This window comes from Runella sp. R5_40, assembly GCF_057652295.1.
Window position 1 is genome coordinate 1 of sequence record NZ_JBYFCH010000009.1, and the last position, 57,671, is coordinate 57,671.

Annotated in this window: 16 protein-coding genes (1 of these 16 running past the window's edge); 3 read left to right on the forward strand and 13 right to left on the reverse strand. The window is 45.0% G+C overall.

Translation table 11 applies throughout. The features are described 5' to 3' along the window. The 6 genes from AC23N5_RS16915 to AC23N5_RS16940 all read right to left on the reverse strand — a co-directional run. Nucleotides 1–5,927, reverse strand: a 5,927-nt coding sequence (locus AC23N5_RS16915) for an Ig-like domain-containing protein (protein WP_487756486.1), incomplete at its 3' end; no start/stop codon positions are given. Nucleotides 5,928–6,225: 298 nt separating this feature from the next. Continuing rightward, nucleotides 6,226–19,725: a T9SS type A sorting domain-containing protein gene (locus tag AC23N5_RS16920; protein ID WP_487756487.1), complete on the reverse strand. Its 13,500-nt coding sequence runs from the start codon at nucleotides 19,723–19,725 to the stop codon at nucleotides 6,226–6,228. Between the two features lie 178 nt (nucleotides 19,726–19,903). Further along, nucleotides 19,904–21,262, reverse strand: a complete 1,359-nt coding sequence (locus AC23N5_RS16925) for a PKD domain-containing protein (protein WP_487756488.1) — start codon at nucleotides 21,260–21,262, stop codon at nucleotides 19,904–19,906. 7 nt (nucleotides 21,263–21,269) lie between these two features. Next, complete coding sequence (locus AC23N5_RS16930; protein WP_487756489.1) at nucleotides 21,270–23,432, reverse strand: fibronectin type III domain-containing protein; 2,163 nt, start codon at nucleotides 23,430–23,432, stop codon at nucleotides 21,270–21,272. Between the two features lie 79 nt (nucleotides 23,433–23,511). Then, a complete protein-coding gene (locus tag AC23N5_RS16935; RefSeq protein WP_487756490.1) occupies nucleotides 23,512–29,490 on the reverse strand; it encodes a hypothetical protein in 5,979 nt (1,992 codons plus the stop codon). 449 nt (nucleotides 29,491–29,939) lie between these two features. Then, nucleotides 29,940–31,637, reverse strand: a complete 1,698-nt coding sequence (locus AC23N5_RS16940) for a hypothetical protein (protein WP_487756491.1) — start codon at nucleotides 31,635–31,637, stop codon at nucleotides 29,940–29,942. Between the two features lie 153 nt (nucleotides 31,638–31,790). Here AC23N5_RS16940 and AC23N5_RS16945 point away from each other — a divergent pair, with 153 nt between their 5' ends. Beyond that, entirely contained in the window at nucleotides 31,791–32,645 is an 855-nt protein-coding gene (locus AC23N5_RS16945) for a sensor histidine kinase (RefSeq protein ID WP_487756492.1), read from the forward strand. A 15-nt stretch (nucleotides 32,646–32,660) separates the two neighbouring features. Further along, the gene (locus tag AC23N5_RS16950) at nucleotides 32,661–33,284 is read left to right on the forward strand and encodes a response regulator (protein WP_487756493.1); all 624 of its coding nucleotides are present in this window, start codon (nucleotides 32,661–32,663) and stop codon (nucleotides 33,282–33,284) included. A gap of 210 nt (nucleotides 33,285–33,494) precedes the next feature. Here AC23N5_RS16950 and AC23N5_RS16955 read toward each other — a convergent pair whose 3' ends face one another. The 4 genes from AC23N5_RS16955 to AC23N5_RS16970 all read right to left on the reverse strand — a co-directional run bounded on the left by AC23N5_RS16955 (nucleotide 33,495) and on the right by AC23N5_RS16970 (nucleotide 50,150). Next, a complete protein-coding gene (locus tag AC23N5_RS16955; protein WP_487756494.1) occupies nucleotides 33,495–40,061 on the reverse strand; it encodes a T9SS type A sorting domain-containing protein in 6,567 nt (2,188 codons plus the stop codon). Nucleotides 40,062–40,074: 13 nt separating this feature from the next. Then, on the reverse strand, nucleotides 40,075–40,437 hold the full coding sequence (locus tag AC23N5_RS16960; RefSeq protein ID WP_487756495.1) for a DUF4907 domain-containing protein: 363 nt from the start codon (nucleotides 40,435–40,437) through the stop codon (nucleotides 40,075–40,077). Nucleotides 40,438–40,598: 161 nt separating this feature from the next. Continuing rightward, nucleotides 40,599–42,284, reverse strand: coding sequence for a tetratricopeptide repeat protein (locus AC23N5_RS16965; protein ID WP_487756496.1), 1,686 nt, complete (start codon nucleotides 42,282–42,284; stop codon nucleotides 40,599–40,601). A gap of 207 nt (nucleotides 42,285–42,491) precedes the next feature. Then, nucleotides 42,492–50,150 carry a T9SS type A sorting domain-containing protein gene (locus tag AC23N5_RS16970; RefSeq protein ID WP_487756497.1) on the reverse strand — a complete coding sequence of 2,553 codons (7,659 nt, stop codon included), beginning with the start codon at nucleotides 50,148–50,150 and terminating at the stop codon, nucleotides 42,492–42,494. Between the two features lie 463 nt (nucleotides 50,151–50,613). Between AC23N5_RS16970 and AC23N5_RS16975 the strand changes: the two genes are divergently transcribed. Next, nucleotides 50,614–52,449 carry a sensor histidine kinase gene (locus AC23N5_RS16975; RefSeq protein ID WP_487756498.1) on the forward strand — a complete coding sequence of 612 codons (1,836 nt, stop codon included), beginning with the start codon at nucleotides 50,614–50,616 and terminating at the stop codon, nucleotides 52,447–52,449. Nucleotides 52,450–52,494: 45 nt separating this feature from the next. Here the strand turns inward: AC23N5_RS16975 and AC23N5_RS16980 are convergent, their stop codons facing one another. The 3 genes from AC23N5_RS16980 to AC23N5_RS16990 all read right to left on the reverse strand — a co-directional run. Next, nucleotides 52,495–53,892 carry a hypothetical protein gene (locus tag AC23N5_RS16980; RefSeq protein ID WP_183979282.1) on the reverse strand — a complete coding sequence of 466 codons (1,398 nt, stop codon included), beginning with the start codon at nucleotides 53,890–53,892 and terminating at the stop codon, nucleotides 52,495–52,497. A 20-nt stretch (nucleotides 53,893–53,912) separates the two neighbouring features. Further along, nucleotides 53,913–55,217: a cysteine dioxygenase gene (locus AC23N5_RS16985; RefSeq protein WP_487756499.1), complete on the reverse strand. Its 1,305-nt coding sequence runs from the start codon at nucleotides 55,215–55,217 to the stop codon at nucleotides 53,913–53,915. 429 nt (nucleotides 55,218–55,646) lie between these two features. After that, nucleotides 55,647–57,671, reverse strand: partial view of a M14 family metallopeptidase gene (locus AC23N5_RS16990; protein ID WP_183979288.1) — the 3' portion only. It continues 738 nt past the right edge of the window; only the last 2,025 of its 2,763 coding nucleotides appear in the window; the start codon falls outside the window, past its right edge — the gene reads right to left on this strand; it ends in the stop codon at nucleotides 55,647–55,649.

Below are 57,671 nucleotides of genomic sequence, written 5' to 3' on the forward strand. Positions count from 1 at the left end.
GGACTCAACGTGATGGTACTTCCAATGCACACACTTGTTGATGGTGTGCTGACTGTTGGTTTGGCATTGACCGTTACACTATTCGTCGTCGAACTGCAACCCGTGGCGGTTTCGGTAAATGTAAACGTCACACTACCCGCCGAGACTCCCGTGGCTACACCCGCATTCGTTACCGTCGCTTTGGCATTGTCGCTGCTTGCCCATGTCCCGTCGCTCGTTGGACTCAACGTGATGGTACTTCCAATGCACACACTTGTTGATGGTGTGCTGACTGTTGGTTTGGCATTGACCGTTACACTGTTCGTCGTCGCACTGCAACCTGTCGCTGTTTCCGTGAACGTAAATGTCACACTACCAGCGGACACACCCGTTACTACACCCGCATTCGTTACCGTTGCTTTGCTATCGTCGCTGCTTGTCCATGTCCCACCGCTTGTTGGGCTTAAAGTAATGGTGCTACCGACGCACACACTTGTCGATGACGCACTGACTGTTGGCAAGGGCTTCACCGTCACACTGCTCGTTGTCGAACTGCACCCTGTCGCTGTTTCCGTGAACGTAAACGTCACACTACCCGCCGAGACTCCCGTTACTACACCCGCATTCGTTACCGTCGCTTTGCTATCGTCGCTGCTTGTCCATGTACCACCGCTCGTTGGGCTTAAAGTAATGGTGCTACCGACGCACACAGTTGTTGATGCTGTGCTGACTGTTGGTTTGGCATTGACCGTTACACTATTCGTCGTCGAACTGCAACCCGTGGCGGTTTCGGTAAACGTAAACGTCACACTACCCACAGAGACTCCCGTTACTATACCCGCATTCGTTACCGTCGCTTTGCTATCGTCGCTGCTTGCCCATGTCCCGCCGCTCATTGGGTTTAAAGTAATGGTACTTCCAATGCACACACTTGTTGATGGTGTGCTGACTGTTGGTTTGGCATTGACCGTTACACTGTTCGTCGTCGCACTGCAACCTGTCACCGTTTCCGTGAACGTAAACGTCACACTACCCGCGGACACTCCCGTTACTACACCCACATTCGTTACCGTCGCTTTGCTATCATCGCTGCTTGTCCATGTACCGCCGCTCGTTGGACTTAAAGTAATGGTGCTACCGACGCACACACTTGTCGATGACGCACTGACTGTTGGCAAGGGCTTCACCGTCACACTGCTCGTTGTCGAACTGCACCCTGTCGCTGTTTCCGTGAACGTAAACGTCACACTACCCGCCGAGACTCCCGTTACTATACCCGCATTCGTTACCGTCGCTTTGCTATCGTCGCTGCTTGTCCATGTACCACCGCTCGTTGGACTCAACGTGATGGTACTTCCAATGCACACACTTGTTGTTGGTGTGCTGACTGTTGGTTTGGCATTGACCGTTACACTGTTCGTCGTCGCACTGCAACCCGTCACCGTTTCCGTGAACGTAAACGTCACACTACCCGCGGACACACCCGTTACTACACCCGCATTCGTTACCGTCGCTTTGCTATCGTCGCTGCTTATCCATGTACCGCCGCTCGTTGGACTCAACGTGATGGTACTTCCAATGCACACACTTGTTGATGGTGTGCTGACTGTTGGTTTGGCATTGACCGTTACACTGTTCGTCGTCGCACTGCAACCTGTGGCGGTTTCGGTAAATGTAAACGTCACACTACCCGCAGCTACACCCGTTACTACACCCGCATTCGTCACCGTCGCTTTGCTATCGTCGCTGCTTGTCCATGTACCGCCGCTTGTTGGACTCAACGTGATGGTACTTCCAACACACACACTTGTTGATGGTGTGCTGACTGTTGGTTGTGGATTAATTGATACATTGACTGTCGTTGAAGTACTTTGACAAAAAGCACAATTGTACCTCACCGTCAACGTATAAACCCCTGCCTTCAAAGCGGTTACACTCGACAGTTGTGGGTTTTGTGCCGTTGATGTAAATCCATCAGGGCCTGTCCAACTATACGAAACATCCGTCAATGTGCTATTGCTTTCAACTCCTCCTGCCAAATTTAGCGTCCCTCCTACACAAACGCCCGTACTTGCTGTTGCCGTAGGTTTTGGCGTAATAGGAACATCGGACCCTTGCACCCAAACTGAATAACTTCTAGGTGGAAGTTCAATGTAGATTTGTCCACTGGCATTGACTTGAGCATAAGGGAATGCCGAGCGCCTGAGCATATCAGTAAAACGTGTCCCTGTTGCAATGCTTCCTCCCCTCGTATTGATAGCATGATCCACTTTAAGATAGGAGTCACTAAAATTAATTGCCACAATAATATCCTTATTAGTACTACTTGGGCCTTGTAATTGATATATCAAAGCTTTATCGGCCGAAGCTGATGAATAATTACTTGCGTAACCGCTTCCACTTGCATTCAAGCGCGTTAGGCTTGGTGAACCGAAAATATACTTTTTATGTACCTCCATCAACGCATCTATTTCACACTTCATGGGAGTTAATGTCGTAGGCATATAGCTATGATAATGGGCTGATGAGGCCGCTGGGTACCCGTAGTAATCATCGTAATACACCGTAGGAATTCCGATTTGATTATTGGTCAGTAAATACGCGTAGGCCAACATGGGATCGTACCAAATTAAAGCTCCACCGTCGCTGGCACCGTAATTATTACGAAAATCGTGGTTGTTCAAAAAAGTAACGACATTGTTGGCACTCAAATAATTTCCTCCTACTAGTCCAGCCGTAAATATTTGTCGAACGTCTCCTGCACTTAAGCGATTGTTGGTAAAATTTCGTAGCGTTTCTCGCAACGTAAAATCAAATACCCGTGGCTGGGTTGAAGCTGGTAAACTAGAGTTAAAGCCCGTATTATACACATCCCGAATCCACCCTTGTAACACCGACGGACTTGCATCATAATACTCCCCAATTACCATACTTGGGACCTGTCCAGAGGCATTAAGTTGGTTGAGCATATTGCCAAAAAACGACGCATCTAAGTGCTTAACGGCGTCCATACGAATGGATTTTATTCCCAAATTTGTAAAATTCCATTTGGTCCAATCAATGAGAGCATTTGCCGTTTTGGTTTGTAAATGATCATAATCATAAAAATAATCCATGCTATTTTGGCTCCAATCAGGGCATAGACAATCAACGTTCCAATTTCCTGTTGTTCCTGTCATTACAGGATTATAATTGGGACGAAAATAATCCCAGTTCATATTTCCCAGCCCGCTTGGCATGTTTGAAAAGTCGGTATAGGTATGGTATTCCACCACATCGTTATAGACATTGGCGACATTGGCTGCTCCCGTACCACCACTTTTTCCCACTAAGTCTGCCGTACCATTCCAAACCTTCCAAATACGTTGATCGGCATACCCATTGGTATTTACCATATAAATAATCAACTGATCCCCTGCGGCATTAAAATCTGCATTGGTAATTGTCACCTTAAATTCATCTGAATCACCGTTATTATCAATCGTTGTTTCGTAATTACGACCTAAATCAACGGTGAAAGCCCCCCCTTGCTCAGTTGCACTTCCATCGGGAGAAAGCAAAGGGCTCCATCGGCTTCCTCCTTTGGTCGCCGTTGTCGCATAAAACATGTACTTAGAGCCACTATAAGTTCCCGAACGGGAGTTGATATTGATATAATAGTCTCCTGCACCGTTCCCCGAACTACCTCCCAAAGGAATCACGACATGATAACGATCCGAAGGGTAAGGTTTTTTAGCTCCCCCTGCTTTGTATTGAATGTATTCCTCTACCGCAGGGTTTTTTTCGGCCGAACCACCATCACGGTGGTTATAAATAAAATCGCCCATCGGGTCGATTCCCTGGTTGTTTAGCTCCGTAATCATAGCCCGAATTTGAGCGGGCGTTCCCATCCCCGTAGTTTCACCCATGTACAAGTCGCGGGGGTCATAGCCAGAACTATAGGCACCTTTGCCGTAGTGTCCAGGAAACCAAAGGTGCGTAAATCCCGCTTTTTTAAGGCAAGCTGCTTTTAGACGGAGAGTGTCAGCCCATGTAAAGCCTGCTCCCGCCTTGGGAAAATCGTAATTAAAACCCTGCATTAAAAACGTGGCAGTTGCGGGGGCAGAGAAAGCCACTGGGTTGTTTGTGTAGCTAGCTTCACAACCACTTGCATTGCGCACTTTGATAGCATAGGCCCCACAACCTAAACCCGAAAAAGTATTACTTGCTTGATAGCTTGTACCCCCATTGATGGAGTATTCAGAAGCACCTGAAGCAGTAACGGTGATTGACCCTCCACTACAATTGACTGGCAATGTCGTCGATACATTCGAAACACTGGGAGAACTTGGTTGAGAATTAATCACCACCGACGCCGATGCCGATTCACAACCTGCCCCCGAACTTTTCACTTTTAAGTAATAAGTATTGGGTGATACTCCCGTTAGAACATTGGTCGCTCCGTAGGTTGCACCATTGTCAAAACTATACTGAACTCCGCTGGCAGGGGCAGTGATGGTTATACTCCCCGTAGTTGTGGTACAGGTCGGCTGCGTAACTGTCGCAGTTGGGGTAGCAGGCGTTGCTTCTACAGAAATTGTAATTTCATTGCTGGTAGCAGTGGTTGGACTTGCACAAGCATCATTACTGGTCATTACCACTTTTATTTTATCCCCATTCACCAAGTTATTGGGAGCAAACGAGCTTCCAATAGCTACATCTGCCTCGTTTTTCTTCCACTGATAAGTAGGGGTCGTTCCTCCATTGGTTGGGACTGGGGTAAAAGTCACCACTCCACCCGAACAAATCGCTGTAGATGAAGCATTTATCAACACAGCGGGAGTCACACTACTCGTAATAGTTACCATAACTTGGCTACGACTACTTTCGCATCCATTGATTGTTTGTGAAACATAATAATTGGTCGAAGACAAAGCAGTAGTCGTAGCCAATTGATTACCATTGGAAGCAGCATCGTACCATTTTATCGACGAACCCGTTGCAGCAAGGCTTGCCACGGTTGGGTTGATGGAAGAGCAAAACGATTGAGGAGTTACTGCCGTTGGAGCAGGTGAAACACACGTTGTAAAAGTATAGTTTGCTCCCGAATTATCGTTGTATCGTAGTGTTGATAGGGTTTTATTCATCTCTGAATCAGACGACAACTGACTCAGCGTACGAGTGGAGGTAAAAACATAGTACTTTACCACAGTATTGTTGGGCTGAGCGGGAATAATAGCAGAATAACTCGTTCCAGTACCTGTTGCTTCTACAATGGAAGTGCTGGTACTCCCCGAAAAATCATTGGAACCCGCTAGTACGTAACGGACAAAAACTTTTTCTTCGGGCGACACTGGGCCAGAAGTTGAGATGAGAACTGTGCCTGTTCCGTCATTGGCGGGAGTTGCCGACACCGAATTAATGGAAACAGGGGCTGCCGACGTAAGTCCAACGTAAAATTTGGCGTTGGTATTGGTATAACCTACATCATTAAAAACGAATGTATAATACCCCGTGGCACTCATATTCAGCCCCATATCTTGTCCCGAATTATAGGCTGAAAAGTTATTAATTACATTTAAAGCGCCTTGTCCAACGCCCGAAAAGCCCCATTTATTTTGAAAACGATTACTTGATGATCCCGATATAAAAAGAAAGCCTTCACTAGATCCACCCGTCATATTTACGGGCAGAATATTTCCTCCTGACGCTTGGGCATTGATGGTCGTCACCCACTGTCCTCGGCCATCTATTGGGGTACCCACTGAGGTCGAAACCAGACGAAATGACATCGTTCGATAGTCTGAATTGTACGGAATGGTTGAATATCCATTAAATTTACCTACTACTTGCACTGGCTCGCCCGAGAAGATATTTTGAGCAATAAGTCTTTGCGAAATGCCAATCAGTACGACTACCGACAACATTACCATTCGCCAATGCTGTCTTAGGTGTAGTAATTTACTCATGATAGGATAGGTTTGAAGTAGTGATGAAAAGTATAGAATTTAGCCACAAAATTCCATCATTATTTTTTTTCAAAAAAATAGTATTTTTTCAATAATTTATTCTGTATTAACTCTTTGTTTTGCATATCATTAACCCTGTTGTTAACATACCATTTATATACTAAAAATTCTAAATGCACCGCCTTATCAACGTACCAATAAGAACTCACAATTATTTTTATCTACCAATTGGCTACCTCACAAAAAAGCCCTCTCCAACTATTTTGAAGAGGGCCAACCCTTTAATTTTGTCTCAAAACTACCGCTTCACTACCTTCAGCACCACTTGTTTCTCAGAGGTTGTTATCTTCAAGAAATAGATTCCAGCTGGTAATTCGCTGACGCCAAACTCTTCTTGATGGGTATTCGTCTCTGGCATAAATTGGCGGCGTACTACCTCTCGACCCGAAGCATCCATCAACGAAGTTTGGACTACTTGCCCCTTGCTCTCTTGCACTTTCAAGCGAAGCACGTTGGTGACAGGATTGGGGTAAACAATAAATGCTTCTTCTTGATTCTTAGTCGTACTTGACTCATCTGACAGGCCATTTGGAGCAATTCTACCGCCTGGGGGAGTGAAAATCGTAATTGTTTTGCTTACGACAGCTTCACAGCCATCTTCAGGAACAATCATTTCTATTTTATATTCTCCTGGTTTTTGAGCACTAAAAACTAGCTGTTCTGTACCTTCATAATCAATTTTTAGCTCTGAAGATACACGCCATCTTACAGGTATTGACGGTGTCAGATTGACGGCATAAATTCGTTCACCTACCAAGCCAACATAAGACATGGCGAAGGTGGCGGTCGTTTTTACATCAACAATAGTTACATTAAATACATCACTAGCCTTGCAACCAAGTGCGTTGGTCACTTCGACCTTGTACTGACCCGACTGGCCAATTGATGCTACAGGGGTTGAAAGTAGCTTACCATCGGGAAGTGTCCAACTGTACGCTTTTGCGTCGGCCTGTGTAGCATTAACTTCAACCTCCGAGCTAGCACAAAACAGCAAGTCATTAGAAACCTCAATGGTATATGCGTTTTCTGGCTCTTTAATTTCAAATGATTTTGTTACTCTACAACCTCTCGAATTAGCCACGGTCGCAGTATAAATACCAGCGCATCGTCTTGTGATTTTTTGAGTACTCAATCCATTCTGCCAGCTAAATGAGTATGGATTTAAAGCACCTGTACCAGTAATTTTCACTTCTAGTTCGCCTTCGCAATTGCCCTTACAAACTAGGTCTTTTTTAGCCACCAAATTAATTGAAAAATCAAATACCTCTTTTAAGCCAACTGCTGCTTCGCCGTAACAACCATTTTTATCTTTAATGATGGCATAATAATTACCTGCCTCAAGGTTACTTAAATTAGGCCCTGACAAGCCCTTATTCCAAGTGATTGTGTAGGGGGCTACTCCACCTTCAATATTGACGAGCTCAATTCCTCCCGTATTTTGATTTTTACACTGTGGCTGTATCGTATGGAAATTGGCGTAGATACTTGGTGTAGGGGCGAGTTCTAGTTCGAAAGTTGCCGAAATATCATTTTTATCCGTAACCTTCACTACATAAATGCCACTTTCTGCATTTTTAATAGTAGCTTCATTTGTATTTAAGTCAACAAGTTCTTCATTGTTTTTTCTAAACCATTGAAGCTTATACCGTTCTGAGAAAGTCCCTGATTCTGAAATGGGTACACCTCCTTTGATATCTGCTCCGATTTCACCATCAATTTTACCCGCACATGAAGGCTTTTTATACACAATTGAGGTAGCCATTAACTTATCTGGTTGTTTTAAGAAATACGTGTAGTCAACCCTACAACCTTTCTTATCCGTTGCCAATTCGTAATTATTATCAGTTACTGTCACCGTATAATTTCCGCCAACAGCTGATGAAGATTGAATGGTAAAATCCGTTCCTGAAGTCGTTGTCGTAACGTTGTCAAATGGAGTGCCGTTTACCTGCCAAGTGTTTGTGTAATAACCTGATGGAGAAGTTCCCCCTTTTACGACTAATTGTAGTTTACCATCTGCCAAGCCAAATCCTCGTGGTGAGGTGGCTTCTACCAAAGAAACTGTCAGTGGCGTTAAAGGTTGTTTTATAGTTACTTCTTGGGCTGGCAAAACACATCCATTTTTATCCTTACCCGTGATTTGGTAGGTACCTGCTTTCAGCGATGATACTTCGTTGGTCAAGCCTAGATTTATTCCCGTTGCAATATCATTTCCTCTCACAGAAACTTCCATTGGCCACGTGCCACCACTGATATTTACTCTGATTTTTCCATCTTTGCCGTCATAGCAAAGTACATCGGTTACATCAGTGCTTACTTGTAGAGGGTCTGGCCCGCTGACAAACTCTGAAAAATCTCTACTACAGCCATTTTTGTCTGTTACTTTCACTGATACCCATCCACGTTGAATATTATTCACTTGGAATGTGGTATCACCCATGCTCCAAAGGTAGCGATATGGAGCTTCCCCACCGATAGCTGTAACTATGGCTTTACCATCTTTAGTGTTAAAACATTTTTCAGAAATAATTTCTGTCGCTATGCTCAATGGTTGAAGTGGTTCTTCAATGGTAAACGATTGAGTTTTTGAACAACCAAAATAATCGAAAACTTCGACGGTATAGGTACCTGCAGCCAAACCGTAACGGGTATTGCTAATAACGCCATCTTTCCAAATATAATAGAATTGGAATGGGTTATTCCCTCCATTGGCACCAGAAGCAGCTAGTTCAATTTTTCCATCCGCTACTCCTTTGCAGGTAATTTTTGTAACTTTTGACGTAATAGTTATCCCTTCTTGTGGTTCATTTACCACTATTTGCTCTGACAGGGTACAATTATTTGCATCCGCAACTTGTAATGAATAGGTACCTTTTACTAAATTTTCGGCAGTTTCCAAAGCAGAACCATTACTCCATGAATAGGTATAAGGGGCTGTTCCACCAAACACAAAAGCTTGAATACTACCATCATTTCCTCCTTTACAAGTTACATCTTTTATTGATAAAAACTTCTGAAGTGCCTCTTGTGGTTCGGTGATAGTAACCTCCATCGTTTTTGAACAGTTGGTAGCGTCTGAAACTGTTACCATATATGTTCCTGCCTGTAATCCCGTAACTGCCGAAGTTTTAGCCCCATTGCTCCACAAGTAGGTATAAGGAGCTGTTCCTCCAACTACGCTAATAAGAATTCTACCTGTAGCTTCAGAGGTACATTTCACATCTACAATGGTAGGGGTCAATACCATCTCCGTTGGGCTCACTATAGTTACTATTTTCGCCGTAGTGCATCCTTTAGCATCTTTCACAGTTACGGTGTACTCCCCTGCTGTGGCGTTGGTTAGTTCGGGGGTAGTAGCTCCGTTGCTCCACACGTAGGTATAGGGGCTTATTCCACCCGTCACTGCTACCGTGGCACTTCCTGTGCCACCAAAGCATCGGATTTGACGCACATCGGTTGTGAGTACCATACGTGTAGCTGCGTCAGGTTCGGTGATGATGATAGAAACTGTCTGTTGGCAGTTATTGGCATCCTTGACCGTTACAGTGTAAGTCCCTGCTGCCAAGCCTTTAGCCGTATTAGTTGTACTCGTAATGCCTCCGCTCCAGGTGTAACTGTAAGGGGCTGTTCCGCCGCTCACGGCTACGCTGGCCGTACCGTCGGTACTACCAGCACAATTGGCCGCAGTACTACTTGGAGTTAACACCAACGCCGCTGGCTCGGTAATGGAGATTGAAACCGTCTGTTGACAGTTATTGGCATCCTTTACTGTTACTGTGTATGTACCTGCCGCTAAGCCCGTGGCCGAGTTGGACGTACTTGTGATACCTCCATTCCAAGCATAAGTATAGGGGGCTGTGCCACCTGTTACCCCAATGCTTGCCGAGCCATCGGTGCCGCCTTTGCATTTGACGGCTACAACCGTCGGAGTTAGTACCATTCCTGCGGGCTGAACAACCGTAATGTTAGTGCTTTGTTGACAGTTATTGGCATCTTTGACTGTCACCGTGTAAGTACCTGCGGCCAAGCCCGTGGCGGTGTTGGTCGTGCTGGTAATGCCATTGCTCCATACGTAGCTGTACGGCGTCGTGCCACCACTCACACTCACGGTGGCCGTACCGTCGTTGCCGCCGTTGCATTTGACGGTAGTAGTGGCCGAGGTCAACACCAACGCCACTGGCTGGTTCACCGTGATGGTTAGCGTTTTTTGGCAATTGTTAGCATCTTTGACGGTGACCGTGTACGCTCCTGCGGCCAAGCCTGTAGCGATGTTCGTTGTACTGGTAATGCTTCCACTCCAAGCGTAGGTGTACGGTGCCGTACCGCCACTAACACTCACGCTGGCGATTCCGTCCTTTGCGCCAAAGCACTTGGCAGGTTCGCTCGTAGCAGTTAGCACCATACCCGTAGGTTCGCTGACGGTGATAGTTATGCTCTTTTGGCAACCATTGGCATCTTTGACCGTGACCGTGTAAGTACCTGCGACTAAACCCGTCGCGGACTGGGTGGTGCTGGTAATACCCCCACTCCACGCATAGGTATAAGGTGCCGTGCCACCACTCACACTCACGCTGGCCGTACCGTCGTTGCCGCCATTACATTTAACCGCGGTACTGGCCGAGCTCAACGAGAGAGCCAAAGCAGGTTCGCCTACACTCACCGTGGTTAACTGTTGGCAACCATTGGCATCTTTGATTGTGACTGTGTAGGTACCAGCTACTAAACCAGTAGCGGTGTTGGTGATACTGGTAATGCCGTTACTCCACGCATAGGTGTAAGGTGCCGTTCCGCCGCTGACGCTGACGCTGGCCGTTCCGTCGTTACCTCCTTTGCATTTAACATTTTCACTACTGGTAATAGCGCTCAAAGCCGTTGGTTCAGTCACACTCACTAAAGTACTCTGTTGACAGTTGTTAGCATCTTTGACTGTCACGGTGTAGGTACCTGCGGTCAAGCCCGTGGCGGTGTTGGTGGTACTGGTAATGCCGTTACTCCACGCATAGGTGTAAGGTGCCGTTCCGCCACTTACGCTGACGCTAGCCACTCCGTCGCTCCCCCCTTTGCACTTTACCGTTACGCTTGTGGAGACTAACGTAAGTGCCTCGGGTTCAGTAACGCTGATATCGATGCTTTTTTCGCAGCCATTTACATCTTTGACTAAGACCGTGTAGGTGCCTGCCGCCAAGCCTGTGGCCGTGGCGCTGGTGCTACCATTACTCCATGAGTAGGTATAAGGAGCTTCTCCTCCATTTACTGTTACACTGGCTGAACCGTCCTTTCCTCCTTTACACTTAACCGCCACTGTGCTTGATGTTAAGGTAATACTTGCTGGTTGGTCAATGGTAATTTTAACACTTTTCTCACAGTTGTTGGCATCTTTTACTGTCACCGTGTAGGTGCCCGCTGGCAAGCCTGAGGCTACATTGGTGGTGCTGGTTACTCCTTTGTCCCACGAATAAGTGTAAGGACTTACACCACCGCTCACAGTGACCATTGCCGTACCGTCGCCGCTGCATTTTACGGCAACACTGCTCGGTACTAACACCAAGGCCTCGGGTTCACTGATGGTAACACTACTACTCTTTTGGCAGTTATTGGCATCTTTGACCGTCACCGTGTAAGTACCTGCGGCTAAGCCCGTGGCCGTGGCGCTGGTGCTGCCGTTGCTCCATGCGTAGGTGTAGGGTGCGGTGCCACCACTGGCACTCACTGTGGCCGTGCCATCCGTCCCTGCTTTACATTTAACTGATGTGCCACTAGAAGCCAGCATCAATACAGTTGGTTCGGAGACGGTGATGGCGATAGCTTTTTGACAATTATTGGCGTCTTTGACCGTGACTGTATAGGTACCTGCTACTAACCCCGTGGCGGTATTAGTGGTGCTGGTGATGCCAGCACTCCACGAGTAGATGTAGGGGGCAACACCACCGTTGACGGTTACGCTGGCGGTTCCATCGTTACTGCCGTTACATTTAACTGCTGTAGTGCTAGGAGTCAAGACTAACTCATTGGGCTCGGTCACAGTGATAGTGATATTCTTTTGACAATTGTTAGCATCTTTGACGGTAACTGTATAAGTACCCGCCACTAAACCAGTGGCGGTGTTTATCGTACTGGTAATGCCTCCGCTCCACGAATAGGAGTAGGGAGCGATTCCTCCACTGACACTGATACTTGCTGTTCCGTCGTTGCCACCTTTGCATTTGGCTGGGGTGCTGCTTGGGGAAAGTACAATGGGAGTTGGTGCACCAACAGAAATCACGACGCTTTTTAGACAGTTGTTCGCATCTCTGACGGTCACCGTGTAGTTTCCAGCGACCAAGCCTGTCGCAGTATTAGTAGTGCTCGTTATACCACCACTCCAAGTATAGCTGTAGGGGGCTGTACCACCGCTTACATTGACAGTGGCTGTACCATCATTACCAGCGTTGCATTTAACAGCAGTAGCGGTTGAGGTTAAGGTGAGGCTAGTTGCTGGCTCGGTGACGGTGATACTACTACTTTTTTGACAGTTATTGGCATCTTTGACCGTGACCGTGTAGGTGCCTGCGGCCAAGCCAGTGGCGGTGTTAGTGGTGCTAGTGACTCCCCCACTCCATGAATAGGTGTAAGGGGCAGTTCCTCCGCTGACGGTAACTCCTGCCGCGCCGTCCGTACCTCCTTTACATTTAACAGAGACACTACTAGGAAGGAAAGCGATAGGCGCTGGATTAGTGACTACTATGGATACACTCTTTGTACAGTTGTTGGCGTCTTTGACCGTGACTGTATAGGTACCTGCTACTAACCCCGTGGCGGTATTAGTGGTGCTGGTGATGCCAGCACTCCACGAGTAGGTGTAGGGGGCAACACCACCGTTGACGGTTACGCTTGCGGTTCCATCGTTGCCGTCGTTGCATTTAACTGCTGTAGTGCTAGGAGTCAAGACTAACTCATTGGGCTCGGTCACAGTGACAGTGATATTCTTTTGACAATTGTTAGCATCTTTGACGGTAACGGTATAAGTACCAGCCACTAAACCAGTAGCGGTGTTTGTCGTACTGGTAATGCCTCCGCTCCACGAATAGGAGTAGGGAGCGATTCCTCCACTGACACTGATACTTGCTGTTCCGTCGTTGCCACCTTTGCATTTGGCTGGGGTGCTGCTTGGGGAAAGTACAATAGGAGTTGGTGCACCAACAGAAATCACGACGCTTTTTAGACAGTTGTTCGCATCTCTGACGGTCACCGTGTAGTTTCCAGCGACCAAGCCTGTCGCAGTATTAGTAGTGCTAGTTATACCACCACTCCAAGTATAGCTGTAGGGGGCTGTACCACCGCTTACATTGACAGTGGCTGTACCATCATTACCAGCGTTGCATTGAACAGCAGTAGCGGTTGAGGTTAGGGTGAGAATAGTTGCTGGCTCGGTGACGGTGATACTACTACTTTTTTGGCAGTTTTTGGCATCTTTGACCGTGACCGTGTAGGTGCCTGCGGCCAGCCCCGTGGCGAAGTTGGAGGTACTAGTAATACCGCCACTCCATGAAAATATATAAGGTGCAGTTCCTCCAGTCAAACTGACGGTGGCCGTACCGTCGTTGCCGCCTTTACATTTGACGGGGCTACTGCTTGGGGTGAGTACAATCGCCGCAGGTTCTGTAACGGTGATGGCTATACTCTTGGTGCAATTATTGGCATCTTTGACCGTGACGGTGTAGGTACCTGCGGTCAGCCCTGTGGCGGTGTTAGTGGTACTGGTGATTCCTCCACTCCACGAGTAAGTGTAGGGAGCAACACCACCGCTGACGGTTACGCTGGCGGTTCCGTCGTTGCCACCGTTGCATTGGATGGCCGTACTGCTCGATACCAAACTCAACGCGTCGGGTTCGGTAACGGTAATGGCTATACTCTTGGTACAATTATTGGCATCTTTAACGGTGACGGTGTAGGTGCCTGCCACTAAACCTGTGGCGGTATTTGCTGTGCTAGTGATACCGCTGCTCCACGAATAGGTGTACCCCCCCGCGCCTCCACTGGCAGTGACGCTGGCTACCCCGTCGTTTCCACTTTTGCATTTGACAGGGGTGCTACTTGGCATAAGTGCGATGGCGGCAGGTTCGGAAATGGTGACCGAGGCAGTTTTGATACAGCCGTTGGCGTCGGTGACTTGCAGAGTGTTGCTTCCTGCGGGTAGGTTATTGGCCGTTAGGTTGGTGTTTCCATTGCTCCACAGGTAAGTGTAAGGGGCACTTCCACCCGACACATTTCCCGTAGCGATACCGTCGTTGGCACCGTTACAACTGATGTTGGTTGGGGCAGGAATGGTGACGGTGAGCAAGGTGCTAGGCTCTCCAACAGTGATGGCAATGCTTTTTGAACAGTTGTTGGCGTCTTTGACGGTGACGGTGTAGGTGCCTGCGGTTAGTCCCGTGGCGGTATTTGTGGTGCTGGTAATGCCACCACTCCACGAATAGGTGTAAGGGGCAGTTCCGCCGCTTACAGTTACGGTAGCCGTACCGTCGTTGCCGTTTTTACATTTGGCAGGGGTGCTGCTGGTAGTAAGTATGACACCCGCAGGTTCTGTAATGGTAATGGCTATACTCTTGGTGCAATTATTGGCATCTTTGACCGTGACGGTGTAGGTACCTGCGGTCAGCCCTGTGGCGGTGTTAGTGGTACTGGTGATTCCTCCACTCCACGAATAAGTGTAGGGAGCAACACCACCGCTGACGGTTACGCTGGCGGTTCCGTCGTTGCCACCGTTGCATTTGGTGGCTGTGCTGTTTGATACCAAACTCAGCGCGTCGGGTTCGGTAACGGTAATGGCTATACTCTTGGTACAATTATTAGCATCTTTGACCGTGACGGTGTAGGTGCCTGCCACTAAACCTGTGGCGGTGTTGGTGGTGCTAGTGATACCGCTGCTCCACGAATAGGTGTACCCCCCCGCGCCTCCACTGGCAGTGACGCTGGCTACTCCGTCGTTTCCACTTTTGCATTTGACAGGGGTGCTACTTGGTATAAGTGCGATGGCAGCAGGTTCGGAAATAGTGACCGAGGCAGTTTTGATACAGCCGTTGGCGTCGGTGACTTGCAGAGTGTTGCTTCCTGCGGGTAGGTTATTGGCCGTTAGGTTGGTGTTTCCATTGCTCCACAGGTAAGTGTAAGGGGCACTTCCACCCGACACATTTCCCGTAGCGATACCATCGTTGGCACCGTTGCAACTGATGTTGGTTGGGGCAGGAATGGTGACGGTCAATAAGGTGCTAGGCTCTCCAACAGTGATGGCAACGCTTTTTGAACAGTTATTGGCGTCTTTGACGGTGACGGTGTAGGTGCCTGCGGTTAGTCCCGTGGCGGTATTTGTGGTGCTGGTAATGCCACCACTCCACGAATAGGTGTAAGGGGCAGTTCCGCCGCTTACAGTTACGGTAGCCGTACCGTCGTTGCCGTTTTTACACTTGGCAGGGGTGCTGCTGGTAGTAAGTATGACACCCGCAGGTTCTGTAATGGTAATGGCTATACTCTTGGTGCAATTATTGGCATCTTTGACGGTGACAGTGTAGGTACCTGCGGTCAGCCCTGTGGCGGTGTTAGTGGTACTGGTGATTCCGCCACTCCACGAGTAAGTGTAGGGAGCAACACCACCGCTGACAGTTACGCTGGCGGTTCCGTCGTTGCCTCCGTTACAGTTGGTGGCTGTGCTGTTTGATACCAAACTCAGCGCGTCAGGTTCGGTAACGGTAATGGCTATACTCTTGGTACAATTATTGGCATCTTTGACCGTGACGGTGTAGGTGCCTGCGGTTAGTCCTGTGGCGGTATTTGCGGTGCTAGTGATACCGCTGCCCCACGAATAGGTGTACCCGCCTGCACCTCCACTGGCAGTGACGCTGGCCACCCCGTCGTTTCCACTTTTGCATTTGACAGGGGTGCTACTTGGTACAAGTGCGATGGCGGCAGGTTCAGAAATGGTGACCGAGGCAGTTTTGATACAGCCGTTGGCGTCGGTGACTTGCAGAGTGTTGCTTCCTGCGGGTAGGTTATTGGCCGTTAGGTTGGTGTTTCCATTGCTCCACAGGTAAGTGTAGGGGGCACTTCCACCCGACACATTTCCCGTAGCGATACCATCGTTGGCACCGTTACAACTGATGTTGGTTGGGGCAGGAATAGTGACAGTGAGCAAGGTGCTAGGCTCTCCAACAGTGATGGCAATGCTTTTTGAACAGTTATTGGCGTCTTTGACGGTGACGGTGTAGGTGCCTGGGGTTAGTCCCGTGGCGGTATTTGTGGTGCTGGTAATGCCACCACTCCACGAATAGGTGTAAGGAGCAGTTCCGCCGCTTACAGTTACGGTAGCCGTACCGTCGTTGCCGCCTTTACATTTGGTAGGGGTGCTGCTGGTAGTAAGTATGACACCCGCAGGTTCTGTAATGGTAATGGCAATACTCTTGGTGCAATTATTGGCATCTTTGACCGTGACGGTGTAGGTACCTGCCAATAAACCTGTGGCGGTGTTAGTGGTACTGGTGATTCCTCCACTCCACGAGTAAGTATAGGGAGCGGTTCCTCCATTTACCGTAACGCTTGCAACTCCATCATTGGCTCCGTTGCAACTTATATTTGTACTACCTGATGATAATAACAGTTCGTCTGGTTCAGTAATAGTAATATCAATGGTCTTTTGACAATTTTTAGAATCTTTAACCATGACTGTATATACACCTGCTGATAAACCTGTTACGGAACTGGTTGTACTGCCATTACTCCATAAGTAGGTATAGGTTCCTGTGCCACCGTTCACGGTTACACTTGCCGTTCCATTACTTCCTCCAAAACATGTAACAGCCGTAGTGCTTGGCGTAATAAAAATAGCTGGTGGTTCTAAAAATTCAATCTCAGCCGTTTTGATACATCCATTGGCATCGGTTACTTGAAGTGTATGATTTCCTGGCCCTAGGTTTGTTGCTAAAAGGTCAGTACTGCCATCACTCCATAAATACGAGTACGGACTAACTCCTCCCGTCACTTGACCAGTAGCCGTTCCGTTGTTAGCTCCATAACAACTAATATTGGTTGAATTGGCAATACTAACAGTTAGTAAAGTTGATGGTTCGCTGACAACAATCGTGATACTTTTTTGACAATTATTAGCATCTTTCACTGTAACTGTGTAGCTGCCTGAGGTCAAGCCTGTTACTGTGTTGGAAGTGCTTGTTATTCCATTACTCCATGAGTAAGTGTACGAACCTGTACCTCCGCTGGCAGTTACAGTTGCAGTGCCATCATTACTTCCTTTGCATTTTACAGGAGTGCTGCTTGAGGTAAGTGCCAAAGGCGCAGGTTCTGCTACTGTGATAGTGATACTCTTTTGGCAGTTATTAGCATCTTTGACGAGTACGGTATAAGTCCCCGCTGTTAAGCCAGTGGCTGTATTGGTGGTACTTATACTGCCACCGCTCCATGTATAGGTATATGGCTCCGTTCCGCCATTGACAGTGACACTAGCCGTTCCGTCAGTTCCTCCGTTACAAGTGGCGGCCGTACTGCTAGGTGTTAAAACAAGTGCTGAGGGTTCAGTAACAGTTATGTTGATATTTTTTTGGCAATTATTGGCATCTTTGACGGTGACAGTGTATGTCCCTGCGGTCAGCCCTGTGGCCGTATTTGTCGTACTCGTTATTCCTCCGCTCCATGAATAAGTGTATGACCCCGTTCCCCCACTTGCTGTTACGGTCGCTGTTCCATCGTTTCCACCAAAACACTTTACCGCAGTGCTACTTGGAGTTAGTACAATAGCCGCAGGCTCCATAATCGTAACTGAAGCACTTTTGATACAGCCATTAGCATCGGTTACTTGCAGCGTATTGACTCCAGCGCCCAAATTAGTCGCCGTTAGGTTGGTAGTACCGTTGCTCCACAAATAGGTATATGGAGTATTTCCCCCTGATATTTGACCAGTAGCTGTTCCATTATTAGCCCCAAAACAACTAATATTGGTTGAGTTAGCAATGCTTACAGTCAATAACGTAGCGGGTTCATTAATCGTGATTGTAGTACTCTTCTGGCAGTTGTTGGCATCTTTGACAGTAACGGTATAACTACCTGCAGTCAGCCCTGTGGCAGTATTGGTGGTGCTTGTTACGCCCCCGCTCCAGGTGTAGGTATAGGAGCCTGTGCCCCCACTTACGGTTACAGTCGCTGTTCCGTCGTTGCCGTTTTTACATTTAACAGGCGTGCTACTCGGTGTCATTACGATAGCCGATGGTTCTGTGATGGTAATGGCGACGCTTTTCTCACAATTATTAGCATCTTTGACTGTAACAGTGTACGTTCCTGCGACTAAACCCGTGGCGGTATTGGTGGTACTTGTCACTCCCCCGCTCCACGAATAAGTGTACGAACCTGTTCCGCCGCTTACATTTACGGTAGCAGTTCCGTCGTTACCACCGTTACATTTTACGGGCGTATTGCTTGGGTTTACTACCAAAGCTGGAGGTTCGGTAACGACCACGCTCTTGGAAGCTGCCACATTTTTAGAGTCAGTGACAGTAACAGTGTAAGTACCTGCTATCAACCCTGATATAGTGGCAGTTGTAGCTCCATTTGACCACAAATAAACATAAGGAGGGGTTCCGTCCGTGGCATTTACGGTTGCCGTTCCGTCGTTACCACCGTTGCATTTTACAGCGGTACTGCTCATGGTCAAAGTAGCACCGCTGCTGACGGTGATGGTAGCTTTATCGCTTATGGCATCAGAAGAACACGAATTAGGTCCTTTTACCACTACATCATATTCCCCTGCATCAGCAATTGTTATATTGGAGATAGTATAGGTACTACTGGTGGCTCCATCAATGATGGTGCCGTTTTTACGCCATTGGTACCCTCCATTATAAGACGCAGATACAGAAAGGGTTACATTTGCTCCCGCCTGTACTATTTGAGACTGTGGTTGTTGAGAAATAGAGACAGGCCAACTAGGAAGTGTTCCTGCGATTGTATTTCTTTCTATATTGTTACAAGTGCTAAAACGGGGGTCACAGCAAGCGCTATTACCAGGAAAACTTCCTTCTGAACATATCCATCTATCATAGGTACATTTTAGCTCGTATGTATCTCCGCATTGAGGGGTAATAAGGGGCGAAAGCTCCGTCGAAAATACTTGCCCATTTTTTAACCAAGTAATCGAACCATAACAACTACTAACTCCCAAACGCGTAGGTTGATTGGATGTTAAACTATAATCAAAATTTACTGTATAAATATACGTAGTTGGATTGGGCAATGTGGTGTTATTTACTTGGTCAGCTTGGCCTAGGCTATAAGTTAAAGGGTCGCTGATAGTTTTTCCATTGGCCGTACAGTACACTTTATATTTATGATACATTTCATTTTGTATGGGATTGTACCCTAAATCTATATAACTTGAATTTGAAAGGACATTATTCCCTGATAACCAAGACACTTGACCTGCACAACCAGTCACGGTAAGAGTCTGGGTACCAGATTGATCGCTAAAATCAACGTTTGGAGTTGGTGATTTTAAAGCATTGGATACTTCAATAGTCGCTGTTCTAAATATCTTGTCAACCATTGATGGCCACTCTCCGCAATCGTAGTAGTATTCGTATGTACCCACGGCTGCGTTAGAAACTACGACCGTTTCTCCAATACCGATAAGTTCATCATTCGAGTTAAACCACTTTATTTTCCCACTACATTCCGAGTCATTGAGAGTTATATGCACTGGCATAGTAGGCCGTACACGATTAGAGCTTACATATATACCCGAGGAGTATTGTTCACGGACTATTGTCTGGGCAATAACTTTATTGATTGGTAGCAGCAAAAAAGGCGCTAGCACACTTATTAATAAACTATATAACTTTTTCATTTTTTCTCTTCGTTTACACATGTTCATCTATTCTATGTTAGGGCTTTCTATACACCTTGATGTCAGTTGTGATATAGCTATCGCTGCTAGTGGTGTGAAAACTTTTAATTTTGATGATACCCAATCTCCCATCGGCCGTTCTGAAGGGTACATAACGCGGAGTTGTTTGTTTATCAAAGCCTTCAATGACGCCGTCGCTGAACTTAAATACAAATTGGCTAAAGTCTTTGGAGGTTTTGATGGCGTCAAACTTTGCATCGGTCATCTGGGTACAAGCAGCACACGCTTCCAACAAATTGATAAACGTAGTACGCTGAGCCTTGGGAATGGTAGGCATCAACAGACTAGCTGTTTTGTCAGGCGATAAAAACCGCCCGTATCCGAGCGTTTCATCTTGGGCGAAAAACACAATGTCCAACTCTTTACCAAAAGAGAGTGTATCCAGTGCCTCCGTCGCAATGGACTGTTTGCGGCGCGACACAAAATAGCTGGAATAAGTAGAAGCCTCATACACCCCAAATGGAATGTCTTTGAAATACAGCAAATTGGTGGGAGTGTTCGCAACTATCTCTTTTTCATATGTCTTGCTTGTTTTTCCGTTGGATGCCGTCAATGTCACCTTGTAGGTTTTTGCTTCGGGCAGTAGGATGGTCGTTATTGAATCATTTTCGGCCGTTATTCTAGCATTGGCATCATTGACGCTCCATTTTTGTTGGAGAGCTCCTTTCGATTTGTTAACAACCTTGATGGTAAGGGGCGCTTCTTGGTTGAAGTTAAAATCCGTCGTTTCGTACTCAAAAGTTGGCTGTAAGCTTTCACCCACCAGAATGGTAGAATCAAACTGCACAAATTTTTGGCCACTAAATGCTTTTAAAGACACTTTGTATTGCCCTTTTTCGGCAAAAATAACGGTGGGGTTCTCTTCGGTAGAGGTAGGTTTATCCCCTTTCTCAAACGACCATTCGTAACGGGTAGCGCCGACTGATGAGTTTTTAAATTTTACCGTAGCAGGGGCTAAATTATTGAGGTCAAAGCTAAAGCCAAACTTGGCACTCAAGGGTTTTCCGACTTCGATGGTCGTTTCCTTGCGCGACGATTTATTATCGACGTTGCTTACTTCTAGTACGATTTTAAATTTACCCTCTTTTTGGTAAAGTAATTCGGGAGGGGTTTGGAGGTCCGAAGTAGTTATCGAGGTTCCTTCAAACATCCATTTGTACTTATCTGCATTGATAGACGTGTTTTCGAGGAGCACCCGTGCAGGTGCGGCTTTGTTGTCGTCCACGTACCTAACCGAGAAATCGGCTGTAGTAGAAAGCGCCATTTCTTTAAAACACGCAAAATGAATTTGAGTAATTACCAGAAAGACCATCAATTGAAGTATCTTTTTCATCATCGTGTTACTACTTAAGTTTTTTCGGTTTTGAGTGTACCAATGGTTTGGTATTGCTAATTTGACTTTCGCGCCCATCTTTATCAATAATGCTCATAGCGTATAAATAAGAACCTGATTCTCGGACAGTTTTATCAATGAATTGAAACTTTCCGGCTGGAATAGACGCCAGTTTTCGAAGTTGTTCTTTAGGGGCGTCATTTCGATAAATTATATACTCCTTAGTGGATTCAAATTCAATAGAAGGCCATTCTATCAAGATACCTTCTGCTGTATTTTCCATCGAAAACGTAGAAACTCCTACGTGCAATTCTTTGGGAAAATTGACTTCAAATGCCATACTATAGGGGCCCATTTGGCCATTGTCTGCCACTGATGCAATGCGATATTCATGGATATATCCTCGCTTAAACGTAGTATCCATCAGGTAATTGGTAGCAATCGTTTTGGGAGAGATAGGTCTAAATACGTTGTCTAGCTCACTTCGGCGTTCAAGTCGATAACCGCTGATTAGTTGGTCTTTCATGCGCATTTCTGGCCAATCCAAAAACACATCTCCATTGACTAACTTAGAGTTAAGATAAGCAGGTGGGGCAATATCAAGTGGCACCTTTGCTTTAAATTCGACAATATTTGAGAAGTCGCTGGTATCTTGTGATACATTTTGCTCTACGACCGCATAATAGATTTTAATACGAGGTGAAAATACTCCTGAAGAGTCCACAAACTCAGTGCCTTTGACAATTGCCCCCAAATGGCTCAATCGGTTAGGTTTAGTTCCTCGGTAAACAATGAAACCCAAGCGAGACTTGCTTTCGGCTGCATCCCATTTCAAAATAGGCATGGTTTTGGAAGAAGTGTCTATTCGTAAATTGTACGGCGGTAGCGGTGCAGAAAAAGTAGTACCTGATAACGATACTGTTGCAGGGGCTTCTTGCCGTACATTCTGCTTGGGATTAAACAATGCCCTTACTTGATAGCTATAAATAGCACCTCCTTTGATAGCATAATCTATGTAAGACGATGTTTCTATGCTTACAATTTCTAGGCGTTCAGGGTCGTTGTTCCCTTCTCTTCTTTCAATTAAAACTCCTTGATAGTACGGTTTTTTAGGTAGTTTTTCCCAATCAATTTTAATTCCGTTGGTAGTATCTCGCCCCGAAACAGCATAAATAAGTGGAACATTCGTTTGTGAAATGGCGTACGCCCCAAATACCTCTGACGAATCAATTTCGCTAGTAACACCACCAAACATTTCGGGTATTATCCGAACCTCTACATACGCCTCGGGGGTCGTTTTGATAAATGCACCTAAACGGTATATTCCCGCACTGTCAGGCATGGTTTGATACCTTGATAATAATTGCCATCCCGAATTTTTTTCTTGATAGTAAGTAGCAAAAGTAACCTTTGAGGGGTCAATAGGGTACGTATTTAGGTAATTAACAAATGCGGTATTCTGCTCTTTTACCTTCTTTTTTTGCTCTTTCGCAGACAGTCGGGTATTGATAGGAGCATATTCAGGAAAAACCTCAGGTTTAGGTAGCCTTTGGGCTGGGAAGTCAACATGAAACTTAAAGACAATCAAGCTGTCGTTTGAAATGATTGCGTCTTGCTGTATTTTAATCTGATTTAGTTGTGGATTGGGTACTTTGCTTACAATTTTTGCTTCAGCCCAGAGTTCCTCTTTCCCCGATTTATCGACCCTAATCACCTGATAAGAATATACCAACCCACTCTCAGCCTGTGTATCATTGAAAGCAATCCCAAAAGCCTCCAAATATTTAGGCGAATAAAAACCCAATACAAGCAATGAATCAAAATGATATTCTGAATCAAGGTATTGTTGAAGCGACGCTTCTGTAGGTAGGTTTTTGACTTTTTGGAGTCCTATTACTCCTTGCCCAGTCACGACGGCTCTCAGTTCAGCAACGGTCTTACTACGTTTGGTTTGCCCTATTTTTTGATAAGGCTTAAAGGTATTATTGAGAAGTAACTCTGCTCGGTTGATTTTGAAATAAGCAGTAGTCTTTAAAAATTCATCAGGTGAAACGCCTTTTCTATCTTTTAGAAAAATAGATAGCAGGTTACCCTTTTCGGAAGGGTAAATCAACACGGCCCCTTTGGTTGAAGGCTGCTGTGCTACCAATTGAAAGCATCTAACCAATGACACAACGAATGCGTAGATTATTACTTTATTTTTACAAAAACTCATTTTATGAATCATTATGAAACCGTATTAATTCATTAAGCTAAAGCTCATACCTCCATCCAGAATCGCTTCCTTTTTCACGGTAAATTGCCTGTATAGACTTGTCAAAACAGAATTTCCACGAAAGGGAACATGGATAGGGAAGATCAAAAAGAACTAAATCTGCCTCGCACATTTTAATTTTAGCCGTATTACATTCTGCTTCTTTACTATTGCCTATAGCAATGCTTAATGCTGCTATCCCCTTAAAATTCCAACCTTCTGTCTCGTTTCTACCTCCTTCAATAAACACTCGCACTCCTACATCACCGTATGCTTCCAAACTGAAGGGGTTAACTCCTACCCGCGCATAAGCATTTAATTGAAACAAGAAATCATTGCCAAGGGCAAATTCTGGTTTTGTAAAGGAAAGAAATAAATATGTTTTGTTCGAAATAGCTATTTTCGCTGAGTAAGCAAAGACCGAAAAATACTCGCCAGAAAACTCTTTACGCGTTTCTAGCGTTGCAGCTAGGTACAAACCATTCAAAGTAGAACTACCATCGGTTAGGTATTTTGGATTAATCAATGCCCTATAATCGGCTACTTCGCGAGGGACATTCGAGCCTCTAAAATTATTATTAACCCCAATCATAAAAACAGCGTTCGCATTCAAACCCAAAACGACCGTTTTGACATTCGCACCAAAAAAAACTGAGCTTGACGTTAGAAAAATAGTTCCTTTGATGTTCCCTTCAGAACCTTCGATAAGCTCTTTAGTACAATTTATATTTGCCAAAACCAACGTTCGACAGAAATCAAGTACCACAGTAGCACTGCAATAGAATTCGTTTTTGAGGTACCAGTCGGCACTTCCTTTTACTACGGGCAAAGGGCCACATACATCTGTCTCAAAAAGCACATCTACTTTTATATTTCGAAGTTCACTTACCTCAGCTGAAGTGCCTGTAGCTACTGCCGAGCCCATAAAAGAAACCATGTACTTATTGGTAGCTGTATTTATATCTACTCCTCCACCAACGGATGTCCACATAACTGGACCAGTAACAATTTTGGCATTTGCTTTTAGCGAAGCGCCGAACTCTATCCCGTTAGGGAGTTTGTAAAACTTGACGGAAGCTCCCCAGCGATTGGCCATAGTTTCAATCTCTCCCGCTCCTTCCAGCCCAACTCTATCCCCGCTCGTTGAGATTTTCATGGAAGCATAGCCTCGGAAAGCTGCTGATTTCATTACGATGTCGATGGTATTAAATTGAACATCGAATGACCCATTTCGCTCACCCACAACAAAAGAGGCATCTGCTTGGGCGTCTATGCCTTTTAAGTTTTCAATTTGTACCCCACCAGCTATTCCAAGTGCCCATTCAACATCACCATCCTTGAGAGGAATTTCTTGTATTTTTGGAGCTACTGGTATAGCTTCACCCATATATCCATCCCTTTTTGTTTCTATTCTTACTGTTTCCTTTTCCGTGTTGTTGGTCGTCGTACTACTACCAAACATTTTGTTTAATTCTGCCGTTTCCTCTTTACTTCTTTGTAAAGATGTAAGCATTTCACTCCAAGGTATCCGCCCTCCTTTGTTAAATATTACCTTACGAATATTTACCTTTACAGGGCCTATGTTGACGGTTTTACCAACTTTGACGGATACGTAGAACTTTCCAGAAGTATTATAAATCAGTTTCTCAACCTCCAGCGGAAAGAGTTCGTAAAATAAATCAGGCGCATTGCCTGTAGCCTCCATTCGCAACCCTGCCTCTATCTCATACGCATCATCCCGAAAGTTATACCCAAGCAGAATATGTTGTTTTTCAGGGCTTTTAAAAACAATATTTTTGGTAATAATTCCCCCAGCAGGAATCTCCATATCTAAGAAGGGGTACATATTTCCGTTGGCCTTACGGATAGCCATCGAGTGTACAATCATGTGGTTCTCCTTGTCCATGTAGATATTTCCGCCAAAACCTGCATTTGTGAAGTCATCAAACACCTGAATTCGGTCAATTTCAAATCGCCAAGAATTGGCTACTCCTAGCCGAACGTAGTAGAATTTTGACGACTGATCGTCGTACATTACTTGGTTGTTTCCATCATAACGCTTTACTTTTCTTTCCGCAGGTACTTTTTTTGCTAATCTGAGTTCTCGTAGAGGCAGGTCTTTTTTAGGAGCCAAAAAGAGTTTTTCTACCAAAGGCATATAATCCTCAATACCGATTAGTTTCATCATTGGAAATGAAAGTTCGCCTCCAACAAACGTAACTCCGTCTCTTGTTAGGGAAGCTTCTTCTTTTACTTCATCGAGAAGCATACTAAAGCCAGCTCCTAGCCCCAAGCTTATTCTTTCTTTTTTTCCAGTTAAATTCCCTTTATCATCTTTGGCATTGTTTCGTTCGATGCCATTTATTTTTGAAGGGTATTTGAGTTTAAATTTTAAATCGTTGTGAAAAGTAGTGAGTCTTTTACCTCCCGAAACAAACACAGGTATGAGTAAAGCACTACTCTCCTTCTCTTGATATTTTTTGCGTTCTTCTTCGTAATAACCAGTGGTCTCTTTTTCAAAACCAAGTGTTTCCTGACCCGCTGGAACATCTGGCGTCAAACTAAACTCTCGGAAGGCAGGTGCTGCTTCCTTCTTCAGCATTTTATCTGGCCTAAACTTCAGTCCAACCCCACCAATTTTACCAAAAGACTCCCTTCCATCTATCTTTAGTTTTTCAAGTTTAATAAAGTTGACGTTGCCATTTGCCGAATTACTCAGTTCTACATTGGCATAATTGAACAATACTAAATTGAGTTTAGACTGTAAAAGATTGGCTCTATCACTCACCAATATAGCATTCTCTTTATCGAAAATATCGACCTTTACTTCGAGTTCTTTGAAGGTTAATTGTTGCCCTTTAATAAGTTGATAGATGCTTTCCTCTTTTGAAATATCTAGGCTACCTGTCATTAAATAGGTGGTAGCATCAATTCGCCTTATCACCTCTACATTCACCACAAAACCTTGCAATGTCTTAAAAGGCGGAATGGTCTGGTCTCGCCTGTAGATACCTAATTGTAGGTTACGTAGTTCGTCCTCTGTCGTATAATTGACCTCATCTGCTTTCCCATTAACAAAAGCCTTTATTTTCTCTTCTTGTGTTTTAATTTTTGTTGAAAAAGACCATTTAATGGGGTTAAACCCTTCTTTTGAAAGAGAAAGAGTTACTTCTTTAGCTCCTTTTTCCAACCAAATTTTGAAGCGCCCCTCTTTGTCGGTTTTGGCTTTTCCAACTTTACTAGCCAGAGTTACATCTGCAGCTCCTCCTATTTTTGCTGAATCTTCACTGTAGGCAGTTACTACTCCCTCAACTAATACTGCTTCAGTAAGCTTAATCTCTAGCCTAACAGTATCTCTTTTATTATTAGGAGGAGTAAAATTAACCGACAACTCCTCATCAACATACAGGGTTTTTGCCGTTTTATCTTTATTGATTATTTGTCCTATTAACGTAGCGCCTTTGGTAAAGAGCTGTTTAGTAACACCTTTTTCAGGTATATCTATATTTTCACCACCAATAGCTAAGCCACTTGATACATATTGCTTTGCTCCTTTTTCGTCCAGTACGTAAGTCCGTATATTTACAATATAATCAATACTTTTGGCCCCTATTGAATCGCGTTTGTAGAAAGCTGCAAGTTGTGTATTGTACTCCTTGAAGTTTCTCTCAAAAGCTTCTTCATTTCCTAATACACTAAATTCATTTCTTGTAAGTGCCTGAAGTTCTTTTATTTGTGAGTCCCAAAAAGAGAGACCAAGGTCAGGCGCAATTTCAGTATTCGTTGTTTTCGAGAAGGTTGAGAGCTTAATATTCTCTGTTATATACCCGTTAGCAATCAACTCGACAGTTGGGTCCGACTCTACGGATGGATTGAACTGTACATTAAGTATAAATTCTCCTTTTTCATTCGAATTAGTCATTGCCCCGCTACTATGTTTAAGCGTAGCCTGTACGATAGGATCCCCGTGTTGGTCTTTCAATACCGATGCGATTGCGGCACCCATCGACTGCAAGTCAATATCGACAACGATATTGGAAAAGGAAGGCTTATCAATTCGTTTGCCTTGATAAAATGAATATACCCCAGGAATTCGGTTATAGATAATGATGTCATCAATTTCGGCATTAAACGTAATCTCCTTAGGCAAAAATAGCTCATAGTTTCCGTTTTCATCGGTAGTGACCTCTTCCCAATGGTACTTTTCGTACTCGTTGGGGGTGGTTACTTTACCTGTGACGTCAATCTCCCTTACATCTTTAGAATTAACTAACACCAAAATGCCTACCTCCCAATTACGTGCAGGAATGACTTGCCCTTGTTCATTTGACTTACTACGTGCCGATACATTTCCTGAAATTTTTGTCAGAGGAGGTGTGTAGGTAAAACTTGGGTTTATTTCAGGTATTTCTGTAACATAGTGCTTATCTGTACCCACTACGGTCGTTTTGTACCCATATACCGTACCCATCGGAAAGAGTTTCTCGTCTTTGCCATATGCTTTTGCCCCAATCACAAAATTATCTGCAGTGACCTCATTGCTAAAAATATGCTGGCTTGCCTCCTTACTATTACCGACTTTAACGTACCTATTCTTGTTGTATCTGATTTCCGCCGTATTTTTTCCTTCGGCTTCATAGGTTAAAAAATCAACGTGGTTTTCGTAAACAGATTTGAGACGATACACGTTGATTTCTTCAAAAACGTTATCATTGAGTACAGTACCATTAAGTTCCTTGAATACAGGTTTTATACGGAACGTATTAGTCAATAGGGACTGGGTTGCCAATGTACGCTCAGTAGCCCCACCTTCATCAGGAATTTCAACCTCAGTAATGACATCACTGAAATTAATCGAAGGTGCTTTGATAGTGAGATAACTGTATCGATTACTGCTAAGAAACCTTATTTTTAAACGTTCAGATATAAGTGAATACTCTCCTTTTTCATCCGTTTTAGTACATACCATGTATATATTGCCCCGGTCGGCTTTAAAATCATTGATATTTTTTGCCGTCAAAGGGTTATTTGAAACGTAAAAACACACCTCAGCATCTTTGATAACAAAGCGGCTTTTTTCTCCCGTTACTTTGACGTTTACCGCGTCATTAGGTATGGGTTCGTAGGCTCTAATGTAGGATTCTACTTTGCCTTTTAAAGTGAGTACTTTTTCTACTTGCTCATTAAAGCGAGCTTCGTCAATAGCCGCTAGTTCTGCCATGGCAGGCTCCGAAACTCTCCCAAATACATCAACCGCTCTAACCGTAATTTTCCAGCTAAAACTGGTTTCGCTATAATTTATCTTATTTGTTTTGTCTCGGGTATATTTTATTAGATCCTCTACTCCTTTTTCTACTTCAAACGTTCGGTATTCGCTTGTCTTTCGGCCAATTATCTCTCCCGCGTCATTGTACTCATCGTGTTCATTGTGAAGTGTCACAAGGTATTTGACGTGATTTTCTTCTCCCTTCCATTCATAGTATTGTTTATTGAAATCAGGAGACCAAGCAATGCTCAAATCTTTAGGGGGATTCAGCGGCTGCATGGATTTTTCGTAGTAAAATGAAAAGATTTCGCTATATCCTTCATTTAAGAAGTTACCTACTTTTGTTAACGCTCCCAATTTGGGCTTTACTTGTACGCGCCAAGCATACACGGCTCCTTGACGTAGAGGAGGATATTTGGCATCGTATAGCAAAGTAGGTAGAGTAGTGGTAATTTTGCATAAAGGTGGCTGCGACAAAAACACATTTTGGAGATTACCTCTATTTGCAATAGGTAATTCTGTCAACGTGAGCTCATATTCCACGTTGTTGTTGGGCGTATGGCGCGGAAGCCACTGAAAGATAACATTTTGGATTTGGCTGGCAGATACCCCTGAGTAATTGGCAGGGAACATAGGTAGTGGAGGGTCACTCACTTCAATCCAAGTTGGAACGGTCGTAATGGGTTTTGATAAAATCGCACCTGAAAACACATCCCGTAGCGTAAAGCTAAAGCTATAAAGACCAGAAGGAAGGGGTTTTTGGTACGCCGAAGGAGGTAAACTTTGTAGCAAATCAGGCGAAAAACAGGCAGCTATGGCTGTCTTGGGTACTTTATAGACAACCCCAGAACGTAGGTCGAAAGCGTTACCTGCAGCAACAAACGCCGACTGCGTAGCAATACCAGGCCCGTTTAGTTCTAACACTAAAAATACCGAACGAACTGGAATCTTGAGATCCGAGAATATAACATCCAAGTTAATCGGATTGGTAATTGGGTTTACGTAGTCTTCCAACATCGCCGATGCAGGCAATGACACTGACGCAGTCCCATAAATAGGATAATTTTGGTCTTGCCCCAAGGTGACCGTTTTTAATAATACATTGAATAAAAGGATAAAATAACTACTTCGGAGGAAGGTTTTCATTCTTTAGCTATATGTTAGAATTTATAAGAGTAACCTACTGTGATGGTATAAATCGTGGCGGGTAATCCTGTCGCTAGACTAGAATTACTATCTATATTGTTGTTCATCAACAATAAGTTTCCGTTTAAATTTGAATTTTTCGTTACGCGGTAAGCCGCTGTAGCCGTAGCTGTAAAAATAGATGTTTGGGGTTGCTCAGCCGTCTTATTAATCAACCATGTTGTGGCGGCCGAAAGCGATAATTTATCTTTCGCTAACTGCTGCTGAATAGCCGCCGTTGGCCCGTGCGCCACTACGTCTTGAATTCCAATTTTGTTTTGGTTAAAATTATACCCCGTCGAAAAGTTAATTTTCTTCTTTAATAGACCTATTGAATAGCTCGACTGTGCCGTAAATACTTGGCTGGCCTGGCCCGTTCGAATAATATTCCCCTGTTTATTGGCGGCATCCAAGACCGTTCCCATGAGAGTAAACTGCTGCGATACCGTTTCTGTCTGCTTGATGGCATACGATACCATCAGCGTTAGGTTTCGGTTGATTTGTGTGTAGTTTAAAGTATCAATTGGGATGAAGCTTGCCTCACGCTTTGCTTCTTTGATAAGGTCTCTAACAAACACAAAGCCTTTGAAATTAGAAAAACCAACGTTTATGTTTAACTTTTTATTAGGTACAAAAAGTAGGTTGGTTGCTGCCACGAAACGGGTTTGTCCATTGGCCTTTGTTTCCAACAAGTCTCGTTGGCGTCCTATATTCCCTGAAAAAGTTATTTTATTGTCAAACAAACGTTGCACCACATTGAAGGTGTAGTTTTCAAAGTCGTTGGTAAAAAAGTACCCACCGAATGTTCGATAGCCTGGGTCAACACGCTCGTACCCGACGCCCAAAATAGTACTTCCTCCAAAAAATGGCTTTGAGAATTTCGTTTTAAACGCCGTTTTTGATTGAATTGGAGCCATTGTTTTGAAAAAGAGACCACTGAACCCCTTCCGAGTACTATCACTTAGCAGAGCTGAGTTTTCTGAAATAAAACTATTGCTAAACTCTACATCTAGTTGTCCAATTTTTGGGAAGTTGATGCCACCTTCTATTCCTACCACAATGTTTTTTTGCGGACGAATTTTATTCAACGCCAACCGCTGGAGTGAAATAGAATTGGGGTTATCTGCAGCATGCAAAATAGACGCTCCTACTCGAAAATTAGCAGGGTTGTACACTACTTTAAGGCCGTAACCCATACGACTATACGTAGAGTCGTTGGTGCTTCTCACAAGCTGCCCCACCATTGTGCTAATTCTCCATTTATCGGGGGTAAGTTCAAATCCGACACCCCTAAACTGATGTCCATTTAAAGTGTACGGAGAAAAAGTAAGAGCCGACGTTCCAAGATAAGCCGTTGCCCATTTGTATTTAGGTGCAATCGAAAACTGATTAAATGAGAAGGGTTGGCTATAATTAAACTTCCGATTGGAGTAATTGATACTCAACGGAACCGAAATTAACCCTAGCACATTGAAATTGACCGTACCATTTACAAAATAGCTAAACTTTTGAGACGGTACTGGCAAATACGAGTTGTAAAGCGTATTCAAATTCAATCCTCCGTTTACCTTCAGCTTGGGAGCAGATTTTAGGTTAGCCAAGTCGAGAGATTGCCCTATGGTATACCCCGTTGAGAGAATAAACACTGTAATAATAAGGATAGCTCTTCTCATTTGGAAACTCTTAATTGTATATTTACCTATATTGAAGTCACAAAAATATACCAATAAACTACGCAATTCCATAGGGGGAAACCCCTATCTTTGGGCGGATAAATTGTTTAAAGCAAAGACCTGGTTAGTTTTGCATACTAATAATTAGGATTTATGAAGATATTATTCTTGTATATTTTTTTTTCTTTGTGGGTTCCATTGCAACTTGAGTCACACAGCAAAAACTCATTAGCTAATTTACATTATAACAACACAAAGTATCCCAAAGACAATAGCTCACAAGAAGCAATTTATAGTCTTACGTCGCCTGTTGCCTTCTTAGTTTTCTCGTTATTTGGAGTAACTTTAACTGGGGTTTTGGTTTATTTTCAACAACGAATGAACCGTCTAAGAGTTGAGCGGCAAAGTAATATAAATTTTACCAAACAACTCTTTCAAAAGATCGAAGATGAACGCCGCCAAATTTCTAACGACCTACACGACGGCATTAGTCATGAATTATTAGCTCTCAAAAGCATACTCCGGGACGATATTTACAGCGCCAACAATAAAATAGACACTATTATCAATGATGTACGTAGCATAAGCCGAAATTTACACCCAGTACTATTTGACCAAATTGGGTTAGTTGCTACTATTGATGCTCTTGTTGAGCGTTTGCAAAACCAAAATGATTTTATGGTAACTACTGAGATAGATTATCAAACTACCTTAGACATTTCAGATGAATTACAGTTGTACAGAATCATTCAAGAAGCACTAAGCAACATCATCAAATATGCCTATGCTCATGCAGCTAAAATCACTTTACAAGGTACTGCTCAACAGATTTTTCTTGAGATAAGAGATAACGGAAAAGGTTTCGAAGTCAATAAAACACTCTCTAGTGGAAAGGCTTTCGGGCTGCTTAGTATGATTGAACGAGCCCGAGCAATCGGAGGGACAACCCAACTCCATTCCTCAGACACAGGTACCGTTGTCACAATTATCATTCCTCAACAAAGCTAACCTACCCCCTTTACAATGCTTTCAGTTCTAATTGCTGATGATCATCCATTTACCCTCATGGGAACCAAAGTTTTTGTCGAATCACTCGGTTACCATGTATCCGATAGTTGTACTAACGGTATCACGGCACTGAATCTCATCAAAATACATCTACCCAGTATTGCTATACTTGACGTTAATATGCCTGGTTTAAATGGCCTTGAAGTGCTTGAACAAGTCAGTAGTCTTCGTTTATCAACGCGTGTTATTTTATTGACGATGCACAAAGAGAAGTCCATTTTTGAAAAAGCAACTAAACATGGTGTGTATGGCTACTTACTAAAAGAATTTGCGCAACATGAATTACAAATCTGTTTACAAAAAGTGCATGAGGGTACGCGGTATATGAGTCCCAACATTCAGTCAATGTTGGTCCAAGATGCGTCATTTGTCAGAGAAGGATTAGAAGTACTCAGCTTTGCCGAGCGCAAAGTACTGGCTCTCATTGCCGAGCACAAAACCTCCAAGCAAATTGCTGAACTGCTATTTATTGCCGAAAAAACAGTAGAGCATCACCGTGCAAATATTATCCAAAAACTCAATTTACCCAAAGAAAAGAACTCACTTTTGGTTTGGGCTACTGCTAACTATAAAAAGTAAGTTCAATTACCTTGTTTGAAAAGTAATATGATATTTTTTATCCCGCAGACAAACGCAGATTAAAATTCAACGCGGATTGGCGCAGATAAGCTCATTAGCCGAATTAATCACCCAAAATCTGCGGTTATCTGCGGCTTTAGAATCAGCGTAAATCTGCGGGTAAATTATAAAGAAACTTAATAAACAACATATTCAACTAGTAGTAAAAAATTATTCCTCTGTTTTTAACACTCTTACGACCGCTTGTTTAGTGTGTGTCTGTACTTGTAAAAAATAAATTCCCGTCGGCAATTCGCTAACGCCAAACTCTTCTTGGTGCGTGTTGGTTTCGGGGGTAAACCGACGTTCTAATATCCTACGACCAGAAGCATCCATCAACGAAGTTTGGACTACTTGCCCCTTGCTCTCTTGCACTTTCAAGCGAAGCACGTTGGTGACGGGATTGGGGAGAACCGTGGCGAAGGCGCCGCTATCAGTTAGCTGTTGTCCGTTATCCGAAATAATTTGCCCTTCGCCCTTTGCCACTTGCTCCCCGCTATCCGCTGCACGTGCTGCGCCCACACCTACCCCATCTTTCGACTGGATTCGAAACCAATACTCTTGATACGCCAGCACGTTGCCTTGCGGCTTCCGCGTCGAAGGATAGATACTCCCCCAACCCTTCTGGTCCCAGTAACGAACACCTAATTTGTACAAACCTTTAGGTAAACCTGCGTCATATACGTTAGCACCTGCGCCGTTGTCTTGATAAAAACCGTAGGCTGGATGGTTTTGGGCGTACAATTCCGTCCAGCCATCACGGTTGGCATACATAAAGTAGGGTGCGTTGTTTTCGTGCGTGTTAAACGACTGCGGTACGCCCGTCTCGGGGGTGGCCAACATATCAAACGTTAACGAGCCATTTGTCCCCAACGCGCACGCATCCACGTTAATCGTCCAATAACGAGGGGCTACTTTGTTGGCATTTTCTACGTAATATAACGTCGGGTTTTGCTGCGTACTTTGTTCCAATTCAGGGCCTCTGTCTCGCGTAATGAATTGACTGCTCCACACCGAGCGGTCGTTGGTTTTTATGGCTGATTTTGACTCACCAATGTTTATCAACGTCAGCTCAAAGGCTTTCCAATAAATCTCTTTTTTCCCACTTTCCACGCTTTGACAGCCATTAGGATGCATACAACGTACCCAATAACTCTGCTTCGTCACGTTCAAAAACGACACTTTAAAGCTATTCTCACTCGTCCCAGTATTCCAATTCGGCGTTGTGCCAGTTGGACAACTTGTTGATAAAGTCACCTCTACTCCTGTACACACTACTTCTGCACTGGCGGTTACCACTGGAGCCACCCCTACTTGTATCGCAGTGTAAGTCACCACGTTACTCTTTTCGCTTAAACACCCTCCACCCGCTTGGCATCGCGCATAGTACGAACTCATTTCGGTAGGGGTTTGAGTTGGAAATGTTGGTAACACTACATTCGTTGTGGCGTTGTACCAAATCGTAGTGGCTGCACCACAATTCGCAGTACCATTAAACGCCACGGGGTTACCACAACCACTGGTAACATTCAGGCTGGCAACAGGAGGAACTGGTACAATCGTTATCCGCAAACGCATCACTCCCGATTCTGACTCTACACACGAGGTGGTTCCGTCAGATTTGCGGCAACGCACGCGGTAATTGTGGTACTGACCGTCCACCAATTGCGTTGGAACAACACTACTGTACTCGCCGCCATCCACCGAATAAAGTAGCATTTCTCCCACTCCACAGGTCACATTGAAAGTTATCACGTTGCCTTCGATGTTACACACATCTTTGCTTTCCCCCGCATTTACACTTACTCCGTCGGCCACCATCGACACATTTTGTGGCGTGGAAGCGCGGTAATTTATCGTCAATTCAATCGCATTTGTGTACGTCACAGGGCAACTCGCATCACAAGCAGCTTGGTAGCGGTGGGGTTGGTTATTGGACAATTGGGTAACTGGTGGATTGAAAGCCCATCCGCTCCACGCACCACTTCCTACTTGCACTCGCCAAACGGGCGAACCCGTAACACAAGAACCCGAAACCGCAAACTGTAAACCATTAACTGGATTCGCATCCGTATCGCAGAAGGTTTGAGAATTACCTTCGTTGAGCGTTTGTTGCAACGTGCTGAGCGTAATCGTCGGTTTGTCTTGAACCGTCACCATGGTACTACCCGTTTGAGCTTGGCTACAAGTCGTTGATGAACCATCTTTGACACTCACCAAACTATATTCAAACGTTCCCGCTTCGCTCGTCGGGACATCTAGGCTGACGCTGTTACCACTTGTGGTCGTGATTGTTTGCTCAGAACCATTGTTGATTTTGTAGGTGAATGTGTATGGCGCTGTTCCCGCCGCTCCCGTGAACGTGATTTTGGGTGAACTAGCGTTTTTACACACAATCGTTCCACCCGTAATGGTCGCCGTCGGCAAAGGATTCACCGTCACCGTGGTGCTGCCCGTTTGAGCTTGGCTACAAGTTGTTGATGAACCATCCTTGACGCTTACTAAACTATATTCAAACGTTCCCGCTTCGCTCGTCGGCGCATCTAGGCTGACGCTGTTACCGTTTGTGGTCGTGATTGTTTGCTCGGAACCGTTGTTGATTTTGTACGTGAATGTGTATGGCGCTGTCCCCGCCACTCCCGTGAACGTGATTTTGGGTGAACTAGCATTTTTACAAACCACCGTTCCACCCGTAATGGTCGCCGTCGGCAAAGGATTCACCGTCATCGTGGTGCTGCCCGTTTGAGCTTGGCTACAGGTTGTTGATGAACCATCTTTGACGCTCACCAAACTATATTCAAACGTTCCCGCTTCGCTCGTCGGCGCATCTAGGCTGACGCTGCTACCGTTTGTGGTCGTGATCGTTTGCTCGGAACCGTTGTTGATTTTGTAGGTGAATGTGTAAGGCGCTGTCCCCGCTGCACCCGTGAACGTGATTTTGGGTGAAGTAGCGTTTTTACAAACCACCGTTCCACCCGTAATGGTCGCCGTCGGCAAAGGATTTACCGTCATCGTCGTGCTGCCACTTTGGGCTTGGCTACAAGTCGTTGATGAACCATCTTTGACACTCACCAAACTATATTCAAACGTTCCCGCTTCGCTCGTCGGCGCGTCTAGGCTGACGCTGTTACCGTTTGTGGTCGTGATTGTTTGCTCAGAACCATTGTTGATTTTGTACGTAAATGTGTAAGGCGCTGTTCCCGCCGCTCCCGTGAACGTGATTTTGGGTGAAGTAGCATTTTTACAAACCACCGTTCCACCCGTAATAGTCGCCGTCGGCAAAGGATTCACCGTCACCATGGTACTACCCGTTTGAGCTTGGCTACAAGTCGTTGATGAACCATCTTTGACACTCACCAAACTATATTCAAACGTTCCCGCTTCGCTCGTCGGGACATCTAGGCTGACGCTGTTACCACTTGTGGTCGTGATTGTTTGCTCGGAACCGTTGTTGATTTTGTACGTAAATGTGTATGGTGCTGTCCCCGCCGCTCCAGTGAACGTGATTTTGGGTAAAGTAGCATTTTTACACACCACCGTTCCACCCGTAATGGTCGCCGTCGGCAAAGGATTGACCGTCACCGTCGTACTACCACTTTGGGCTTGGCTACAAGTCGTTGATGAACCGTCTTTCACACTTAACAAAATGTACTCAAATGTGCCCGATTCATTCGTCGGCACGTCTAAGCTTATGCTGTTACCGTTTGTGGTCGTGATCGTTTGCTCGGAACCGTTGTTGATTTTGTAGGTGAATGTGTAAGGCGCTGTCCCCGCCGCTCCCGTGAACGTGATTTTGGGTGAAGTAGCATTTTTACAAACCACCGTTCCACCCGTAATGGTCGCCGTCGGCAAAGGATTCACCGTCACCGTGGTGCTGCCCGTTTGGGCTTGGCTACAAGTCGTCGATGAGCCATCTTTGACGCTCACTAAACTATATTCAAATGTTCCCGATTCATTCGTCGGCACGTCTAAGCTTATGCTGTTACCGTTTGTGGTCGTGATCGTTTGCTCAGAACCGTTGTTGATTTTGTAGGTGAATGTGTAAGGCGCTGTCCCCGCCGCTCCCGTGAACGTGATTTTGGGTGAACTAGCGTTTTTACAAACCGTCGTTCCACCCGTAATGGTCGCTGTCGGCAGAGGATTTACTGTCACCATTGCTACCGTTGAAGTCGCTTCGGAACATACCCCACTTTTTACAAATGCTCGAAAATAGGTAGTTTGTGTTAAGTTAGTTGCCGCCAATTCGGTCGTCGTGTTGGCTATATCCGTCGTTTCACTAAAATCTGCACGTAATGACGATTGCCATTTTTGTATTGCCCCTACCTGTCCTGACAAGGCGAGGTCAGTGCGATTGGTTCCCGCACAAACCGTTGCCGAACCACCAATGCTTCCCCCTACACTGACAGGACTAACCGTGATTTTTACTACCGAGGAAGTCGCTTCGATACATCCTCCGCTTTTCACTATGGCCCTGAAATACGTATCCGCTGTAAGAGAACCAATCATGGCTCCCGTCAACGTCGTACTTGTTGAAGAAATGGTATTCCAGCTACTGAAGGATGAATTCGTCGCTCTATCCCATCTAACCACATTTCCTACCTGACCACTCAGGCTCAAATTGGCAGGAGCAGTTCCCGAACAAATCGTTTGGTTTGAATTAACAGTTCCCCCGACAGAAACAGGATCTACTCTCACACCAACCGTAGCCGTAGCCGTGCAGCCATTCTCTGATACCGTAAGCGTAATGGTATAGTTTGTCGAAGAGGTGACGGTAGGAATAGTAAAAGTGGGATTTTGCTGCGTTGAAGTAAAAGCCCCTCCTCCTGCACTCCACGAGTAAGTAGGAGTATATCCCCCTGTACTGCTTCCATTGAGCGTGAGCGTCCCCCCCGAGCAGACTGTTAAAGGAGTATTTGGACTAATACTGGCCGCTAGATAACAAGGTGGGGTATATTCCCAAAAGTCCTTTCTACGTGAGTTATTAAAGAGTCCCGTTCCGATGTACCCCTTCCCGCCAATACTGAACCCGACTGCTACTGTTCGGGGTCCTCCACCAACATTCGTTTTTTGGCTCCAGCTATTACTTACGGGGTCAAACTCCCAGAAATCATCGCTAATATTACCGATAGTCCCCGTCCCAATATACCCCCTACTCCCAATGCCAAACCCTACAGCATTCAAACGAGCGTCTCCACCCAAATCTGCTTTTTGTGTCCAACGATTTGTACTAGGGTCATATTCCCAGAAATCCTTCTGGATTGTCCCTGTTCCTCCTGTTCCGATATACCCCTTATTACCAATGTTAAACCCTACGGCTTGCAAACGGGCAAGCCCACCAAAATCCGCTTTTTGTACCCAGCTATTGTTGGCAGGATTATATTCCCAGAAATCTTTTGTATAATTTCCATCATTACCCGTACCAATATACCCCTTTCCATTGATGCTAAACCCTACGGCGTAGCTGCGTGCAGACCCACCGAAATCGGCTTTTTGCGTCCAGCTGTTCGTACTTGGGTTATATTCCCAAAAATCTTTTTTTTGTGTTACACTAGAACCCGTACCAACATACCCCTTGTCATTAATACCAAACCCTACTGCACCCTGGCGCCACTCTCCCGCAAAATCAGCTTTTTGTCTCCAAGTGTCGTCAGCAGGGTCGTACTCCCACAAAAATTTCATCAACCTCCCATCATCTCCCAGGGTGATATAACCTTTGTTTCCTACGCTAAAACCCACTCCATCCATCAGTGCTGTTCCTCCAAATGGGGCTTTAGAAGCCCAACTATTGCTTACAGGATTAAATTCCCAGAAATCTTTTATATTTGTATTTCCAGTACCCATTCCCAGGTAGCCCTTGTCACCAATGCTGAAACCTGACGCTAGAAACCGTGGAATACCCCCAAAATTGGCCTTTTGTACCCACGTATCAGACGAGAGATTATACTCCCAAAAATCATTTTTATAGCTACCATCACTCCCCGTTCCGATGTAGCCTTTGCCATTTATACTCAACCCCACGGCGTTTCGTCTTCCTCCCCCAGCAAAGTCCGCTTTTTTTATCCAAGTATTAGTTGTAGGGTTATACTCCCAAAAATCATTTTTATAAGTAAAACCTATGCGGCCTGTACCGATGTAACCCTTGCCCCCCATACTGAATCCAACGGCTTGGTATCGTTCCTCTGCATAATCTGCTTTTTGCGTCCACCGATCAGTATTAGGGTCATATTCCCAAAAATCTTTTCGGGCACTTCCACTATCGCCTGTACCAAGGTAGCCTTTACCGTTAATACTAAACCCTACGGCCTCGGCACGTTGCACCCCGCCAAAATCGGCTTTTTGTGTCCAAGCATTGGTACTCGGGTTATACTCCCAGAAATCTTTTTTAAAACTTCCATCATAACCCGTTCCTATATACCCCTTCCCATTGACACTAAAACCCGCCGCATTCTGTCGTGCCGACCCACCAAAGTCGGCTTTTTGAGTCCAAGTATCGGTGGCAGGGTCATATTCCCAAAAATCTTTTTCATACGACTGGTACGTTCCTGTCCCAAAATAGCCCTTGCTATCGATACTGAAACTCACACCGCCAAATCTTTGCATAGGGCCGTTGGGGGTACTAAGGCCTAAGTCAGCCTTTTGTGTCCAACTGTTGGGGGTTTGGGCCTGTCCTATAAAGGTCACCAATAACCCTCCCAAAAAAGCATAGAGCAAATAGGTGTTTTTATACAATTGTTTCATAAAAATACAGGGATTAAAGGGCTTTTACTTGTTTCATTTCTTCCACGCTTACGCTGGGTGGCATCTGGCCTTTTTTTAATTTTTGAATGATAATATCCGCCACTTTTTGAGCCTGCGCTTTGGTTGCAAAGCCACTGTTCCCTGGCAAGCTAGGTTTGGAAAGTTGGTGAATAAAACGCTTCCCCTCTACGTAAATGTCGTAGCCCCAGGTATTACCTTCTGAGGGAATAATTTTAGAAGTAATGTTGGCATTCGCATAGTTATTGGCTGCGGGAAAAGCAGGCTGCTGAGCAGCCGAACTTTGCGGTGCCTGCCCATACGAGCAAACCATGATGCCACCGAAGCAAATCAGCAGGACAAGTACTTTAATGTTCATTTTTAGAAAAGAAAATGGTACTAATGGAGAGAATGAGTTAAGGTAATTACTACAAAGTAGCTACCCTCACTCAGCATATACCATTTTCACGGGTGGACAAACAGGTGGACAATTTATAACCACCTATTTTACAACAACATACTTGCCACCCAAACCGCCTTTTAGGCGATTTCCTCCATCATTGAAGGGTATTTTTTTCGAAGTCGATAACGCGTTTTTTTGACAGAATCAGCCGAAATGCCCAGCATGGTTCCCTTTACTTTATCAGTAAGGTTGAGCTTATCTAAGGCACACAACCGTACTTCTGCCGCCGTTAAATCAGGATATTTTTTATTTAAATCAAGAAAGAAATAAGGAAACACTTGTTCATAAAGTGCCTTGAAGTTTTGCCAATCGTCTTCGGTAAGTAGTACACTTTGTTGAAGGTTTTCAAGGGTTTTCTCCACCTCAAAATTCATTTCTGGACGTTGATTATTTCTTTCTAACTGCGTCGAAATCGTTTCAATGAGCTCATTTTTTTCCTTAATATTGACCAAATATTGCTCCAGTTGCCGATTGGCGTGGTCAAGCATTTCTTCTGCTCGCTGGCGTTTTTCCGTTTGAAGGCGTTTTTCTTGTTTTTGACGTTCGTTGAGCCAATACACCACGCCCAAAAACACCACAATAAGCCCAAAAATAATCACATTGCGAAGCATACGTTCGTTGGTTACTTCTACTTGTAAAGCCCTCCGCTCGTTGATGTATTTTTCGGCTTGCAAACTACTTTCCAACACCACCACTTTTTTATAATCAAGCTTCACCTTCAGCGTGTCTTTGAGAGCCAACAAGGAATCTTTAAACGTATTGGCCAAGCTAAAGTTTTTCATCTTGGCATGGTACAAAGCCAGCGTTTCAAATCGAATCAAATCATAAGTAGGATACGTCCAGTACGGCATAACTACCGCAGCAGGAGCAATGTATGGCTTGGCTTTATCCACCGAATCAAGCATAAGGAGGGCATTGGCAATGTATAAGCGACTGATGGCTGCATTTTCTGGTATGGCTTTTTCGTTTACTTTGGCTTCTTCGTACAGGTACGGAAGCGCCTCTTTGTACTTGCCCATCAGGCGCAGCAAATTGCCCAAGTTCCCCCGAATCAGTACTTCGTAATTGATGTTTTTTTCGACTTGGGCCGCCACAACACCCTCTCTAAATGCCTTTTCGGCTTTCTCGTATTGCTTCATTTTAAGGTAACAAAGCCCCAAGTTATTGTAAATACCCATGGGCGAAAACACTGCATTAGGGGGCTCTTTAAGTGCAATTTGGCAATGTAACGCCGCCATTTTGTAGTCTTCAAAGAAATAGTAAATGGCAAAAAAACCAATGTAGTAGTAAATGCTGTGCGGAAATTTACCAAAATAAGTTTCTTCTAACAGCTTTCGAGCTTTAAACAACAGTGGAAGTCCCGTGGTGTAATCTTTCTTGTTAAAAGCCACCCATCCCCGCCAAAAAAACGAGTAAGCTTTCAAATCATCGTAAGGCGTAGTTTGGGTAATTTTTTCTAGTTTCTTGGTATAGCCATTTTTTTCTTCCTTGGTTGGGGCAATTTCTTCACTTAAACGCAATTTAAGGAAATCAAGATAAGCCAAAGACCGTTCGTCTCGTTCGTCTTTTGCCACTTTTTGGATGCTATCCAATTCTGACTTATAGCGGCTTACCTGGGCATCGGCACCAAATTGAAACGAAAAGTCAATCAAATAGCGTACACGCTTCTCGCTTGCAGAAAAAACTTCTTGGCCATGCAATTTCATCACACCTCCTCCAGCAATCCAATAAAGTGCAATCACAAGCAAGATTCTATATAACATACTATTTTGGGTTATGGAATTTCAAAAATAGCACACACACGATAAGTGAGCACTAATTATCCATAAAAATCTAGTCCACTTTTTGTATAGTCCTAAAAAAAACACTTTTAGGACTATTTTTCTCTTTTAAAATACCAAACGGGGATAAAAGCGAACCCTTGTTCTCTCTTACCCCCGTTTTTATTTGGGGTTAAAATTAGTGTTAGCTTAATGCACTTTCACTACTTTCAACGTCGCTTGTTTGTCAGGCGTTACTACTTGCAAGAAATACATACCCGTCGGCAATTCACTCACCCCAAACTCTTCTTGGTGCGTGTTGGTTTCAGGTACAAATTGACGGCGTAAAATTGCCCGTCCTGAGGCATCAGTCAATGTAGTCTGCACTACTTGCCCTTTGCTCTCTTGAACCTTCAAGCGAAGGATACTGGTGACGGGGTTGGGCATGACAATTGCAAAATCCCCTTGCTCTTTGCTAACTGCTGACTGCTCCCCGTTATCCGCTGCACGCGCTGCGCCCACACCAATTCCGTCTTTCGACTGGATTCTGAACCAATATTCTTGGTAGGCCAAGACGTTGCCTTGGGGTTTACGCGTCGATGGATAGATACTGCCCCAGCCTTTCATATCCCAATAACGAATACCCAATTTGTACAAGCCTTTCGGTAACCCTGCATCATATACGTTAGCACCTGCACCATTGTCTTGGTAAAAACCATACGCAGGGTGATTCTGACCGTACAATTCCGTCCAGCCTTCGCGGTTGGCGTACATAAAGTAAGGCGCATTGTTTTCGTGGGTGTTGAAAGAGCGGATTAAGCCCGTCTCAGGTGTCGCCAACATGTCAAACGTCATCGACCCGTTTGATCCTAACCCGCACGTCTCTACGTTAATCGTCCAATAACGAGGTGCCATTTTGTTGGCATTTTCTACGTAATACAAGGTCGGATTTTGCTGCGTGCTTTGCTCCAACTCAGGGCCGCCGTCTCTGGTAATAAATTGGTTTGCCCAAGCTGAACGTTCGTTGGCTTTTACCGCTGATTTACTTTCACCGATGTTTATCAAGGTCAACTCAAACGACTTCCAGCTCACCTCTTTGACCGAACTCACCGCGCTTTGGCAACCATTTGGCGACACACAGCGTACCGAATAACCTTGTTTGGTTACATTGATAAATGACACTTTAAAACTACTCTCCGTCACGCCCGTATTCCACAAAGCGGTTGTACCCACTGGGCAGGTTGTCGAAACTGTCACCTCTGTTCCCGTACATACAAGCTCCGAACTCACGTTGACAACAGGCGCTACATTGACAGGTACAATTGTAAACGTCACTACGTTGCTTTTTTCACTCAAACAGCCACCTGCAGCTTGGCAACGCGCATAATACGACGTCGTTTCACTTGGTGTTTGACTTGGTAAAGTTGATAGCACGGCATCGGTAGTGGCGTTGTACCAGACTGTCGTCAAATTGCCACAGTTTGTTGTTCCACTGAAAGCTACTGCCGTACCACAGCCATTGGTGACGTTCAAACTTGCCACAGGAACTTGTGATAAGTTCGTAATTCGCAAGCGCATTACGCCCGACTCGCTCTCTACACACGACGCGGTTCCGTCTGATTTGCGGCAACGTACGCGGTAATTGTGGTACTGACCATCCACTTGTTGTACGGGAAGAATACTGCTGTAGTCTCCGCCGTCCACCGAATAGAGAAGCATTTCTCCTTCGGCACAAGTCGCATTGAACATAAGGGCATTGCCTTCGATGTTACAGACTTCTTTGGTTTCTCCAACGTTCACCGTTGTCCCATCAGCCACCAACGACACATTCTGTGGAATAGAAGCGCGGTAGTTGATTTTCACTTCAATTGGACTGGTGTACGTCATTAGACAACTAGCATCGCAAGCAGCTTGGTAACGGTGGGGTTGGTTATTGGACAACTGGGAAACTGGGGCATTGGCTGACCAGTCGCTCCATGCGCCATTTCCAACTTGACTGCGCCAAACAGGCAAACCAGCAACACACGCCCCCGTAACGCTAAACTGTAAACTATTAACAGGATTTGCATCTGTATCACAAAGTTCACGGTTATTACCTTCGTTTAAGGTTTGTTGGAGAGTTGATAAAGTAACCGTTGGTTTAACATGAATCAGAACTGCCGCCGTGGTCGAATTTGCCTGCGAACATACACCGCTTTTCGTTATTGCACGGTAATACGTCGTTTGGGTTAAATTAGTAGCGATCAACTGATTCGTTGTGTTCGCAATATCAATCACACCGTTAAAGTCGGCATTTGAAGACGATTGCCATTTTTGAATTGTTCCCACTTGGCCTGACAACGTCAATACCGTGCTGTTGGTACCCGTACAAACAGCCGTAGAACCTGCAATGCTACCTCCTACCGAAACGGGATCCACTGTTACCGTTGCCACCGAAGAAAACACGGCTTCGCATACGCCACTTTTTACCATGGCCCGATAATAGGTCATTTGAGTTAGATTCGTAGCCGTGAAACTGGTTGTCGTGTTGGCAATATCAACAGGATTCGCAAAGTCAGCAGTCAATGACGACTGCCATTTTTGAACATCGCCTACTTTACCTGACAACGTCAATGCTGTTGAATTTGTCACCGCACAAACTGTAGTTGAACCTGCAATGCTACCGCCCACGTTGACAGGGTCAACCGTCACAGTTGCGGTTGAAGAAAACGCAGCTTCACATACGCCACTTTTCACGATTGCCCGATAATAGGTCGTTTGGGTTAAGTTGCTCGCCGTTAAGCTGGTCGTTGTATTGGCAATGTCCGTAGGGTTAGCAAAATCGGAAGTCAATGACGACTGCCATTTTTGAACATCACCTACTTTACCTGACAACGTTAGGGTTGTTGAGTTCGTCCCTGTACAAACCGTAGCCGAACCACCAATGCTACCACCTACCGTAACAGGATTCACCGTTACTGTTGCTGTCGCCGAATTAACGGCATCACATACGCCACTTTTTACCACGGCACGATAATACATCGTTTGCGTTAGGTTTGTCGCGACGAAGCTTGTTGTTGTATTCACAATATCAGTAGGAGTAGCAAAATCAGCCGTCAATGAAGATTGCCATTTCTGAACATCACCTACTTTGTCTGACAAGGTCAATGTCGTAGTGTTCGTCCCAGAACAAACCGTAGCCGAACCTGCAATGCTTCCACCTACCGTCACAGGACTTACCGTTACCGTAGCCGTCGCTGAGTTCACCGCTTCACATACGCCACTTTTCACGATTGCCCGATAATAGGTCGTTTGGGTTAAGTTGCTCGCCGTTAAGCTGGTCGTTGTATTGGCAATGTCAGTAGGATTCGCAAAATCGGAAGTCAATGACGACTGCCATTTTTGAACATCGCCTACTTTACCTGACAACGTTAGGGTTGTTGAGTTCGTCCCTGTACAAACCGTAGCCGAACCACCAATGCTACCACCTACCGTAACAGGATTCACCGTTACTGTTGCTGTCGCCGAATTAACGGCATCACATACGCCACTTTTTACCACGGCACGATAATACGTCGTTTGCGTTAAGTTAGTTACGGTTAAGCTCGTCGTTGTATTGGCAATGTCAACAGGTGTGGCAAAATCAGAAGTCAACGACGACTGCCATTTTTGAACGTCACCCACTTTGTCTGTCAAACTCAATGTCGTCGAGTTTGTTCCTGAGCAAACTGCTGCGCCTGCAATACTACCACCCACCGAAACAGGATTCACCGTCACGGTCGCTGTGGCAGAATTAGCGGCGTCACATACGCCACTTTTTACCACTACCCGATAATAAGTCGTTTGCGTTAAGTTAGTCGCAGTGAGACTGGTAGTTGTGTTCGTAATATCAACAGGAGTAGCAAAATCAGAAGTCAACGATGACTGCCATTTTTGAATAGTTCCCACTTGGTTTGACAACGTCAATGCCGTCGAATTTGTCCCCGAACAAACCGTAGCCGAGCCCGCAAGGCTACCACCCACGTTGGCAGGGTCAACTGTCACGGTTGCCGTCGAAGAAAACGCGGCTTCACATACCCCGCTTTTTACCACTGCCCGATAATAAGTCGTTTGCGTTAAGTTGCTTGCCGTCAAGCTAGTCGTTGTATTGCTAATGTCCGTAGGATTCGCAAAATCAGAAGTCAACGACGACTGCCATTTTTGAACGTCACCTACTTTATTTGCCAACGTCAATGTGGTCGAATTCGTACCCGTACAAACGGTAGCCGAACCTGAAACACTACCTCCTACCGTAACAGGGTTGACCGTGATAGTAGCAGTTGCAGAAAATGCGGCCGTGCACATACCACTTTGTACTACCGCCCGATAATAGGTCGTTTGGGTTAAGTTGGTTGCGGTTAGGCTAGTCGTTGTATTGGTAATGTCTGTAGGACTAGCAAAATCAGAAGTCAACGACGACTGCCATTTTTGGATCGTTCCCACCTGATTTGACAACGTTAGCGTTGTTGAATTTGTACCTGTACAAACTGACTGTGCGCCCGCGATTGTACCACCCACTGAGGCAGGGGTAACGGTAATCGTGGCCGACGCTTCAGCCGAACAACCCTGATCATTTGACACCGTCACGGTATATGTACCTCCTGCGGCAACATTGATAGCCGCTGAATTTTGGCCTGTACTCCACGAATACGCCGTTCCTCCAGTGGCTGTTAAGATTGCGCTAGTGCCTTCACAAATGGTACCGTCGTTGGCAGTGCCCGAATTTTCGGTGATCGTCACCATGGCTGGAGTGGCACATTTTTCTCCACCTCCACTTCCTCCCAATAAGGAGGTAGCTTGGTACTCAGCGTAATAATCTCCGCGTAAGGTATTTCCAAGCACCCAACTGCTGGTAGAAGCTGGCGAACCATTTTTCACAATACTAGCCGTTGGAATGTCCGCTACCCGCGCATGAGCTGCCCCGCTTGTTGCGTGGTAAAAAAACAATCGGTTAAGTCCCGTCAACGCAGGTAGGTTTTTCAAGATTGTTAAGTGCGTGTTTATGTTATCATAATCGCGTTGTCGGAAGTAATACCGCACGCCTACGTTACCGTTGGGCTGTGAAGTTGGGTTTACATTCCAGCTACGTGACATAATGACGGCACCGTTCGGATTCGTAATAAACCCGTCTCCTTTGTTGGCAAAATAGTTATTTGACGATTCTGTAAGTGACACGGCGTTGTCTGGAACGCTGGCCCCCGTACCACCTAATTTCAACGATAACAAACGTTTACCATTACAACTACAGTAGTGAGTCCATCCGTCGCTATCGGTGTGGGAGTTACTAGACGTATGGGTTTCCTCTGCGGTTGGAAGCTGCGACTCGTCAGAACAATGAAACTTAATGTTATTGTTGCCCACAAAATCATCCATGTTGACGGGCGACTGGTCCGAGTTATCAAAGGTTTTGTGACGTGTACCATGATAATGCTTAAACTCTAAATCAGCGTCTGGAACCGCAAGCGGGTTTATGCCCGCTTGAGCACTAGGCGAATCGGTACAACCATATAATTCTAAGGCCTTCAACCACGCTAATTGGTCGCTGTTGCGAAAAATAGTGTACCAATGCGTATGATTACGGAACAACGACTGGTCATAAAAAGCCGCATTGAGCATATCTGCGGTATGCAACCAAGGCCGTGGAATTCCTGCTGCATCATAGAGTTCTGACCATTTTTCTTCCTTATTGACCATTGAGCTGTGGCGATAACCGAGCCAGTAACGTTGGACTCCATTGCTTGGTTCAACGTGCAAGTAGTTGGGAGATGGGTCAAAAGTTTGACCTGGCAAAAGACTACCTACCCCCAATAATTCATCCGCTTCCAACATTCGACCACCATTGGCATAAAGTTCAGAAAAATTGATATTAGAAAAACGTCCCTTTAACCACTGATAAATTTCTCTGGCTCTCCAAGTATCACCCATGTGATAGTCATTGCGGAAACCAGGGGTATCGGCCCCCGCTACTGGGTCCAGCGCAACTACGTTGATCGTAGCCGCGCTGCCTAATACCGTGTTGAGTACGCCATTAAATTCCGAAAATTTAGGGTCACTTTCTAAGGCTTTTTTTATTCCGTATAAGAAGGAGGAAATACCTACGGCAGACCCACGGCTATGGCCTGAAATTACAATACGATTGTAGCCTTTCAAATTATAGCGTCGAAGCACGCGCATCACGTTGGCAGCAGCCGTGAAGGAATCTTCATCTTCATACCCAGCCGATACGCTACCATCGTAGTCCATATCTACCCCAAAGAAATAGCGATACATACCGCCCCCGTAGTTGTTATTTTTAAACACTTTTGCACGGGAGTAAAAGGTAGTACCAATTGGGTTCGGAAAATCAAAGCCATCATACTGATTTATCTCTTCTTCTTCCTCGTGTCTCAGGTTGTCCTGATTGTAAGAAGTATAGTTTTTGGTATCTCCGCCTACCCCTTTGATGAAAACCATCTGATCGGCATTCACTTTGGTAGCAAAGCGTTGCAACTGAAATTCTAGGGATTTCCCCGAACCATTGTAGTAAATGAGTAACGTTTTATTATTTCCTGGCAAATTATCGTCAGGTACAATTCGGATTGAAGAAGCACGGTCGTTGGGGCCTCCTACAAAGTTCACAGTACCTCTAAAGTCAATCGGGTAGCCTCCAAAATCGCTATTGTTATAGAGGAGTGCCTTGTAACCTGGAGCAATCTCCATAGAGCTAACGTTGTCGTTACCAACGCCAGTAGCCAGTGAAGCGAAATTAAAATCGCCCTCGCCAATGTGCTGCGTCCGTCCCGAAAGGTTCGCATCCGAATAAAGTGTCACAATTTTGGGGGTGGCTAACAACTCCCATTCCAAACTCAAACCGTACCGTGCACCACTGCCTGACCATTCAATATCCAAATAATTATACCCCAAATTCATTTTAGAGGGGTCAATCGTCACCGTAGTGGAAGTAGAAGCTGGGTGATCATCATCATTGGTGAGGCAATCGTCGTTGTAGTCATTGTCACCACCACAGGCATCTTCTTCCCAAGCATCTATGTTCATGTTAAACTGAAAAGGGGAAGCGGCCGAGGTCGTTGAAAAGTTGCCTGATTGCATGTATCGGCCATCACTAACCATCCGCTGCCATCCGCAGGGTTTGTCATCACCGACATTGACGGTCTGCGAAAACGAAAGGCCACCACTGGTACTCACCTTGTAGCGTGGGTCAGGATTTTCCCCTGAAAAGTTACAGCCACCACCGTCGTCATTGATCCGATACCAGCCTATGCGTAGGTTATAAATGTAAAACGTGGTATTTGCTGCTCTGGCCGCTTTCAACTGCTTTGCGGCAGCGGGCATATCCCTGTTTAAAACCTGCGTGGCAGGAACGTGTGCTACCTTGATGACCTGATTGGGATCAATGTCGTCAGAACCTTCTCTTGGAGAATACGTTACAACTGCCTTGCGGGCACTTTTTTCGGCAAGGAGGGCGGCTTCGTAGGCCACATTTTGAGGGCTGGCCGCAAAATTCACCTGCGTCGAATGGCCTTCATTGTCCACCCAACCTGTGCTCGGCGGACCTTGCTCATTGCCTGGAGCACGGTAGTATTTAGGCCCTCCCGACAGGTTTTTATCGGTGTTGAGCCACCACGTTCCTTTACCGTCGTAGTTCACCTCATAATCGCCTGAGGTATGCGTATAGCGAGGCTGACCAAGTTTATTTACCCCATTCAATTCATACACACCATTTACAATAGCGTGTACCGAACCTGAAAAAGTAAATGATTTAGTGAGTTTTTTTGCCCCATCACTTTGAGCTTTAAGGTCAATAGCGTAGCAGCACGCCGCTAGGAATAGCGCGTAAATAAAATTTTTCATACGTAGTAAATAGTAAGATTAAATTTCTTCCTGAATAGGTGTCATTGGTGAGTTATTCAGTTGTGCATATGACCAAGGAGGGGTAAAGACCACGCCCAAAGCAGGTCTAAAAACTTGATGAGTTAAGAAGATTGGGTAAACGAGCTTCATAATTGTTTTGCATTAAATTTGAAGCTACAAATAAATAGCAAAAAAAAACCAAAAGATATAAGGGTTAACCCTTATTTTTCACAACTTGATATTCTACTTTAGAGAGTTATATCTGTTATTTATCTACCGTGATTTATGGATAAAAATACCTCAAATAAATACCACAAACCTCCTGTCTATCAGCACAATTAACAAGCAAAACAAGCCCAAATAACAACTACTATCTTTTGCCCACTAAATGAAATACCGAATGTCTTTTAAAGAAGTGCTTGTCTTGTGTTATATTTGTTAATTACTATCCACCAAAGCGTTCATGAAAAAAACTGGACTTCTATTTTTTGTCTTTTTCTGTTTCAACTTGTGCGTTTTCTCCCAAACCTCTCCGAGCTTTGATGAACTTGCATCCGCCTTCAAACAAGCAAACTCAGACACCGCGAAACTGCGTATTTTGTTTTCCCAAAAGCCTACAAAATATACCGATAGAGCAGATGAGTTGCTACCACTTTACCACGAAGGATACCAATTGGCAAAAAAGCACAACGACAAAGTAAATCGCTTCAAAGCCGTTCATTACACTGCACTTACCTATTTGTACGGCAAAGTTGATGAGTCAACAGCCTTTAAGTGGTTGCAAAAAGCGTTGATAGAGGCCGAAAACGCCCAAAATAACCTATTTATTGGCTGGGTCTATTACGCCATGGGAATCATCCATCACCACCAGAACAATCGCGCCGAAATGTATAAAATTATGTACACGGCGATTGAATACCTTGAAAAAGCCCCTGATCCCGTAGATGGCCCTTTCATTTCTCTTTCACAAAACCTCGAAAACGACAAAAGGTGGAATGAACAAGTCGCTGTAAATCGACGGCTTGTTAAACTAATGGAACGAACCAACGCCGACCCTTTTACCAAGATTACTGCCTATAATAGTTTGGTAGATGCCCTAAAAAATCATCCCGATAAAAAAGAAGAACAAGCCCTGTATCACGCCAAAACAATGGCTTTAGTGGACAAAATCTCGGCAACTAACCTTGATTTAGACGAAAAACTAATTGTCGCCTCCATCTATTTCAAAAATGACCGCCCCAACTTAGCCATCAAGTATGCCAATGAAGTGGCATCGCTTCGCGATACGATTGGGTTTAATTTGCCAGCAAAAGGGATGGCTTTTGAGCTTTTATCAGAAATATACGAAAAGAAAAAACAGTACTCACTTGCTCTCGAATGTCATAAAAAATTTCACGCCATCGAAAATCAGCAAGTTATCGAGCGGCTTACGGACGATGCAGGTAAAAAAGTTATTCAAGCCGAAGCTGAACGTGATGTGGCCATTAAACAAAAGGAAGTGGAGAAACAACAGCTTTTTACCTATTTAGCAGCCGCCGTTGCTTTGTTAATATTAGTGCTAAGTGGCTCTATTTACCACTTTTACCGCAAAGAACAATCCAGAAAAAAAGAACTTCAAGGCATCAATTCCACCAAGGATAAACTTTTTGCCATTCTTTCTCATGACTTACGCTCACCCATTATTGGACTAAAAAACTACTTAATGCTAGTCAATTGGGGCGAATTGAGCCAAGAAGAATTTAAAGAATCAGCGCAAAGCCTTACGTTTCAGCTTGGTACGGTGTATGACATGCTCGAAAATGTTTTGCACTGGTCAGTCTCGCAACTCGGTGGTTTTTTTCCCAAGAAAGAACTAATTTTCATTCACCCTATCATTGAAGATGAGGCAAGAGTTTTAGCTCAATCATTTAAAACTAAAAATATTAATATACACAATTTAATATCTTTAGAAAATCAAATTTCTATTGATAAAAATCACTTTATTATTATCATACGAAATCTGCTTCATAACTCACTAAAGTTCAGTCATCCTAATGGTGATGTGCAACTAAACTACAATACAACAAAAAATAGCATCTTTATTGAAGTAAAAGATTCAGGCATCGGAATGTCACCAGAGAAAGTAAAAAGTTTATTCCAATTAAGTAAACAAACTTCTCAGGTTGGAACCGCCCGTGAAAAAGGAACAGGACTCGGTTTGGTACTTGTGAAGGAATTGGTCGAAGCCAATGGCGGCAACATTGTGGTCACGAGCAAACCCAACGAGGGGACAACGTTTAGACTTGAATTCAAAAAATAGCCCCCTCCAAGGTCTTTGGAGAGGGCTATTTTACACTACTAATACCTAATCCAAATCGACGCTACCATCGCGGCTTACCATTGGAATCGGTTTGCGTTTCGCCGCTCGAAGCATCCCTTGCTTGGCCGCAGGTGGCGGTAAAAGGGCCATAAAATTACGGATACCATTGACCAACTGAAACGAATAATCGCCCGTTGTAAAGGTTGTTTCAGTGCCTTTTGAATCTTTCTGAGTAATCGTCGTTACCCCGCATGGAATGGTGCTAAAATACGTCTGAAAATCTTGATATGTGTATTTTTTAGCCCCAAAATTGGCAATGCTCGCAGGTACACCTTCGTCGCTGATAGCTGCCCGCGCGTGGCACGAAATACACGATGAAATCGGGTTGTCCACGGGGCCGTTCATGCGCCCGCCCATCCCAAGGTGCGTCACGTACGCCTTGTTAGAACCCGCAGGTGGTACCGTCAACAAGCTCTGGTTGATGACCGATTGCTTGAGTGAAGGGTTGTATTTGTTGGAAATATTCAACATCGTCGAATCGCCCGAATCATCACCCCACATAAGTCCCACGGGCACCATGCGATCTACCCACGACGAGCCCGACTGTGATGCGTCATAAATGAAAGTTCCATACACCCAGCCCGAAGTTTCGGTAGCGCGCTCGTCTTTGATGGCGATATCGAGCTGCAACAAACGTACATCTTTGTTGACACGCTCGGCGTAGGCATTGTACGGATAAAAAATATTGGCCGTCCACTTTTTAGAATTCGCCAAATAAGGCACTTGCGTGGTATCTGCTTCAGTAAAAAGCAATTTGAACGCCACCGTTCCTTCGGGGAATGTACTTTGTTTTACCGCTGGTTTGTCTGGATTTCTCCACACTTTACCCATCGTGTAGCCTCCTGGTTGGTTATAAAATGCAATGGCGTAAGTCTGATAAGGCACGGTTTGAGCCGCCGCCAGCGTTCCGACAGGAATGGTGATTTCGCGCGTGAGTCCGTGCAAACACTCCCGACCTGAGTTTTGGCCTTTTTCGGCTGGGCGCTTGCCATCGTCGTGCATCCAAGGCGCGCTGTACCACTGACGAACGGCATTTTTTTGTACGTTAAAGTCCACCTCCAAATTGCCCTCCATTGCATACGCGAGGACAGTTTTCATGTATTTTTGATAATCGGTCCGAAAATCCACCTCCATCCAAGGTTCCGCTGCGTTCACATCAAACGTGTCAGGATACGCCTGACTGAGCGAAAAGGTGTCTTTGGTGCCCGCTGGAACGGGAAAAATGGGGCAATAGCTCGGGAAATTTCCCGCAGCTGAACTCGTGATAACGAGTGCTTCGGAAGCCGAAGAAGTAGTTTGCTCTGAGCCACTTTTACAGGCGAGCATCATCAAGCCACCCACGGCTGCCATGGCCAAGGTGTTCGTAAATCGTTGAGAATTCATACGGTTGAGACGGGTTTTGGTTATAAATTGCTTTTGAGAAATTGTTCTTCTTGTTGCTTCAAATGGGCTTCCCATTCGCTTTTCATCTGGGCTTTGAACCAAACAAAATCCGCGTCCGAATCGGGCTCGTAATGTTCGGTACTCCCTTTTGTGCCAAGGTAGTCGAAATAATCGTAGTGCGTTTGGTCCTCCGCATCGTACATGTAGCACTGAATGGTAATACAGGTTTCGACGTTGCCATCAAGGTTTTTGAGCTGGTGGATTTGGTTCATTTCGGGGCTAATCCACGTAATATCGTCTTTGGAAAACGTAGCCACCGCAAAACCCGCGACGCTTTCTTCATCGTCGGTTCCTAAAAATGGAAAAAGTTTGACCGAAATCGCCCCGTGCAACACCCGAATAATAGCATTGGCTCCCGCGTGGTTATGAATGGGGGAATAATGCCCTGGAGGCCAAATTTCCATCACGTAAGGTACACCAGGCGACTCGCCACTGTTGACTCCCAAGGTAATGCGCAAATAGGTTTTATTCAGGTTCTTCTCACCAAACTCGCCGCTTTTTTTGATAAGTGTGGCATTGCACCAACCGTTGGGATTGGCAATACTGTACTCAATGGCTTGCGAAAACTGCGGAAACGACTCATCATCAAGCACAAAGCGTTTTCCAGCCACGTTATCGTACAGTTTTTGGGCAATGGTCGAAAGGTTTGATTTAGGCAAAAACGAATTGTTGGCAATGTCGCCCATGGTCAATTCTTCCGTATTTTTCACCCTCAAAGGCGACGATTGCACAATGGGGTCGCGCAGCAATTTGAGAGGTTTGAAAGAATCAACTGAAGGGGTTTTTATCGTGGTAAGTTTTTCCAAAAAGCGCACCAATTCATGGTTTTCGTTGGTCGTTTTTCCTTCTAAAACGTATTGAAACGACATCGTTTCTAACCGCGCTTCCCCTACCCCAAACTTAATGGCGCGTTGGTGTGCATCAAGACTTATCCAGTAAAACGCATTTTTGTTCTGAACCAAGCCCGTATTGACGGTTGCTAAAGGGGTCTCTTCCGAAATACGCGACAGTTCCAAAGTACCGACTCCGAGGGTAAAACGAAGGCCATCTTTGTAAAAAGTATCCCAGAAGAAAATGGATACAGTTTCTCCCTCTAAGTTAGACGGTTCAATGACTGAAAACAGGAATACCCCTTGCCCGTGAATCGGCAAAACGTAGGTTTTTGCCCCACTTTCTTCATGATCGAGCCCTTGGGTAGCAAATTCAACGGGAGGAAGTAAGCTAATTGCCCGTGGCAAATTCTTTTGCGAGTTACTGTAAGACATAAAGCGTTGAGTGTTAATTATTAAATAGACAGAAATAGCCAAACCATACGTTCGGAAAACGTACTGAAAGGATAGAAAAAAGGAGAAAAAAACGCTTTAAAGTGCTATTGACAGCGGTGATGTAAGAAGATGGATGTTCTTTTTTTCATAATCGTTAACGTTGAGGTTTAAGCATTTCAGACTTGCAAGCAAGATAGAAAAAAAAGTACATTCGCCAACGTTTCTACCGTTGAAAAATTTTACTTTTCGGACATTTCCTGTCATTTTTTCACAAAAAACGCCAAGCTACCGAAGCAACTTGGCGTTTTGAACGAAGCTAGCTAAACATTAAGTAGCAGTGCAAAAGTTTTAGGGTATTTGTTTTAATATAATTCGTTGATTTTGAACGAATAACAATTAACAAATAACGGTTAACTTGTGCTTTAGCACTTAGTTCGTCGTATAAAGTTGGTTAAACAGCAACTTAAACGTTCCTTGTGATTGCGCACGGAACGTAATTTCTGGCCCAAAAACGGTGAGTTTTCCTGAGCCAATTGGTGCTTCAAAAGCAGCTACGCCATCGCGCAGGTAGCTTTGTCCCCACGCCCATCCCGAGCGAAGTGGCTTGTCGGCACTAAACCAAATCAACGGTTTTACTTCGCCTTTGGCAACCGCCGCAGGGGCTAGTTTAAACACAGGGCTTGAGTCAAAATACACGTCGGCTTGGTTGGCCATTCCCCAGGTAGCGGCCTGCGTCGAATCAAGCGTTACGCGCAACAAACTTCCTGGAATGTAGTATTTTTCGGCAGGCAACGGGCGCTCTACCCCTGCATTTGTCATTTCGGTAAGGGCATTACGCACGGGTACTCCTAAGTGATACGCCAAGTTGGCACTGGTACCGATGGTCACAATTTTCCCACCTTCTTCCATAAACTTCTTCAATTGTGGAATCGACTTATCGGCCGTAATACGTCCCAATGACGCACGGTATTCGGCTGGAATGTCTTCCGCTTTTGGATCACTTCCTGCAAAGGCCGCAAAAGGATCGTTCTCACGACCTGCACTTGGTGGCGCAGGAATAGCGCGCGTTACAAACACAATGACGTCGAATTTTTTACGCAACTCGCCCGCATCTATTTCTTGAGAATAAATCACTTGCATTGGAAAACGGTATTGTTCCATCAACAAACGTACCCAACCCGAAGGCATCGAACCACCGTAAGTATCCCACAAAGCAATCCGCGAAGGAGCTACTTTTACCAACGTCCCTGTAGGTTTTTTGGCTACTCCCACGGCATCAACACCCAATTCTTTGGCTGCTTTTTCCAACAATGGTTTCACTTTCGCCGAAGCTGGAACATAAAAAGCACCTGCTTCCGCGCTTCCTGCCCCTTGTGGCAAACGGAATACTGGAATACCTGCACTCAATAAATCATTCACGGCAATGTAAACGTTGTTGGCTTGGCTGCTCAACGTATAACCTGCTGGGGCAGCGGCATCCACTTTGCCCGTTACTGACTGAAGCTCTCCGTAAGGAATGGCTTGGAAAGGCCCATCAAAACCGTTTAAGATACGGTCAAATTTCACCCCCATTTGGTAAGCCAACGTCCAACCTGCGGCATCGTAAGGACGCGTTGGAGGGCCACCTGGATAAGGGAAGTCGTTCGGGTGGTCTTGCGGTTCAAACATATCCAACACGTGCGGACGGAACGACTGGGCGGTTTTTACCACAAACGAACCTGCTGGGTACGTTTTGCCTTCTACCGTAAAATCGGCAGTCGCTTTGTGTACTTGAATCCCCGTGCGAATCAAGGCATTCACAAACTTAGTCGCCGTTGCCACATCCGCTTGCACTACTGGAATAATGTAACCACGCGCGTCACGCGTTTTGGGGTCTTTCAACACTTGGTCGTAGTATTTGGCAGGGATTCCACCACGCATTCCGAATGGATCGGGTGCTTCTGGTGCGGCAGGTTTTTCGGTCTTGTCGTTTTTCTGGGCCTCTACAATGGCTTCCGATTTTTTGGGCGAAAGTGTCCAATAATCTTTGCTACCGCGCTCAATCGAGTTTTTACCCATTACATATATATTATACAACAATTCGTCGTGGTGACGAGCGGCATAATCCAACACAGCATAATTACACGATACCGAGTAATCAATTGACTGCTTGAAGTACCATTTTTGAGGCGTTACTGGGAAAGGCGTATTTCCGTTCGGAATCAAACGGTTAGGCACCAACGGCACTGTTTCGGGCGTAGGGCCACCGATGATTTCGGTCAACAAACCAATTTGGTTGTGGAAGTGCGTCGTCGTACGCAAGCCTCCGTTGTACCAAGTCGAGAAAACCGACCCACCCAAACGCGTAAAACCAGGTTTTTCTTCGGCAATCAAGCGATTAATCATCGCCGCGCCTAAGGCATCAATTCCCGTAATCATCAACGGGTGAAATACGTAGTTGAACGGATCGCGGTA

Bases quoted from the DNA above. Each gene is read 5' to 3' on its own strand.
- AC23N5_RS16920 (WP_487756487.1), bottom strand. From the start codon at position 19,725: ATGCCAGTGCATATAACTCTCAATGACTCGGAATGTAGTGGGAAAATA.
- AC23N5_RS16925 (WP_487756488.1), bottom strand. From the start codon at position 21,262: ATGATGAAAAAGATACTTCAATTGATGGTCTTTCTGGTAATTACTCAA.
- AC23N5_RS16940 (WP_487756491.1), bottom strand. From the start codon at position 31,637: ATGAGAAGAGCTATCCTTATTATTACAGTGTTTATTCTCTCAACGGGG.
- AC23N5_RS16945 (WP_487756492.1), top strand. From the start codon at position 31,791: ATGAAGATATTATTCTTGTATATTTTTTTTTCTTTGTGGGTTCCATTG.
- AC23N5_RS16950 (WP_487756493.1), top strand. From the start codon at position 32,661: ATGCTTTCAGTTCTAATTGCTGATGATCATCCATTTACCCTCATGGGA.
- AC23N5_RS16955 (WP_487756494.1), bottom strand. From the start codon at position 40,061: ATGAAACAATTGTATAAAAACACCTATTTGCTCTATGCTTTTTTGGGA.
- AC23N5_RS16960 (WP_487756495.1), bottom strand. From the start codon at position 40,437: ATGAACATTAAAGTACTTGTCCTGCTGATTTGCTTCGGTGGCATCATG.
- AC23N5_RS16965 (WP_487756496.1), bottom strand. From the start codon at position 42,284: ATGTTATATAGAATCTTGCTTGTGATTGCACTTTATTGGATTGCTGGA.
- AC23N5_RS16970 (WP_487756497.1), bottom strand. From the start codon at position 50,150: ATGAAAAATTTTATTTACGCGCTATTCCTAGCGGCGTGCTGCTACGCT.
- AC23N5_RS16975 (WP_487756498.1), top strand. From the start codon at position 50,614: ATGAAAAAAACTGGACTTCTATTTTTTGTCTTTTTCTGTTTCAACTTG.
- AC23N5_RS16980 (WP_183979282.1), bottom strand. From the start codon at position 53,892: ATGAATTCTCAACGATTTACGAACACCTTGGCCATGGCAGCCGTGGGT.
- AC23N5_RS16985 (WP_487756499.1), bottom strand. From the start codon at position 55,217: ATGTCTTACAGTAACTCGCAAAAGAATTTGCCACGGGCAATTAGCTTA.